Annotated in this window: 57 protein-coding genes and 1 riboswitch (1 of these 58 running past the window's edge); of the genes, 25 read left to right on the top strand and 32 right to left on the bottom strand. The window is 71.9% G+C overall.

The genetic code is table 11. The features are described from left to right. Positions 1-221 precede the first annotated feature (221 nt). A riboswitch (cyclic di-GMP riboswitch) is annotated at positions 222-308 on the top strand. 7 nt (positions 309-315) lie between these two features. Continuing rightward, positions 316-1,590 carry a glycosyltransferase family 2 protein gene (locus tag AUC44_RS07020; protein WP_062157999.1) on the top strand — a complete coding sequence of 425 codons (1,275 nt, stop codon included), beginning with the start codon at positions 316-318 and terminating at the stop codon, positions 1,588-1,590. Next, complete coding sequence (locus tag AUC44_RS07025; RefSeq protein WP_062158000.1) at positions 1,590-2,072, top strand: hypothetical protein; 483 nt, start codon at positions 1,590-1,592, stop codon at positions 2,070-2,072. Before AUC44_RS07020 ends, AUC44_RS07025 begins: the two co-directional genes overlap by 1 nt. A gap of 114 nt (positions 2,073-2,186) precedes the next feature. On the opposite strand, the gene AUC44_RS07030 is transcribed toward AUC44_RS07025, so the two are convergent. The 5 genes from AUC44_RS07030 to AUC44_RS07045 all read right to left on the bottom strand — a co-directional run bounded on the left by AUC44_RS07030 (position 2,187) and on the right by AUC44_RS07045 (position 5,685). Then, positions 2,187-3,056, bottom strand: a complete 870-nt coding sequence (locus tag AUC44_RS07030; RefSeq protein WP_062158001.1) for a DegV family protein — start codon at positions 3,054-3,056, stop codon at positions 2,187-2,189. Beyond that, positions 3,053-3,940 carry an NAD(P)-dependent oxidoreductase gene (locus tag AUC44_RS07035; protein ID WP_417926367.1) on the bottom strand — a complete coding sequence of 296 codons (888 nt, stop codon included), beginning with the start codon at positions 3,938-3,940 and terminating at the stop codon, positions 3,053-3,055. Before AUC44_RS07035 ends, AUC44_RS07030 begins: the two co-directional genes overlap by 4 nt. Before the next feature lie 73 nt (positions 3,941-4,013). After that, a complete protein-coding gene (locus AUC44_RS07040; protein ID WP_062158003.1) occupies positions 4,014-4,841 on the bottom strand; it encodes an SDR family oxidoreductase in 828 nt (275 codons plus the stop codon). 248 nt (positions 4,842-5,089) lie between these two features. Beyond that, a complete protein-coding gene (locus tag AUC44_RS16465; protein ID WP_157445212.1) occupies positions 5,090-5,248 on the bottom strand; it encodes a hypothetical protein in 159 nt (52 codons plus the stop codon). Next, complete coding sequence (locus AUC44_RS07045) at positions 5,224-5,685, bottom strand: TetR/AcrR family transcriptional regulator (protein WP_062158004.1); 462 nt, start codon at positions 5,683-5,685, stop codon at positions 5,224-5,226. Before AUC44_RS07045 ends, AUC44_RS16465 begins: the two co-directional genes overlap by 25 nt. Positions 5,686-5,836: 151 nt before the next feature. Between AUC44_RS07045 and AUC44_RS07050 the strand changes: the two genes are divergently transcribed. Next, on the top strand, positions 5,837-8,563 hold the full coding sequence (locus AUC44_RS07050; RefSeq protein WP_062158005.1) for a YhgE/Pip domain-containing protein: 2,727 nt from the start codon (positions 5,837-5,839) through the stop codon (positions 8,561-8,563). 60 nt (positions 8,564-8,623) lie between these two features. On the opposite strand, the gene AUC44_RS07055 is transcribed toward AUC44_RS07050, so the two are convergent. The 8 genes from AUC44_RS07055 to AUC44_RS07090 form a co-directional block, all read right to left on the bottom strand. Further along, positions 8,624-9,874 (bottom strand): MFS transporter, encoded by a 1,251-nt coding sequence (locus tag AUC44_RS07055; protein ID WP_062158006.1) that lies wholly within the window; start codon positions 9,872-9,874, stop codon positions 8,624-8,626. Positions 9,875-9,912: 38 nt separating this feature from the next. After that, a complete protein-coding gene (locus tag AUC44_RS07060; RefSeq protein WP_062158007.1) occupies positions 9,913-10,668 on the bottom strand; it encodes an RluA family pseudouridine synthase in 756 nt (251 codons plus the stop codon). Beyond that, positions 10,665-11,255 carry an NADPH-dependent FMN reductase gene (locus tag AUC44_RS07065; protein WP_062158008.1) on the bottom strand — a complete coding sequence of 197 codons (591 nt, stop codon included), beginning with the start codon at positions 11,253-11,255 and terminating at the stop codon, positions 10,665-10,667. Before AUC44_RS07065 ends, AUC44_RS07060 begins: the two co-directional genes overlap by 4 nt. A 43-nt stretch (positions 11,256-11,298) precedes the next feature. Beyond that, positions 11,299-11,661, bottom strand: a complete 363-nt coding sequence (locus AUC44_RS07070; protein ID WP_062158009.1) for a hypothetical protein — start codon at positions 11,659-11,661, stop codon at positions 11,299-11,301. Positions 11,662-11,715: 54 nt separating this feature from the next. Further along, positions 11,716-13,218, bottom strand: coding sequence for a DUF4127 family protein (locus tag AUC44_RS07075; RefSeq protein ID WP_231724555.1), 1,503 nt, complete (start codon positions 13,216-13,218; stop codon positions 11,716-11,718). Between the two features lie 308 nt (positions 13,219-13,526). After that, the gene (locus AUC44_RS07080; RefSeq protein ID WP_062158011.1) at positions 13,527-14,300 is read right to left on the bottom strand and encodes an alpha/beta hydrolase; all 774 of its coding nucleotides are present in this window, start codon (positions 14,298-14,300) and stop codon (positions 13,527-13,529) included. Then, entirely contained in the window at positions 14,297-14,851 is a 555-nt protein-coding gene (locus AUC44_RS07085; protein ID WP_231724556.1) for a histidine phosphatase family protein, read from the bottom strand. The genes AUC44_RS07080 and AUC44_RS07085 overlap by 4 nt, the downstream gene beginning before the upstream one ends. After that, positions 14,848-15,585, bottom strand: coding sequence for a YkgJ family cysteine cluster protein (locus tag AUC44_RS07090; RefSeq protein WP_062158012.1), 738 nt, complete (start codon positions 15,583-15,585; stop codon positions 14,848-14,850). Before AUC44_RS07090 ends, AUC44_RS07085 begins: the two co-directional genes overlap by 4 nt. An 81-nt stretch (positions 15,586-15,666) precedes the next feature. Between AUC44_RS07090 and AUC44_RS07095 the strand changes: the two genes are divergently transcribed. From AUC44_RS07095 to AUC44_RS07115, 5 genes are all read left to right on the top strand, one after another. Next, the gene (locus AUC44_RS07095) at positions 15,667-16,683 is read left to right on the top strand and encodes an HD-GYP domain-containing protein (protein WP_062158013.1); all 1,017 of its coding nucleotides are present in this window, start codon (positions 15,667-15,669) and stop codon (positions 16,681-16,683) included. Positions 16,684-16,690: 7 nt separating this feature from the next. Then, positions 16,691-17,530 (top strand): aminoglycoside phosphotransferase family protein, encoded by an 840-nt coding sequence (locus AUC44_RS07100; protein ID WP_062158014.1) that lies wholly within the window; start codon positions 16,691-16,693, stop codon positions 17,528-17,530. Between the two features lie 50 nt (positions 17,531-17,580). After that, positions 17,581-18,204 carry a uracil phosphoribosyltransferase gene (gene upp, locus AUC44_RS07105; protein ID WP_062158015.1) on the top strand — a complete coding sequence of 208 codons (624 nt, stop codon included), beginning with the start codon at positions 17,581-17,583 and terminating at the stop codon, positions 18,202-18,204. Positions 18,205-18,424: 220 nt separating this feature from the next. Then, on the top strand, positions 18,425-19,978 hold the full coding sequence (locus AUC44_RS07110) for a 2-isopropylmalate synthase (RefSeq protein WP_062158016.1): 1,554 nt from the start codon (positions 18,425-18,427) through the stop codon (positions 19,976-19,978). Positions 19,979-20,065: 87 nt separating this feature from the next. Then, entirely contained in the window at positions 20,066-20,362 is a 297-nt protein-coding gene (locus AUC44_RS07115) for an antibiotic biosynthesis monooxygenase family protein (protein ID WP_062158017.1), read from the top strand. Positions 20,363-20,365: 3 nt separating this feature from the next. Here AUC44_RS07115 and AUC44_RS07120 read toward each other — a convergent pair whose 3' ends face one another. Then, on the bottom strand, positions 20,366-20,938 hold the full coding sequence (locus AUC44_RS07120; protein WP_046842374.1) for a response regulator transcription factor: 573 nt from the start codon (positions 20,936-20,938) through the stop codon (positions 20,366-20,368). Between the two features lie 53 nt (positions 20,939-20,991). Beyond that, positions 20,992-22,032 (bottom strand): S1C family serine protease, encoded by a 1,041-nt coding sequence (locus tag AUC44_RS07125; protein WP_231724557.1) that lies wholly within the window; start codon positions 22,030-22,032, stop codon positions 20,992-20,994. A gap of 95 nt (positions 22,033-22,127) precedes the next feature. On the opposite strand from AUC44_RS07125, the gene AUC44_RS07130 reads away from it, so the two are divergent. Then, positions 22,128-22,508 (top strand): ACT domain-containing protein, encoded by a 381-nt coding sequence (locus AUC44_RS07130; protein ID WP_046842376.1) that lies wholly within the window; start codon positions 22,128-22,130, stop codon positions 22,506-22,508. Here the strand turns inward: AUC44_RS07130 and AUC44_RS07135 are convergent. Next, positions 22,499-23,005, bottom strand: a complete 507-nt coding sequence (locus AUC44_RS07135; RefSeq protein WP_062158019.1) for a GNAT family N-acetyltransferase — start codon at positions 23,003-23,005, stop codon at positions 22,499-22,501. The genes AUC44_RS07130 and AUC44_RS07135 overlap by 10 nt on opposite strands. Beyond that, on the bottom strand, positions 23,002-24,024 hold the full coding sequence (locus tag AUC44_RS07140; RefSeq protein WP_062158020.1) for an NAD(P)H-dependent flavin oxidoreductase: 1,023 nt from the start codon (positions 24,022-24,024) through the stop codon (positions 23,002-23,004). The genes AUC44_RS07135 and AUC44_RS07140 overlap by 4 nt, the downstream gene beginning before the upstream one ends. A gap of 23 nt (positions 24,025-24,047) precedes the next feature. Between AUC44_RS07140 and AUC44_RS07145 the strand changes: the two genes are divergently transcribed. The 3 genes from AUC44_RS07145 to AUC44_RS07155 all read left to right on the top strand — a co-directional run bounded on the left by AUC44_RS07145 (position 24,048) and on the right by AUC44_RS07155 (position 27,376). Beyond that, complete coding sequence (locus AUC44_RS07145) at positions 24,048-24,998, top strand: histone deacetylase family protein (RefSeq protein WP_062158021.1); 951 nt, start codon at positions 24,048-24,050, stop codon at positions 24,996-24,998. Between the two features lie 108 nt (positions 24,999-25,106). After that, complete coding sequence (locus tag AUC44_RS07150) at positions 25,107-26,705, top strand: peptide chain release factor 3 (protein WP_062158022.1); 1,599 nt, start codon at positions 25,107-25,109, stop codon at positions 26,703-26,705. A 92-nt stretch (positions 26,706-26,797) separates the two neighbouring features. After that, complete coding sequence (locus tag AUC44_RS07155) at positions 26,798-27,376, top strand: C39 family peptidase (RefSeq protein ID WP_231724558.1); 579 nt, start codon at positions 26,798-26,800, stop codon at positions 27,374-27,376. Between the two features lie 3 nt (positions 27,377-27,379). Here the strand turns inward: AUC44_RS07155 and AUC44_RS07160 are convergent, their stop codons facing one another. Both AUC44_RS07160 and AUC44_RS07165 read right to left on the bottom strand, forming a co-directional pair. Further along, the gene (locus AUC44_RS07160; protein ID WP_062158023.1) at positions 27,380-27,823 is read right to left on the bottom strand and encodes a hypothetical protein; all 444 of its coding nucleotides are present in this window, start codon (positions 27,821-27,823) and stop codon (positions 27,380-27,382) included. Continuing rightward, positions 27,820-28,383 (bottom strand): AAA family ATPase, encoded by a 564-nt coding sequence (locus AUC44_RS07165; RefSeq protein WP_062158024.1) that lies wholly within the window; start codon positions 28,381-28,383, stop codon positions 27,820-27,822. Before AUC44_RS07165 ends, AUC44_RS07160 begins: the two co-directional genes overlap by 4 nt. A 50-nt stretch (positions 28,384-28,433) precedes the next feature. Between AUC44_RS07165 and AUC44_RS07170 the strand changes: the two genes are divergently transcribed. The 3 genes from AUC44_RS07170 (at position 28,434) to AUC44_RS07180 (ending at position 31,163) form a co-directional block, all read left to right on the top strand. Beyond that, positions 28,434-29,297 (top strand): DUF1028 domain-containing protein, encoded by an 864-nt coding sequence (locus AUC44_RS07170; RefSeq protein ID WP_062158025.1) that lies wholly within the window; start codon positions 28,434-28,436, stop codon positions 29,295-29,297. A gap of 21 nt (positions 29,298-29,318) precedes the next feature. After that, on the top strand, positions 29,319-29,786 hold the full coding sequence (locus AUC44_RS07175; RefSeq protein WP_062158026.1) for an Rrf2 family transcriptional regulator: 468 nt from the start codon (positions 29,319-29,321) through the stop codon (positions 29,784-29,786). Positions 29,787-30,047: 261 nt separating this feature from the next. Continuing rightward, positions 30,048-31,163 carry an N-acetylmuramoyl-L-alanine amidase family protein gene (locus tag AUC44_RS07180; protein WP_335338695.1) on the top strand — a complete coding sequence of 372 codons (1,116 nt, stop codon included), beginning with the start codon at positions 30,048-30,050 and terminating at the stop codon, positions 31,161-31,163. A gap of 58 nt (positions 31,164-31,221) precedes the next feature. Here AUC44_RS07180 and AUC44_RS07185 read toward each other — a convergent pair whose 3' ends face one another. Together AUC44_RS07185 and AUC44_RS07190 are read right to left on the bottom strand one after the other, a co-directional pair. Next, positions 31,222-31,551 carry a hypothetical protein gene (locus AUC44_RS07185; RefSeq protein ID WP_231724559.1) on the bottom strand — a complete coding sequence of 110 codons (330 nt, stop codon included), beginning with the start codon at positions 31,549-31,551 and terminating at the stop codon, positions 31,222-31,224. After that, entirely contained in the window at positions 31,548-33,242 is a 1,695-nt protein-coding gene (locus tag AUC44_RS07190) for a PhoX family protein (RefSeq protein ID WP_062158027.1), read from the bottom strand. Before AUC44_RS07190 ends, AUC44_RS07185 begins: the two co-directional genes overlap by 4 nt. Before the next feature lie 213 nt (positions 33,243-33,455). On the opposite strand from AUC44_RS07190, the gene AUC44_RS07195 reads away from it, so the two are divergent. Then, positions 33,456-33,740, top strand: a complete 285-nt coding sequence (locus AUC44_RS07195; RefSeq protein WP_062159732.1) for a stage V sporulation protein S — start codon at positions 33,456-33,458, stop codon at positions 33,738-33,740. A gap of 219 nt (positions 33,741-33,959) precedes the next feature. Continuing rightward, positions 33,960-34,643: a zinc metallopeptidase gene (locus AUC44_RS07200; protein WP_062158028.1), complete on the top strand. Its 684-nt coding sequence runs from the start codon at positions 33,960-33,962 to the stop codon at positions 34,641-34,643. Positions 34,644-34,714: 71 nt separating this feature from the next. Here the strand turns inward: AUC44_RS07200 and AUC44_RS07205 are convergent, their stop codons facing one another. Together AUC44_RS07205 and AUC44_RS07210 are read right to left on the bottom strand one after the other, a co-directional pair. Further along, positions 34,715-35,068, bottom strand: coding sequence for a metal-sulfur cluster assembly factor (locus AUC44_RS07205; protein WP_062158029.1), 354 nt, complete (start codon positions 35,066-35,068; stop codon positions 34,715-34,717). Further along, entirely contained in the window at positions 35,068-35,382 is a 315-nt protein-coding gene (locus tag AUC44_RS07210; protein ID WP_231724560.1) for a rhodanese-like domain-containing protein, read from the bottom strand. Before AUC44_RS07210 ends, AUC44_RS07205 begins: the two co-directional genes overlap by 1 nt. A gap of 60 nt (positions 35,383-35,442) precedes the next feature. Here AUC44_RS07210 and AUC44_RS07215 point away from each other — a divergent pair, with 60 nt between their 5' ends. Together AUC44_RS07215 and AUC44_RS07220 are read left to right on the top strand one after the other, a co-directional pair. Continuing rightward, positions 35,443-35,742 (top strand): rhodanese-like domain-containing protein, encoded by a 300-nt coding sequence (locus AUC44_RS07215; RefSeq protein ID WP_062158031.1) that lies wholly within the window; start codon positions 35,443-35,445, stop codon positions 35,740-35,742. A gap of 46 nt (positions 35,743-35,788) precedes the next feature. Then, positions 35,789-37,249: a class-III pyridoxal-phosphate-dependent aminotransferase gene (locus tag AUC44_RS07220; RefSeq protein ID WP_062158032.1), complete on the top strand. Its 1,461-nt coding sequence runs from the start codon at positions 35,789-35,791 to the stop codon at positions 37,247-37,249. 59 nt (positions 37,250-37,308) lie between these two features. Here the strand turns inward: AUC44_RS07220 and AUC44_RS07225 are convergent, their stop codons facing one another. Beyond that, positions 37,309-37,827: a hypothetical protein gene (locus tag AUC44_RS07225; protein WP_062158033.1), complete on the bottom strand. Its 519-nt coding sequence runs from the start codon at positions 37,825-37,827 to the stop codon at positions 37,309-37,311. 102 nt (positions 37,828-37,929) lie between these two features. Between AUC44_RS07225 and AUC44_RS07230 the strand changes: the two genes are divergently transcribed. The 4 genes from AUC44_RS07230 (at position 37,930) to AUC44_RS07245 (ending at position 43,373) form a co-directional block, all read left to right on the top strand. Further along, the gene (locus tag AUC44_RS07230) at positions 37,930-39,282 is read left to right on the top strand and encodes an acyl-CoA dehydrogenase family protein (protein ID WP_062158034.1); all 1,353 of its coding nucleotides are present in this window, start codon (positions 37,930-37,932) and stop codon (positions 39,280-39,282) included. Between the two features lie 85 nt (positions 39,283-39,367). Then, on the top strand, positions 39,368-40,165 hold the full coding sequence (locus tag AUC44_RS07235; protein ID WP_231724561.1) for an alpha/beta fold hydrolase: 798 nt from the start codon (positions 39,368-39,370) through the stop codon (positions 40,163-40,165). Positions 40,166-40,181: 16 nt separating this feature from the next. After that, the gene (locus AUC44_RS07240; RefSeq protein ID WP_062158036.1) at positions 40,182-40,715 is read left to right on the top strand and encodes a hypothetical protein; all 534 of its coding nucleotides are present in this window, start codon (positions 40,182-40,184) and stop codon (positions 40,713-40,715) included. A gap of 108 nt (positions 40,716-40,823) precedes the next feature. Further along, a complete protein-coding gene (locus tag AUC44_RS07245; protein WP_062158037.1) occupies positions 40,824-43,373 on the top strand; it encodes an excinuclease ABC subunit UvrA in 2,550 nt (849 codons plus the stop codon). 53 nt (positions 43,374-43,426) lie between these two features. Here the strand turns inward: AUC44_RS07245 and AUC44_RS17195 are convergent, their stop codons facing one another. The 6 genes from AUC44_RS17195 to mntE all read right to left on the bottom strand — a co-directional run bounded on the left by AUC44_RS17195 (position 43,427) and on the right by mntE (position 50,577). Further along, entirely contained in the window at positions 43,427-43,561 is a 135-nt protein-coding gene (locus tag AUC44_RS17195; protein ID WP_257721372.1) for an MFS transporter small subunit, read from the bottom strand. A gap of 28 nt (positions 43,562-43,589) precedes the next feature. Then, entirely contained in the window at positions 43,590-44,996 is a 1,407-nt protein-coding gene (locus AUC44_RS07250; RefSeq protein WP_062158038.1) for an OFA family MFS transporter, read from the bottom strand. A gap of 69 nt (positions 44,997-45,065) precedes the next feature. Continuing rightward, positions 45,066-45,821 (bottom strand): formate dehydrogenase accessory sulfurtransferase FdhD, encoded by a 756-nt coding sequence (locus AUC44_RS07255; protein ID WP_335338696.1) that lies wholly within the window; start codon positions 45,819-45,821, stop codon positions 45,066-45,068. A gap of 101 nt (positions 45,822-45,922) precedes the next feature. Beyond that, on the bottom strand, positions 45,923-46,426 hold the full coding sequence (locus tag AUC44_RS07260; protein WP_062158040.1) for a helical membrane plugin domain-containing protein: 504 nt from the start codon (positions 46,424-46,426) through the stop codon (positions 45,923-45,925). 28 nt (positions 46,427-46,454) lie between these two features. Next, on the bottom strand, positions 46,455-49,517 hold the full coding sequence (fdhF, locus tag AUC44_RS07265) for a formate dehydrogenase subunit alpha (protein ID WP_082688978.1): 3,063 nt from the start codon (positions 49,515-49,517) through the stop codon (positions 46,455-46,457). 136 nt (positions 49,518-49,653) lie between these two features. Then, on the bottom strand, positions 49,654-50,577 hold the full coding sequence (mntE, locus tag AUC44_RS07270) for a manganese efflux transporter MntE (protein ID WP_062158041.1): 924 nt from the start codon (positions 50,575-50,577) through the stop codon (positions 49,654-49,656). Positions 50,578-50,686: 109 nt separating this feature from the next. Between mntE and AUC44_RS07275 the strand changes: the two genes are divergently transcribed. After that, positions 50,687-52,903: an ATP-dependent helicase gene (locus tag AUC44_RS07275; RefSeq protein ID WP_062158042.1), complete on the top strand. Its 2,217-nt coding sequence runs from the start codon at positions 50,687-50,689 to the stop codon at positions 52,901-52,903. 58 nt (positions 52,904-52,961) lie between these two features. Beyond that, the gene (locus AUC44_RS07280; protein WP_062158043.1) at positions 52,962-54,158 is read left to right on the top strand and encodes an AI-2E family transporter; all 1,197 of its coding nucleotides are present in this window, start codon (positions 52,962-52,964) and stop codon (positions 54,156-54,158) included. A 60-nt stretch (positions 54,159-54,218) separates the two neighbouring features. On the opposite strand, the gene AUC44_RS07285 is transcribed toward AUC44_RS07280, so the two are convergent. Beyond that, on the bottom strand, positions 54,219-55,016 hold the full coding sequence (locus tag AUC44_RS07285; protein ID WP_231724562.1) for an amino acid ABC transporter permease: 798 nt from the start codon (positions 55,014-55,016) through the stop codon (positions 54,219-54,221). A gap of 174 nt (positions 55,017-55,190) precedes the next feature. Further along, a protein-coding gene (locus AUC44_RS07290; protein ID WP_062158044.1) for an ABC transporter substrate-binding protein crosses the window boundary here: on the bottom strand, positions 55,191-55,583 show its 3' portion. Its footprint extends 360 nt past the window's final position; only the last 393 of its 753 coding nucleotides appear in the window; its start codon lies beyond the right edge, outside the window; the stop codon is at positions 55,191-55,193.

The raw sequence follows: 55,583 nt of genomic DNA on the forward strand, positions 1-55,583 counted from the left end.
GGGGGACAGGGGTGGACGGGCACTGGGGAGTCGACATGCTGGCTGGATGATGGCAGCGTTCCGGCCGGCGCGCTGCGGTGCCCCCGGTCCGGCCCCCCTTCCCTGTAGAACAGCTAAACGTTAAACGACTGCGCGATAGAGCAGTTGTTCACAGTGCGTCAGCGTATGACGCCTAGCCTGTGACGGACAGGGCGCGCCCGGATGACTCCATCCTACGCCCCTGCATGCCGGGAGGCGCCGATTCCCGTTTTTGATCCGGTCACCTTACGGAACGGGAGGAGCCAGTGGTGAGACCGCCCCGACGGAGGCCTCACCATGTCCAATCCAGTCTTCCTGCCGTCCACCCTGCTCGGGTGGGTGCTGCTCATCGTCGTCAGCCTGCTCCTCGTCAAGGCCGTCCTCACCGTCACCCTGGCACTGGCGCACGCCCGCACCCAGCGCCGCCGCGCCCGGCGCCTCGACCGCCTCCCGGTGCCCGGGGCCAGTGTCATGATCGCCGCCTACAACGAGGAGGTCGGCATCGCCGACACCCTGCGCTCCGTGCTGGGGCAGCGCGGCCTGGAGGTGCAGGTCATCGTGGTGGACGACGGCTCGACCGACCGCACCGCCCAGATCGCCGCCGAATTCGCCGCGCAGGACCCCCGCGTGCTCGTGCTGCGTCAACCCAACGGCGGGAAGGTCAGCGCCCTGAACCTCGCGGCCGATCACCTGCGCCACCCGGTGGCGGTCAGCGTGGACGCCGACTCGGCCCTGGCCCCCGGCACCCTGGCGGCGCTGGCCCGGCACTTCCACGACCCGCAGGTGGGCGCCGTGGCCGGCGACGTGCGCGTCGCGGGTCCGGTCACGTCCCTCACGCAGATGCAGAACCTCGAATACAGCGTCGGGCAGCAGATGGAAAAGCGCGCCCAGGACATGCTGGGCGCCGTGAGTGTCGTGCCGGGCGCCGCCGGGGCGTTCCGCAGCGAGCTGATCCGGCGCCTGCGCTACAGCCACGACACCATCACCGAGGACATGGATCTGACCGTCGCCATCGCCGCCGCCGGGTACGACGTGCGCTTCGAGCCGGCCGCCCTGAGCTTCACGGAACCCCCGGTCGACCTGCGCAACCTGTGGCGCCAGCGTCTGCGCTGGATGTACGGCAGCTTCCAGGTGATGGGCAAGTACCGCCACCTGCTCCTGAGCCGCCAGGGCGGCCGCCTGGGCTGGCTGACCCTGCCTTACGTGCTCCTCTACGGCCTGACCCTGGGCGGCGCGGGCCCGCTGTTCGACGTGGCAGCCCTCGCGCTCCTGACGCACCACGCCGCTGACGCGCTGCGGCCCCTGCTGCTGAACCTCGGGACGGAGGTGGCCGTGGCCGCCGCCGCGCTGCTCCTCGGGCGGCAGTCCCTGCGGCCCCTGCTGATCACGCCCACGCAGCGCCTGTTCCTGCGGCCCTTCGTGTCGCTGGTCCTGGTGATGACCTGCGTGACCTTCCTGCGCCGCCGCAACGTGCAGTGGAACAAGCTGCCCCGCGTGGGCCTGCACCTGCCCGGCGCCCCCCGCCCCGGCGCCCAGCGGCAGTCCGGCCGCGCGCCCCAGGCGGGTGACTGATGCGCCGCGCGCTGTGGGCCCTGCTGGGCGGCGGCGTGCTCGCGTCCGCCGTGCCCGCTGCGCCCGCGCCGGAGGTCCTCGCCCAGCGTACCGTCACGCAGGCGGCCCGCACCCTCGCCGGGCAGGCGGCGGGAGAGGTCCACGCCACCGTGCAGCTCGTCCGGCAGGGGGACGTCCTGCAGGCCCGCGCCAGCCTGACGGGGACCCTGACCGGGCCCGCCGTGGCCAACGGCACCCTGCGCCTCGTGGACGGGGACGGCCAGGAACTGACCCGCAGCAACCCGCGTCAGCTCGCCCCGCTGCGCGCCGGGCAGCCGGCTGAACTCGTCACCCCGACCACCAGGGCCACCGGCGAGGCGCCGTGTGTGGAGGCTCAGCTCACCGTCTGGAGTGGGGCCCAGGCACCCGGACAGGACGCGGCGGCTCCGCGTGGGCCGGAGCTTCGCCCCACGGTGTTCGCGCTGCGCCTCTGTCCGCCCTGAGCGCCTGTCGGCCCCAGGTGGTCCGGCCCGGGCGACGGGGCCCGGCACCGGTGGCCCGCGCGAGGCCGGCGCTGAGCCTCCCCTCAGGCCGACCCATTCACGTCCGGGTGAGCTTCAGCGCTCCCAGGGCCACGCGCCCGGCGCGGCGGCCACACCCAGGGCGCGCGGGCCGACGTGGACACTCAGGACCGGGTTCACACCGGTCCGGTCGGCCCACACGATCGGGTGACGCGCCGCGAGCTGAGAGAGGGCCGCGTCGGCGTCCTCGGGATGATCGCCGAACAGCAGGCCCACCCGCAGCGGCGTGCCTTCACCGAAACGGCGGGTGACCTGCTCGGTCAGCGCCTGGATCGCGCCCTTGTACGAGCGGGCGCGCGCGGCGTTCGTGTACGTCCCGGCCGCCTTGTCCACCATCACGACCGGTTTGAGGTTCAGCAGGCCGCCGACCGCCGCCTGCACGCGCCCGATCCGGCCGCCCCGGCGCAGGTATTCCAGCGTCTCGATCGTGAAGTACAGTTCGGTCTCGGCGTGGACGGCGCGCAGCCACTCGCGGGCCTGCTCGGTACTCAGGCCGCGCTCGGCTGCCGTGACAGCGGCGTGCACCTGGAAGGCCATCGCGGCGCTGAGGGTACCGCTGTCGTGCAGCGTCACGCGCGGTGCTCCCGGCCCGGCCAGCAGCTGCCGCGCCTGATCGGCGGAGTTGTGGCTGCCGCTCAGGCCCGCGCTGGTCGTGACCGCCAGCACCTCGGCCGTGCCCGGGGTCTGCATGGCGCTCATCCAGTCCTGCGGGGTAGGCTGGGCGCTCGTGGGGTGGGTGGGGTTCGTCTGGAGCTGCCGGTACAGCTCCTCACGCGTGATGTCGGTCATGCGGTAGGAGGTGCTGCCGAAGTTCACGGCGAAGGGCGCGACCGGCACGTCGTTGCGCAGGGTGGGGTAGACGTCCAGGCCGCCGTCGGTGACGACGCCGAAGGTAGGGGCGCTCACCGCAGCTCCGTGCCGTTCATGGTCTCGATGAGTTTCAGGGCGGCGGTGTGGTCTTCCTGCGCGCCCACGGCGCGCTGCGCGCCGCGCAGCAGGGCCGCCACCTGCGCCAGTACCGGCGCGCTGCCCTGCACGCTCTGCGTGAGGTCCACGGCGATCCCGGCGTCCTTGGCGAGCAGGCCCAGCGCGAAGGTGGCGGGGAACTCGCGGGTCAGGACGCGCTGCGGGATCAGGTTCTCGCTGGCGTTGCTGCGGCCACTGCTGGCGTTGATGACGTCCAGCGCCGCGCCCAGGTTCACGCCCGCGCGGCCCAGCACGGCCAGTCCCTCGCCGGTGGCCCAGAGGGTCACGCCCAGCAGGGCGTTGTTCACGGCCTTCACCGCGAAGCCTGCGCCAGTGCCGCCCACGTGCACGACCTTGCCCGCGAAGGCCAGGTGGGGCCGCGCGGTCTCCAGCGCGGCGGCGTCGCCGCCCACCATGACGGTCAGGCGGCCCTGCTGCGCGCCGACCGTGCCGCCGCTGACCGGGGCGTCCAGGAAGGTGACGCCGCGCGCGGCCAGCTCGGCGGCCTGCCGCGTGGCGGCGTCCGGGTGCCCGCTGGTGCAGTCCACCCAGGTCGCGCCGGAGCGCAGGTGGGGGCGCATCCGGCCCATGACCTCGTCCACCTCGGCGCTGGTGGGCAGGCAGGTGAAGATCACGTCGGCCGCCGCCACCTCTTCCAGCGTGGCGGCTTGCGTGCCGTGCGCGCGGGCGTGCGCCTCGGCCTTGGCCGCCGTGCGGTTCCAGACCAGGACGCGGTGTCCGTGCGCGCGGGCGTGGGGGGCGAGGTGCGCGGCCATCGGGTCACCCATGGCGCCCAGGCCCAGGAAGGCAAGAGTGGTCATCACCGTTCAGCGTAGAGGGAACCGGGAGACGCACCGCGAAAACTGGACCCGGTGCAAAAACAGGCCGGGCCGCCGGTCACGAGAGGTGCGCGTTCACCGTCGCCTCGCTCAGCGCCCACAGGCGCAGGGCCGTGCCGTCATCCTGCGCCTGCGGGGCGGGCGTGGTCTCGCGGGACTCGCTGAAGTACCGCCCCGACACCTTGACCGGATCGGCGGCGAGGTGGATGGTCGTCTGCGCGCCCTGCTCGGGCGTGATCGCGAAGCGGTCCACGAGGCGGTAGGCGCGGCTGACCCACCCGCCGTTGTTGTGCGCGAAGCCCGTGGCGACCATGCCCGGGTGCAGGCTGTTGCTCTGGATGCCCTGTTCGCGCCGCGCGAGTTCCCGCGCGAACAGGATGTTCGCCAGCTTGCTCTGCGAGTACGCCGCCCACCCGCCGTAGCCCCGGCGGAACTCCGGGTCGTCCAGACGCACGCGGCCCATCATGTGCGCGGCGGACGCGACCGTCACGACCCGGGGGGCGTGCCCGGCGCGCAGCAGGGGCAGCAGGTCGCGGGTCAGCAGGAACGGCGAGAGGTGGTTGAGCGCCCAGGTCTGCTCGATGCCCTCGCGGGTCTCCTGCCGGGTCGTGAAGAACGCCCCGGCGTTGTTGATCAGGACGTCCAGCCCCTCGCCGCGCGCCGTGAACTCCTGCGCGGCCCGCCGCACCTGCGCCAGTTCGCTCAGGTCGGCCAGCAGCGTGGCCTGCGCGCCGATCTCACGGGCGACCTGCGCGGTCTTGTCCGGGTTGCGGCCCACGATGGTCACGTGCGCGCCGCGCGTCACGAGTTCGCGGGCGGTGATCAGGCCGATTCCACCGGTCGCCCCGGTGATCAGGACGCGGCGGCCGTGCATGCTGTTCGTCATGCGCCCAGGATAGAGGCACGGGGCGGCCGGGAACGGCGTGCCGGACGACAGTGGAGCCGTCACCGGCGCGCGCCGGGACTCAGGCGGGGCAGGCCAGGAAAGAGAGGCCTCGCTCTGGGAGTCCGGCCTCTCGCGCTGCGGACTTCACTCGGCCCGCGTATTCACTTGTGCGCTGGTGACCATAGTGTATGCCGCGCGGGGTCACAGGAGTGTCACATCGGCCTGAAGCCGGCCTTCACGCTCGGAGTTCATGAAGGCCACTCGGCGGTGCCCTGCAGTCCGGCCTGCACGAAGCGGTCCAGGGTCTCGGCCAGCGTGGCGGTCTGCGCCCCGGTCAGGTTCGCGGTGATCGCGTGGGTGGCGGTCGCCTGGAGCAGCAGGGTCAGGCAGGTGAGCAGGTACGGCACGCGCGTGCGCCCCGCCGGGGGGTCACGTGCTGGTGCAGGCGCCGTTCGAGGTCGTGGAAGACGGCCAGCCGCCGCTCGGTGAAGGCCGGGCCGCTGCCGCTCTGGAGCAGGGTCAGCAGGGGCCGCTCCTGGATGAGCTGCGAGAGGATGGTGGCGAACGGGCGCGGCTGGGCGTGCAGGTCGCGCAGCAGCGGCGCGAGCCGCTCCTCGAACTCGCCCAGGCGCAGGTCGAGCAGTTCGCCCAGGATGTCGGCGGTCGAGGTGAAGTAGGCGTACACGGTGGGCCGCGAGATGTTCAGGTGCGCGGCGATGTCGCCCATGCTGATCGCCTCGAACCCCTGGCGGGTGAAGAGCAGTTCGCTGCCGTCGAGAATCTGCTGCCTCCGGTCGGCGGAGGGCAGGCGGCGCCGGGGCGTGGGGGAGGCGGGGACACTCATGGCGCCAGTCTAGCAAATTGCTGACAGATTGTCACTTGACAGAGTGTCGGCAAAGGCGGATGCTGTGGGCATGACCACCGCACGCTGAGCCGTGCGCCGCGAGGCCAGGCGCTCAGCGCGCCGCCCCAGTCCACCTGTCCCAGAGGTACCCATGACCCAACCCCGCCCCCCCCGCCCCAGCCTGCGCGAGAGCTACCGCGCCCTGACGCCCGCCGAACGCGGCCTGTGGCGCTACCCCATCATGTGGGCCGCCGCGCTGGCCTTCCTCTTCATTCCCATCACCTACGTCGGCGTGTACCTCATGAGCGTCTGGGACCCCGCCGGCAACCTCGACCAGCTGCCCGCCGCGCTCGTGAACCTCGACCGGGGCACCGTCTCACGCGGCGAGACGGTCAACGTGGGCCGCGACCTCGTCAAGGAACTGCGGGACGACCCCCCGGTGGACTTCCGCACCTACCCCAGCGTGGCCGCCGCCCAGCAGGCCGTCCGCGACGGCGAGGTGTACTTCGCCCTGACCATCCCCGCCGACTTCAGCCAGAAGGCCGTGGCAGGCAGCAGCGCCCAGCACGGACTGCTTCAGCTGTACCGCGCGCCGGGCCTGAACTACTACGCCAGCACCGTCGCCGACCGCGTGGCGGGCACCATCGCCACCAACCTGAACGCCAAGCTCGGTGAGAACCGCTGGGACGTCGTGCAGACCAGCCTGAAAGACGTGCAGGACGGTTTTGCGGACATCCGCGACGCCACCCGAAAGCTCGCCGACGGCGCCCAGCGCCTCACCGACGGCACCCGCAAGCTGAACACCGGCGCGGGCGACCTCCAGACCGGTGCGGGCACACTCGCCGGCGGCGCGGACAAGCTCGCCGGCGGCGCCGGGACCCTCAGCGGCGGCGTCACCCGCCTGACCGGCGGCGTCAGCCAGCTGAGCAGCGGCCTGCGCCAGCTGGAACAGGCCGCCCCAGGCAAGCAGCAGCTGCAACCCCTGCGCGACGGCGCCGCGAAATTGACCGCCGGCGCGACCAGTCTGAGGGGCGGCCTGAACAAACTCGCCGCCGGGGGCGACCAGCTCGCCGCCGGCGCCGCGAAACTGGGCGCCGGGGCCACCCAGGTCGCGGGCGGCAACGCCCAGCTCGCCACGCAACTCCCGCAGCTGGCGGGCGGTCTCGGCGACCTGAACAAGGGAGCCCAGCAGCTCAGCGGCGGCGCCGCGCAGCTGCGCACTGGCGTCGCCAGTGGCCTGAAACCCGCCGTGGACGGCGCCGCGCAGCTCCAGGCGGGCGCCCAGAAACTCAGCGGCGGCCTCGGGCAGGCCCGCGTGGGGGCGCAGAAGGCCGCCGACGGCGCCGGACAGCTCGCCGCCGGACTGCCGAAACTGGGCAGCAGCCTCGGCCAGCTCCAGACCGGGGCGCAGACCCTCGCCGGGGGCGCCGGGCAGCTGAGCACCGCCGTGAAGGGCACGCCCGCTGCCCCCGGCGCGGCCAGCCTCCAGACCGGCGCCACGCAGCTCGCAGGCGGACTGGGTCAGGCGCAGGCGGCCGCGCAGACCGCCAGCAGCGGCGCCCAGGCCCTCGCCACGCAGCTGCCGGGCCTCGTGACCGGCCTGGGTGACCTCCAGACCGGCGCGAACCAATTGCAGGCGGGTGCCGACAAGTTACAGGCGGGCCTGACCAGCGGCAGCAGGAGCCTTCAGGACGGCGCCGCGCAGGTGCAGAGCGGCGCGCAGAAACTCGCGCAGGGCGCTGCCAGCGCCCAGGCCGGGGCGCAGAAGGCCGTGACCGGCGCGCAGCAGCTCGCGCAGGGCAGCAAGCAGGTGCAGACCGGCGCGCAGAGTCTCCAGAGTGGCGCCAGGACGCTGGCGGACAACACCCGCAAGGCCGCGCAGGGCGCCCAGAGCCTCGCCGGCGGCGCGAAGGATCTCCAGGCCGGCGTGAACACACTCGCCGACGGCAACGAGAAGATCAAGGGCGCGCTGGGCCAGATCACCACGAAACTCCCCGCGCAGAAGGACCTGAACAGTCTCAACAGTGGCGGCAAGACCCTCGCCAGCAGCGCCCGTCAGCTCGCGGACGGCGCCGCCCGCCTCGAGGACGGCACCCGCACCCTGAAAAACGGCGCGGGGGACCTGCTGGACGGCGCGCAGCAACTCACCGACGGCCTGAACGAACTGCACGACAAGGTCCCCGCCAGCATCGAGCAGCTGGGCGGCGACCCCACCGGCCTCGCCGAGAGCGTGCAGGTGCGCACCACCAACTTCGCGGACGTCCCCAACAACGGCAACGCCTTCGCGCCGTACTTCATCGCGCTGGCCCTGTGGGTGGGCGCCACCATGACCACCTTCATCTTCCCGTACCTGCTGCTCCCCGAGAGTGGCCGCCAGACCCGCCAGGCCGCCCGCGTGGCCCGCAAACTCACGCAGCCGCTGCTGATCGTGCTGGGGCAGGCACTGATCGTCGTGATCGGCGTGCGCCTGATGGGCGTGCAGTTCGGCAACCCCGCCCAGGTCCTCCTGACCACCGTCGCGGGCAGCGTGACCTTCCTGCTCGTGATCCTGGCCCTGAACCTCCTGATCGGGCCGGCCGGACGCATCCTGGCGCTCGTGCTGCTCATCGTGCAGCTCGCCGCGAGCGGCGGCAGCTACCCCGTGGAACTCAGCTCGCCGTTCTTCCAGGCACTCCACACCTTCATTCCCGTCACCGACGTCATCAACGCGCTGCGGCACGCCATGTTCGGCGCGTTCGAGGGCCAGTACTGGACGTTCATGGGCCGCATGGGTGCCGTGGCGCTCGTCAGCCTGATCGTGGCGCTGCTCAGCCGCCGCCGCTGGGTGTACACCGAGGACACCAACTTCCGCTCCCCGATCATCACCGACGTCGGCTGAACTGCCCCGCGGCATGGCCCCCACCTCCGACTGGAGGGTGGGGGCCATGTGCCGGGTGATTCAGGCGGCGGCCCGGCGGGTATCCGGCACGTTCCGGATCAGGATCACGCCCAGGATGAAGCACACGGCGGCGATCCCGAAGACCAGGGTGTACCCCAGGTTCCCGCCCTGCGCGTTCCCCCAGTCGAGCAGCGCGCCCTGTGGGGCACTGCTCATCTGCGGCGCGACGAACGCCACGTGCCAGATCCCCATGTCCCGCGCGTAGCTGCTCTGGCTGGGCATCGCGTCACTGCCCAGCGCCCAGTCCACGCTGGTGAACGCCCCGAAGCCCAGCCCGAACGCGCCCGCCAGTGCCAGCGCCGCCCCGAACGACGGCGCGACCAGCAGCAGCAGCGCCGCCGCCGCCATCAGCGTGCCCGCCACGTAGATGACGGGCTTGCGGCCCACCCGGTCACTGATCCGCCCGCCCAGACTGGCCGACGCGATGCTGCCCACGATGATGCACAGCAGCATGACGCTGGTGCTCGTGCCCGCGTCGGACTGGCGCAGCACGTCCTTGTTGTAGTACTGCAAGAAGGGCTGCACGCTGTACTGCCCCAGCGAGAACAGCACCCGCGTGACGAACACCCACAGGAACGGCTGATGCGCGAACAGCTGCCGCCAGGACATCGTGGGGCCGCCCGCCGGGCGCGGGACCACCGTGTCCGGCTCCGGCACGCCGCGCAGCGTGACCAGCGCCGGGCCGATCAGCAGCAGGGCGATCAGCACGAACGACACCAGCACCGGCAGCTTCAGCAGGCCGATCACCACGGCCGATACCGCGCCCAGCAGCTGCCCCAGCGCCTGCAGCATCGCCATGACGCCGCTGTAGCGGCCCCGCTCGCCCGGCGCGACCAGTTCCGGAATGAGCGCCGAGTAGGGCGCGGTGGCGAAATTGTTTCCGAATTGCACGAGCAGGAAGCCCAGCAGGTACACCCAGAACCCCGCCATACCGCCCAGCGCGGACGCCGCCAGCGCCATCACCGCCAGTCCCACGAGGTTCACGATCAGGCCCATCCTCAGGTACGGGAGCCGCTTGCCGGTGCGGTCGCTGTGCGCGCCCACCAGCGGCGGCAGCACCAGCGCCATCACCGCGCCGATGCCCGCCAGCAGGCCCAGGAAGGTGCCCTTGCGGTCCTCGCCCACGAACGTCACGACATTCTCGGGCATGAGGATCAGCAGCAGCAGCAGCCAGTGGAACGCCGAACCGAACCAGAAGGCGGACAGCACCCAGGGACTCACCCGGGGGCGTGAAGTGGAGGCAGGGGTCATGTGCGGCGAGTATACGGGCGCCCGGCGCGGCCCGCTGCCTAAACGCCCTCCGGCAGCGCGTCCCAGTACGCGCGCAGGTCCGGGGCGAGCGGCACCTGCGCGACCACCTGCGCGCCCGCCCACGGGAACGCCACGCGCGCCGCGTGCAGCGCCTGCCGCGCCAGCCCCAGCCGCGCCGTGAGTTCCGGCGTCTGGCCCTCCTCCATGAAGCGCAGGAACACCCCGGGGTCCCGCCCGTAGATCTTGTCCCCGACCATCGGCAGGCCCAGGTGCGAGAGGTGCGCGCGGATCTGATGCAGCCGCCCCGAGCGGGGGTACGCCTCGATTAGCGCGTGCCCGGCGCGGCGGGCCACCACCCGGAAGTCCGTCACGGCGGGCCGCCCGTCCGGCACGACCCCCTGCCGGATCGCGATGCGGTTCGCGCCGCCCAGCCCCAGGTCGCCCAGCGGGGCGTCCAGCGTGCGCCGCTCCCAGTCCGGCGAGCCGTGCACGAGGGCGAGGTACGTCTTGCCGACCAGATGCGTCTTGAACAGCGTGAAGAACCGCCCCGCCGCCTCCCGGTCCCGCGAGAGGACCTGCGCGCCGCTCGTCTCGCGGTCCAGCCGGTGCGGAGGCGCCAGGTCCGCCTCGCCCGTCTCGCGCCGCATGAACGTCAGCAGGTCCGGCACGTCCACCCGCGCCCGCACCGGATGCGTCAGCCACAGCGCGGGCTTGTGCACCACGTAGAAATCCGGGTGCTCCAGGATGACGCGCGGCTTCTCGGTGGGCGGCAGCAGCGGCGCGCGGGCGGTCACAGTTCCCACACGCTGGCGTAGTCGCGGCCCCGCAGGCGCGCCGAGAGGTCCACGCCCCGGTCCACCGTCCGCGAGAGCCGCCCACGCAGCCACTCGCCCGGCACGCCCGGCGCGGCCCAGTGCGCGGACGTCGCGTACACGAAGTGCGGGTTCACCACGCAGCGGAAATCCACCATCAGCCCGAACGCGAACGCCCCGTGACTCAGGTACCCGTGATCCAGCCCGCCGGACACCAGGAATGTCACGGGCCGGTCGAACCACGCGCCGTACAGGCCGCGCGCGGCGTCGCTGCTCCCGGTCAGTTCCACCAGCGCCTTCACGCCCGACCCCAGCCCCCAGTTGTACACGGGCACGCCCAGGAACACCCCGTCCGCCTCGCGGATCGCGCGGTGGTACACCTCGGCGTGCGGGTGGGCGTAGCAGCCCTGTGGGCCCTGATCGTTGTCGAAGGGCGGCAGGGGCGTAGCGCGCAGGTCGAGGTGCGTGACCTCGTGCCCCTGCGCCCGCAACTGCGCGGCCGCGAGGTCACACAGCCACGCGCTGCGGCTCTCCGGGTCGAGGCTGGTCGAGAGGACGGCGAACTTCACCCCGACAGGGTAGCGTCCCGCCGGGAATCAAGCCCGGCGCGGGTCACTCGGTGGTCGTGTGGACCGCGCCGCCCTCGCCGACCACCACGCGCGCCGACTGGTCGTCCAGCGCCCCCAGGGCGACCTCCGCCCCGCCCACCTGCACGGTCGCCTGCCCCTCGACCGGCACCCGCCACGACTGGTGCGGCCACAGCCGCGCCCGTTCCACGCACCCGGCCGGGCCGCACACCCGCAGGCCCGACAGGACCTGACCGGACTGGTTGGCGACCTCCACGCCGCCCGCCACGCCGAACAGCAGCCACGCCCACGTCACCAGCGTCCCCAGGCCCAGCAGGCCGCCCGCCACCGACCACACGGGAACAGGGGCGGCGGGCCGGGGCTGGGCGGTGGGGGCAGGCGCGTTCATGCCCCCAGTGTGCCGCGCGCGCGTCTGGGCCGCATCAGCCGTTTGATGCAGGCGTCACGGTCTGCTGGACCCGGTTTCAGTCACGGAGAGGGGCACCACGCCGGTGAACAGGCGCGGCCACGCCAGATGCGGCTCGCCCAGCTCCAGGCTCAGGCCGCGCCCCGCGAAGTGCGCGTCCCACACCGCCTGCACGCGCGGCGGCAGCAGCTCACGCAGGGCCGCCTCGGCGTCCGCGCGCTGCTCGCCCAGATCGAAGGGACTGGGGCTGCCCAGCCGCTCGCGGACCAGCGACCGGACCTCGCCCTGGTACAGCACGTCGTCCGCGATGCGGGCCAGCAGCGCCTCCGCGTGCGCCGCCCGGTCGGTCACGAGCGGCGCGAGCTTCCCGAACGCCACCGCCGACCCCAGCGTGTTGCCTGCCGTGTTCCACGCGCTGAACCCCGCCAGTTCCGCCAGCGGCAGTCCACCCATGAGCGTCCACAGCCGCGCCTCGGCGCCGTTCGGGTACGCGATGTCCGCCACGCTCACGGCGCGTCCGGCCCGCAGGTCCGCGCGCAGGGCGTCCACGAACGCCGGGAGGTGCCGGTGCGGCGTGTCCACCGTCGCGAAGTCCGGCTGCCGGTGCGCCTGCCGCGTGCCCGGCGTGTTCACCGCCAGCACGAACGCCGCCTCCTGCACGGAGTCCGCCAGTCGGCACCCCGCCGCGCGCAGGTGCGCCCGCACGAGTTCCCCCGCCGGGCGGTCCTCGTACAGCAGCTCGGCGCCCGCGCCGCCCAGTCCGCTGAAGCGCACCCACACCGGCACCTCCTCCGGGCGCAGCGCGCGGGCCAGCAGCGCGCACGGCACCTCGTCCGCGCCGGGGTACACGTCCAGGCGGTCCCAGACGCCCAGCGCGTCCGCGCGGGCCTCCAGCAGGCGCCGGTCGAAGGCCGCCAGCCCGTACGGCGTGGTGTCGTCCAGCGTGAGGCACAGGTGACTCAGCACGCCGCCCGCAAGCAGGTCCAGCGCGGCCAGATGCAGCGCCCGGTTGCGCTCGCGGGTGCCCACCCAGTCCGCGAGGATGTCCGCCGGGACCGCCGCGCGGGCCGCGTCCAGCGCCGCGCGTTCCGCCTCGCCGTGCCGCGCGTGCCGGTCGAACGCCGTCGAGTACGCCCGCAGCTCGCGGCCCCACTCGCCGTAGTACGCCTTCTCCTCGTGCGGGTCGTTGTCGTGCGCCACCCGCACGATCACCCCGAAGGCATAGATCCGCAGGGTCGGATGCGCGGCCTTCAACTCAGCCAGGATCGCCAGCCGCGAGAGCGCCCCCGCCAGCGGGTCCGACACCCGCCGCGCCGGGATCATCCCGCCCAGGCACAGCGTCTCCAGGCACACGACCAGCACGTCCGCGTCCGCCCCCCCGGCCCGCAGCCACGCCGCGAGCGTCCCGGTGTCGCCCGGCGTGAAGAAGTCCGGCAGCGCCGCCGCCGGGGGCACCCGCACCTCCGCGCCGGTCATGAGCCCCAGCTGCACGGGCAGGGCCAGGGTGGGCGGGCGGGTATCCGGCGGAACGAGCAGCACGCGCGGTGCACGCACCGGCTGCGACGCCCGTGATTCCGGAACGGCACCGAAATCCCCTCCATCTGCGCCGGATGCGTGCCTGTCGCTGCGACCTCCGGTCAGGTTCGTCTTCGACTCACCGCCATGCTCTGTCATCCGCCCGAGGCTAGCAGGCCCCGGTAGGGGAGAGGTGCAACGCCCGCGGGCGGCCCCCCGACCAGCGGCGTGCGGCTGGCCGGGGGGCCGGCAGGGCCGGAAACGGGAGGCTCCACCCCGTGAGCGTCCCGTGAAGGTCGTGTCACCCTCCACGCATCTGGCCGTCTACCGGGTCACTGGTCCGCCCGCAGGAACGCCAGCGTGGCGTCCCGCATCCGCACGCTCGTGTAGTGCCCCACCCCGGGGTACACCGCCTCGCGCAGGGCGTCCGGGCGACCGGCCGAGGCATACGCCGCGCGGTAGGCGGCGGCGGTGGGCGCGTGTTGCTCCTCGGGTGGGAACACCGGGTCGGCCCCGCCACTGGCGAGGAACAGTGGCGTGGGGACGGCGTCCGCTGCGTGCGCCAGCGGGCGATGCCGCTCCAGGAACGCCCGGAGGTCCGGGCGGCGCACCTCCGGCTCGTGCCACACGCCGGACGTGATCAGCGCCGCCGCCCGCGCGACGCGCGTCTCGGTCCGGGCCAGGGTCTGCGCCACGTAGCCGCCCATGCTGGAGCCCACCACCCACACCGGCACCCGCCCGTAGGTCGCCTGCGCGGCGTCCAGCAGCGCCGGGGCCTCCGCGACCGTGCGGCGCACGCTCTCCCACACGTACTCGCGGGCGTTCAGGCCCGGTGGAGTGTCTGAGTGCCGCTCGCCGTGCAGCGCCGCGTCCGGCAGGACCACCGCCGCGCCCCACGCGGCCAGCGCGGCGTACACGCCCAGCTTGCCCTCCTTGGCGGCCCAGGCCCCGTGGTACACGACGCAGACCGCCCGCACCTCCCGGCCCGGCGCCGGGCGTTCGATCAGGCAGGGGACGCCTGCGAGCATGTGGCGTTCCACGGCATACGGCTCACCGCCCACCAGCGGCGCCGCGTGCGGGTCGTCCGGGTGGAAGGCGCGGGTCACGCCGGGAGGACCAGGCGGGTCGGCGTGTCCCCCGGCGTCCAGAGCCACACGTCCGGATTGCGCAGCGCCGCCCACCCGTCATGGCCCAGGCCCAGCAGCAGCGCCAGGAGATTGCCGTGCGTCACGACGACCGTCACGCCCCCTGGGTCGCGGCGCGCGTCCAGCGCCGCCTGACCGCGCCCCCGGGCCGCCGCGCCGGACTCGCCGCCCGGCAGCGCCAGCGTGTCGTCCGCGAAGCTGTCGCGCAGCCGCGCCGGCCAGTCCGCGCGGGGCGCGCCCGTCAGGACCCGTTCGGTCAGGCGGTCGTCGGTGATCACCGGCAGGTCCAGCGCCGCCGCCAGCGGGGCCGCCGTATCCGCCGCGCGGCGCCACGGGCTGCTGACCACCCGCGTGACGCCCAGCCCGCGCAGCGCAGGGACCAGGGCCGCCGCGCCCGCCTCGCCTTCGGGGGTCAGCGCCGCTCCGGGTTCCTGCCCCGACGCGCGGGCGTGCCGCACCAGCACCAGCGTGCCCTTCGGCGGAGGGGAGGCTGGCAGGGGAGAGGCCGTCACGCGAACTCCAGCAGCATCCGGTGCGCCAGCCCCCGCCCCGACGCGCGCTGCCACGCGGCGCGCGTGTCCCCGGCCATGATCGCCGCCATGAAGCGCTCGTCACGCGCCAGGGTCGTCAGCACCCAGTAGTCGCCCCAGACCTCCACGCCCCAGGCGTCCACCATCGCCCGCGAGGCGGTCTCCCACACGGGCTCGCTCAGGTGCTCCAGCGGCGCGATGAAATGCAGCTCGCCGTCCGTGCCGGGGGTGCGGGCCACCTCGCGGCGGTACTCGGCCCGCTCGCGCGCACTCATGCGCTCCCACACGCCCGCCTCGCAGAAATGCGCCGGGAACGCGCTGAAGGTGTCGCGGCAGCGGGTGGGGCGCGCCTCGTAGCGGCTGCACCCGCCGGTCTCCTTATCCAGGATCGGGCAGAAGCCCACCTCCAGCCGGTGGCGCTGCACGTACTCGTCATCACTGCGGGCCGTGCGGGCGTTCGCGATGGCCGCGCGGGCGTGCGCCTCCACCGCCGCCGCCAGCCCCCCGTCCAGTTCGGCCGCCATCACCAGCGCCTCGGCCAGACTCACGCGGATCGGCATGTTGCAGCACGCCACGCACCCCGAGGCGCAGTACACCCGACCGCCTTGGCGCGCGTAGCGCTCCATCCACTCGCCCGAGCGCCGCCCGTAGCGGTCGTACGCGCGCCGCACGGCCTCCGTCACGTCGCCGTTCACCCTCTGGGCCTGATCCGTCATGGGGCGCAGCCTAGAGCATCTGCCCCGCGCAGACCGTGCCGCGCCGCCGCCCCGAACCCACGTGCGTATACTGACCGCACCGTGTTCAGGCGTCCCCGCACCCCCCAGCCCCCGACCGGCACCCCAGACCCGCGCAAGACCGGGACGTCACAGGAGCCGCTCGACCCCACGCGCGTCCTGGCGGACCTGCTGGCCCGCCCCACCCAGGAAGGCGTGCTGGAGGGCGCCCTGGCCTACGCCGCCACGCTGCTGGGCGGACACGTGCAGGGCTACGCGGTCGTGCGGCGCGGCCAGGACCAGGTGGCCGCCGTGTTCGGCGGGTACCCCAGGAGCCTGCTGGGCCTGGCCCTGACCGGCCCCTGGGCGCAGATGCGCTCGCGGGTCGTGCCGGACGGCAGCCGCGAACTGTTCGACACGAACGGCCCGGACATCGCCGCGCAGCTGGACGCGGCCGGGATGCGCGAGGCGAAGATCAGCCTGGTCGTCCCGCTGAGCGTCCGGGGCCGCCACCTGGGCGCCCTGATTCTCGACCGCACTGCTCCGGACGGTATTCCGCCCGCCGCGCAGGAGGCCGTCACGAAGTGGGCCGCTGCCGTCGCGCCCATCCTGAGCCTCCTTGAAGGCCGCGAGGAATGGAAGCAGGCCGCCCGGCAGCTGACCGGCGCCCTGGTCGAGGCGGTCGAGAGTCAGGACTTCGATTCGCTGGGGCACGCCAAGTCCGTCACGGACGTCAGCCTGAAACTGGGCCGCGCCGTGGGCCTCACCGACCGCGAACTGGAGGAACTGTGGTTCGCGTCCATGCTGCACGACATCGGCAAGATTCACGGCGAGCACGGCCACGCGCAGGTCGGCGCGAACTTCCTGCACGGCGTCCCGCACCTGAGCGAGGCGCAGAAGGCCGTCCGGCACCACCACGAACGGGTGGACGGCCAGGGCGAACCCGACAAGCTCGCGGGCGAGGACATTCCCCTGTACGCCCGCATCCTGGCCGTGGCGAACGCCTACGTGCGCCTGGGCGGCCTGGAGCGCCTGAAGTCCCAGGCGGGCAAGGGCCTGGACGCCAAGCTGGTCGGCCTGCTGGAAAAGCTGCCGCAGTGAGCGCCGCGTGACCCTGCGTCCCCCGCACCCTGGCGAGGCCCCCACCCCGCGCTTCCCCAACCTGGAAGCGCGGTTCGGCCCCCTGACCCCCGTGGACGCCGGCATGCAGAGCCGCGTGTACGCCACGCAGGACCGCCAGACCGTCATCAAGGTCTACCGCAACCACCAGGGCGAGCACGGCGTGGAGGCCGAGAACATGCGCCGCGCCGGGATGGGCGACCGCGTGATCGACGCGCTGGAGGTGGACGGCATCGAGGCGCTCATCATGCGCCGCTTCGACGGCCACCCCCTGCGCGCGCCCGACGTGCCCCGCGCCCTGGCTCAGCTGCGCGTCAGCCTGAGCACCCTGCACGGCACCACGCGGGGCCGCGTGAACCTGCGCCGCGTGCAGGACCGCCTTCGCCGCTTCCGCAGCGCCCTGGCCGCCTACCCGCTGGACGACCTGTTCGACGCGGTCGAGATTCCCCTGGACCGCGGCCTGCTGGACCAGCCTGCCGCGTTCTGCCACCTGGACCTGTGGCACGACAACATCCTGATCAGCGAACCCCACGGCGAGGTGCTGATCATCGACTGGACGAAGGCCGACTGGGACGACCCGCTGCGGGACCTCGCGCTGCTCAAGACCGGCACCCTCGACCTGCTCCCGCCCGACGAGAGCCTCCAGGCCGCGCTGACCTTCCTGCCGGACCAGACGCCCGCCACACTGACCCGCTACCGCGCGTACCTCGCCATGACCACCCTGCACGACCTGTACTGGTTCCTGATGAACGAACCGTACGAATTCGAGGGCCAGCGCGACCAGAAGGTGCCGCGCGCCCGTCACGCCCTGGCCCGCCTGCCCGGCTGAGCCGCGTCCCGGGGCCGGACGCCCTGCGGAGTGCGGGGTATGGTGGGCGCATGGTTACTGTCGTTACCCATCCCCTCGTGCAACACAAACTCTCGGTCATGCGCGACGTGCGCACCGGCGTGAAGGAATTCCGCGAACTGGCCAGCGAGGTCAGCCTGCTGCTGGCCTACGAGGCCATGCGCGACCTCGAAGTCACGCAGGAGGAAGTCACCACGCCCATCACCACCGCCGAGTTCCCGATGCTCAGCGGCAAGAAGCTGGCGCTGGTCGCCATCCTGCGCGCCGGGCTGATCATGACCGACTCGATCGTGCAGCTCGTCCCCGCCGCGAAGGTCGGCCACATCGGCCTGTACCGCGACCCCGAGACCCTCGGGCCGGTCGCGTACTACAACAAGCTCCCGACCGACATCGCCGAGCGGCGCGTGTTCCTCACCGACCCCATGCTCGCCACCGGGGGCAGCGCCAGCGCCGCCATCGCCAGCCTGAAAGCGGCCGGGGCGACCAGCATCAAGCTCATGTGCATCCTCGCCGCGCCCGAGGGGGTGGCCGTGATCGAACGTGACCACCCGGACGTGGAGATCGTCGTCGCCGCCCTGGACTCGCACCTGAACGACCACGGGTACATCGTGCCCGGGCTGGGCGACGCGGGCGACCGAATCTACGGCACCAAGTAACCGCCGGGGCAGAACGCCCGTTTTTAGACAACCTGCCCGCCCCGCCTGAACCGGCGCTTACGCTGGGGCCATGACTGCGTTCAGCCTTCTTCTTACCCGTCCTCCGGTGGAGTGAACGGCAAGGAGAACCGCGCCTGAACCCCCCGGAGGACTTCACCCTCCGGGGTTTTTCATTGCACCTCATTCCCAGCAACCAGAGTCCCAGCCCCAGGAGCCGCCCATGACGACCGACACGAACCGCATCCGCATCTTCGACACCACCCTGCGCGACGGCGAGCAGAGCCCCGGCGTGGCCCTGAACCACACCCAGAAACTGGAGATCGCCCACCAGCTCGCCCGCATGGGCGTGGACGTCATCGAGGCCGGGTTCCCCATCGCCAGCCCCGGCGACCTGGAAGGCGTGAGCCGCATCGCCCGCGAGGTCCGCGGCCCGATCATCACCGGCCTGGCCCGCGCCGCCCGCCCCGACATCGAGGCCGCCGCGAAAGCCGTCGAGGCCGCCGAGAAACCCCGCATCCACACCTTCATCGCCACCAGCCCCATCCACATGGCGAAAAAACTGCAGCTGGAACCCGACGCGGTCGTCGAACGCGCCATCCAGGCCGTCACCTACGCCCGCTCCTTCGTGGACGACGTGGAATTCAGCGCCGAGGACGCCACCCGCAGCGACACCGCCTTCCTGATCCGCATCTTCCGGGCGGCCGTGGAGGCCGGGGCGACCACCATCAACATCCCCGACACCGTCGGCTACACCACCCCCGAGGAGATCCGCGCGCTGTTCGCCGAGATCCGCGCCGCGCTGCCCGCCCACGTCATCCTCAGCGCCCACTGCCACGACGACCTGGGCATGGCGGTCGCGAACTCCATTGCCGCCGCGCAGGGCGGCGCCCGGCAGATCGAATGCACCATCAACGGCATCGGCGAGCGCGCCGGGAACGCCAGCCTGGAAGAACTCGTCATGGCCTTCCACACCCGCCGCGACCACTACGGCTTCGAGACCGGCATCCGCACCCGCGAGCTGTACCGCGCGTCACGCATGGTCAGCCGCCTGAGCGGCATGCCCGTCCAGCCCAACAAGGCCGTCGTCGGCGACAACGCCTTCGCGCACGAGAGCGGCATCCACCAGGACGGCGTCATCAAGGCCCGCGAGACGTACGAGATCATGAACGCCGAACTCGTCGGCCGTGAAGCCGCCGTGCTCGTCATGGGCAAGCACAGTGGCCGCGCCGCGTTCCGCAAGGCCCTGAACGACCTGGGCTATGCGGACCTGACCGACGACAAGGTCCAGCACCTGTTCGGCCGCTTCAAGGACCTCGCCGACCGCAAGGGCCAGATCTACGCCGACGACCTGCGCGCCCTCGTCGAGGCCCGCAGCGACGTCCCGCAGACCTTCACGCTGGAAGGCTTCCAGATCACCAGCGGCATGAACATGACCCCCGTGGCCTTCGTGCGCCTCCAGACGCCCGACGGCGCCGTCGAGGCCACCGCCCACGGCGACGGGCCCGTCGAGGCCGCATTCCAGGCCATCAACCGCATCACCGGCCTGAACCCCGAACTGGAAAGCTACCGCATCCAGGCCGTCACCAAGGGCGGCGACGCGCTGGGCGAGGTGAACATCGGTGCCCGCCACGGCGAGACCACCCTGCACGGCAGCGGCGTCGCCACCGACGTCGTCGAGGCCAGCGCCCGCGCCTGGGTCCGCATCCACAACATGGTCGTCGCCGGGATGGGCACCGAACGCCGCCAGGGCGAATTCGCCCCTGGCCGCATCTGAGGAGATAGACGATGGGTCCGCCGCTGCGCGGCTGATGGACAGGGAGGCTGGGCACACCGGCCTCCCCATCACATTGAGGGAGGACGCATGATTCTGGAAATCGCCCTGTTGCAGATCCGCCCCGGACAGACGACCGGGTTCGAGGCGGCGTTCGCGCAGGCGCAGCACATCATCGCGGGGATGCACGGGTACGTCCGGCACGAGCTGCACCACTGCCTGGAGGACGACCAACGCTACGCCCTGCTCGTCTGGTGGGCCACGCTGGAGGCTCACACCGTGGGCTTCCGGGGCAGCGCCGGGTACCAGCAGTGGCGCGCCCTGCTGCACCCCTTCTACGACCCGTTCCCGACCGTGGAGCACTTCACGCGGGTGGAACTGGGCTGAACCTCAGACGGTCACGAGGCCCAGCGCGATGCCGCGCGCGACCGCCCCGGCGCGGCTCTGGACGCCCAGCTTGGAGTACAGCGCCTGCACGTGGAACTTCACGGTGCTCTCGCTGACGCCCAGGTCGCGCGCGGCGCGCTTGTTGCTGAGGCCCTCGGCGAGCAGGGCCAGCACGTCGCGTTCGCGGGGCGTGAGGGTCACCTCGCCCGAGGGGAGCGGCTCCTCGTCGGCCGGCGCCAGCCACGCGGGCGGCAGCGTCACCAGTCCCGCCGCCGCGCCGTGCACGGCCGCGATCAGCTCGGCGGGCGTGGCGTCTGCGGGCAGGCACGCCCAGCCGTGCGGGCAGAGGTCGGGCAGCACCTCCGCCCACGCGCGCGAGCCCAGCGATACGACCGCCGCGCCGTCCAGGGGTGAGGGGTCGTCCAGCCAGCCGTCGTCCACGATCAGCACGTCCGGTTCGCGGCCGTCCCGCGCGGCCAGGAACCCCGCGCCGCCCAGGATGGCCGCCACGCCCGCCGCGAGCACCGCCGAACCCAGCGTGACGAGCACGGTGGGCAGGGCAGGCGCGGCGGTCATGCCTGATCGTACCGGGGCGGGCGCCCTGCTGGTGGACGCGGGAACGGGCACGGTCAGCGTTCACCCACGCTGACGGTCACGTCCTGCTCCTCGCCGCCGCGCAGGACGCGCAGGGTCACCGTCTCGCCCGCGCGGGTGCGGACACGCGACAGCAGCTCCGCCGGGTGCGTGAAGCCCTCGCCGTCCAGCGCCAGCAGCACGTCCCCCACCCGGAAACCCGCCGCCTGACCGGGACTGCCCGCCTCGACCTGCACGACCGTCAGGCCCACCCGGCCGCCCGCGAACCGCTCACGGAAGCGGCGGAGTTTCTCCAGTCGGGCCTCGTCCATCCCACCCCGCCCGGGGTGACCGTGCCCGCCGTGATCCGGCCCGCGTCCGGGACCGCGACGCCCGCCCCAGGGGCCCCCCTCACCCCGGGGGCGGCCCGGGCCGAAGCGGCCGCCACCGAATGGCCCGCCGGGGAAGGCGTCCTCATCCACCTCGTCCGGCGTCGCAGCGGCCGGGAAGTGCACGGGCTGCGTCGCCAGCCCCAGGTACCCGCGCGGCACGCGGCCCTCGCGGGACAGCAGGTCGGCCACGCGCGCCGCCCGCGCGGCCGGGACGGCCAGCAGCTGCCCGCGCCGCACGCCCGCGTTCAGCACGCCCACGAGTTCACCCTGCGCGTTCACGAGCGCGCCGCCACTCACGCCGGGGAACGGCTGGGCCCCGGCGTGCAGCCAGCCGTCCCGCACCCGGCCGGGATTCAGGCCCAGGCTGGCCTGCACGCCCCCGGGCGGGCGGCCCACCGCGAGCAGGAGTTCACCCGCGCGCCCCGCCTCACCTGCCGTCAGTGCCGGGATGGTCAGGCCGTCCACGCGCAGGAGCGCCAGATCGCTGCCCGGATCGCGGCCCACGACCACGCCCGTCCGGGTCTGCCCGTCCGGGGTGATCACCGGCACCTCGTCGGCGTGCAGCAGGTGCGCGGGTGTCAGCACCAGCCCGTCGCCCACCACCGTGCCGCTCACCGGGCGCGCCGCGCGCACCGTCACCACACTCCGCGCGGCCTGCTCGACCGCGTCCGCCATTGCCCTGGAAAGATCAGAAAGATTCGTCATGCCGTCATGGTGCGCCCCGCCGCCCGGAAACACGCCCCCCACCCGCACAGGCCCGCGCCCCCACCGAACGGTCAGGGTCGCCGTATCCTGCCGGCATGTCCCTGACGCTGACCGTCCTGCCCGGCGAGTACGCCGTCGCCCAGCTCCCCGCCGGCAGCGCCGTGCCGGACTGGGCGACGCGCGGCGACCTGTGGTGCGTCATGAACGCCCCGGATGAACTGAGCGTCGTGTGCCCCGCCGAGGGGGTGCCGGACGGCGTGCGCGTCCAGCGCGGCTGGCAGGCGCTGAGGCTCACCGGGCCGTTCGAGTTCACCCTGACCGGCATCCTCGCCAGCGTCCTGAACCCCCTGCGGGACGCGGGCGTGGGCATCTTCGCGCTGTCCACCTTCAACACCGACTACGTCCTCGTCGCGGCCAGCGACCTCGGCCGCAGCGTGGCGGCATTGCGGGAGGCCGGGCACACCGTTCAGGAGTGAGGCGAGTCTGAACCGAGCTCCCGTTCGTAGCGGACGACCGGCACCACCTCGCCCATGTAGGATTCCGGGTCGGCGTGCCCGGCCTCCACGAACCCCAGGCGGCGCATCAGCGCGTGCGACCGCGCGTTCGGGGCGTGCACCAGCGCCGTCAGCCGCGAGAGCCCCAGCCCCGCCGCGTGCGCGATCAGCGCCTCACCCGCCCGGCGCGCTGCACCCTGGCCCCACAGCGCCCGCTCCCCGATGACAATCCCGAACTCCGCCGACGTGCCGTCCAGGCCCGCCAGATCCACGAACCCCACCAGCCGCCCGTCCAGCTCGGCGCCCAGCCGCAGGAACGCCGGGTCGCCGCCCGCGATGATCGCCGCCCAGTGCCGCCGCACCACGCGCGGCGCGAGCCCCGGCGTCCAGTCCGCCGCGCGGCAGAACACCGGATCGGCCGCCCAGCGCACCGCCGCCTCCTCATCCCCGGGGCGCAGGGGCCGCAGCGTGACGGTCACGGCGTCAGGCCTGCGACGATCTGCGCCGCCCCGGTCGCCTGCGCCTGCCGGTAACCGGTGCCGGCCCACAGGCTCAGGACGTCCGCCTGCCTCCCCTGCGCGCCCGCCGTGCGCAGGGGGCGGGTCAGGGCGTTCTGGTGCGGGAAGGGGAGGGGATGCGTCACGGCGTCGGTGAGGGCGGTGCGCAGGCCCCGCGCCGCGCGCCCCGAGTACGCGCGGGTCAGGACGGTGTCGCGCGTGCCGTCCCGGATGGCCTGCCGGTACGGCGCGGAGGTGCCCGCCTCGTCGGCCAGGAGGAACGCCGTGCCGCACTGCGCCAGCGTCGCCCCGGCCGCCCGCGCCGCGCGGACGTGCCCGGCGGTCATCAGGCCGCCCGCCGCGAGGACCGGGAGGGGCGTGGCCCGCGCGACCTCCCGCACGAGGGTCAGGGTGTCCGCGAGGGGGTCGTCCTGCCAGCCGCCCCGGTGTCCGCCCGCCGCGCCGCCCTGCACGGTGACCGCGTCCACGCCGCTCTCGTGCAGGGCCAGCGCCTCGCTGAGGCTGGTGGCGGTGCCGACCGTCAGGACGCCCCGCGCCCGCAGCGCCGCCAGGGCGTCCGGTGGGACGGGGCCGAACGCGACGCTGAAGACCTCCGGGCGTTCCTCCAGCACGACGTTCAGCTGCGCGCTGAAGTCCTCCTGCACGCGCTCCGGCAGGGTGGGCGGGGGGAGGTTCAGCGCGTCGTGGAAGGGCCTGAGTTCTGCCGTGGCGACGGCCACTGCGTCGGGTGTAACGGTGGGCACGGGCTGAGGCGCGAACAGGTTCACGAGCAGCGGCCCGTCGGTCAGGGCGCGCACCTCGCGGATCGCGTCTCTCAGCGCCTGCGGGGTCAGGTACGCGCCGCCCAGGCTGCCCAGCCCGCCCGCGCGGGTCACGGCGGCGGCCAGCGAGGGGGTGCCGACGCCGCCCGCCATGGGGGCCAGCGCCACGGGCGTGCGCAACTGTGCGAGTAATTCCGGCCAGGATCGCGGTCGGGTCATGCCGCCCAGCGTACGCTGCGGACGTGACGTTCCCGCACCCGTTCCGCGCGTTCACGGCGTTCCGGCGCGCCGCGTACCAGTCGCAGGCTGCGCCCAGACGGCAGTTCCTGCCGCGCGAGTGGATTCAGGCCCTGCTGGACGGCGCGCAGGCGCGGCTGCCGCTGGTGGACGCCCCCAGCCTCGACTGGCCGTACGCCGAGGCGGTGCACGATCCCGCGTTCCTGGCCCGCTGGCGCGGCGGGCAGGTCACCCGCGCCGAGGAGCGGGCGCTGGGCTTTCCCTGGACCCCGGCAGTCGTCGAGCGGGGCTTGGGCAGCAGCGGCGCGACCCTGGCCGCCACCCGCGACGCCCTGACGCGGGGCCTGGGCGTGAACCTGGGCGGCGGCACCCACCACGCCTACGCCGATCACGCCGAGGGCTTCTCGTTCCTGAACGACGTGGCGATCAGCGCCCGCTGGCTGCTTGACACGGGGCAGGCGCGGCGCATCCTCATCCTTGATCTGGACGTGCACCAGGGCAACGGCACCGCCGCGATCTTTGCCGATGAGCCGCGCGTGCTGACCGTCAGCCTGCACGCCGAGCGCAACTATCCCTTCCGCAAGGAGACCAGTGACCTGGACGTCCCGCTGCCCGACGGGACGGACGACGCCGCGTACCTGCACGCGCTGGACGCGCAGGTCACGCCGCTCGTGACGGCCTTCCAGCCGGACTTCGCGTTCTACCTCGCGGGTGCGGACGTGCTGGCCGGGGATCAGCTGGGACGGCTCGCGCTCACGCTGGAGGGCGTGCAGGCCCGCGACCGCCGCGTGTTCCGCTGGGCGGCCCGCACCCGCACGCCCCTCGTGACCGTCATGGCCGGCGGGTACCACCGCGACCCGGCGCAGCTCATCGCCGCGCGGCTGGGAACGCTCGACGCCGCGCTGGACGCCTTCGCGCCGCAGGCGGCACGCGGGGCGGGACGTGCCGTATCATGAGCGCATGACGGTTCTCCTCACGCCCCCCTAGCGAGAGTCGAGACCCGCGTTGTTCCCCACCTTCACGCATGACCGGGCCGCGACCCTTCCAGGCCCGCAGGAGTTTTCATGACCAGCCCCGAGATCAACCCCGCCGCGCTCGCCAGCGAGATCGCCCGGCGCCGCACCTTCGCCATCATCAGCCACCCGGACGCCGGGAAGACGACCATCACGGAAAAACTCCTGCTGTACGGAGGCGCCATCCAGGAGGCGGGCAGCGTCACCGCCAAGGAAGGCCGCAGCCACACCAAGAGCGACTGGATGAGCATCGAGCAGCAGCGTGGCATCTCCATCAGCTCGTCCGCGCTGACCTTCGAGTACCGGGGGCGGCACATCAACCTGCTCGACACGCCCGGACACCAGGACTTCAGTGAGGACACCTACCGCACCCTGACGGCCGCCGACAGCGCCCTGATGGTGCTGGACGCCGCGCGTGGCGTGCAGGCGCAGACCGAGAAGCTGTTCGCGGTGTGCCGCAACCGGGGCATTCCGATCCTGACGTTCGTGAACAAGATGGACCGCCCCGCCCAGGACCCCTTCGAACTGCTCGAGCAGCTCGAGGGCATCCTGAAGATCACGGCGGTGCCCCTGACGTGGCCCATCGGGGACGGCCCGGACTTCAAGGGCGTGTACGACCTCCAGACGCATCAGGTGCTGGCCTTCGAGCGCACGTCCGGCGGCAAGCACCGCGCGCCCATGCAGACCAGCGGCCTGGACGACCCGAAACTGGACGCCCTGGTCGGCGCAGACCTCGCCGCGAAACTGCGCGAGGACGTGGAACTCATCCAGGGCGCCATGCCGGAGTTCGACCCGGCGGCCTTCCTGAGCGGCGAGCTGACCCCGGTGTTCTTCGGCTCGGCCATGAACAACTTCGGCGTGGAGCACTTCCTGAGCAACTTCGTGGACCTCGCGCCGCCCCCGGGGGCCGTCGAGACGAACCTGGGCGAACGCAGCCCCGAGGCGGGTTTCGCGGGTTTCATCTTCAAGTTGCAGGCGAACATGAGCAAGCAGCACCGCGACCGCACGGCATTCATGCGGGTCATGAGTGGCCACTTCGAGCGCGGCATGGACGTCACGCACACCCGCACGGGCCGCAAGCTGCGCCTCTCGCAGGCGCACACGCTGTTCGCGCAGGACCGCGAGAAGGTCGAGGAAGCGTACCCCGGCGACATCGTGGGCCTCGTGAACCCCGGCGTGTTCCAGATCGGGGACGTGATCAGCGTGGACGCCAAGGTGATACTGCCCGGCTTCCCACGCTTCACGCCCGAAACGTTCGCCACCATCGGCCTGCGGGACGTGGGCAAGCGCAAGGCGTTCATGAAGGGCCTCACGCAGCTGGCGGAAGAAGGCGTCGTGCAGGTGTTCTACCCGACCGACGGCGCGCGTGACCCGTACCTGGGCGCGGTCGGGCCGCTCCAGTTCGAGGTCTTCCAGGCCCGCCTCCAGGAGGAGTACGGCGTGGAGGTCGAGATGCACGTCACCAACTACCAGCTCGTGCGCTGGCTGGCCGGTGACCCCACGAACGTCGCCCGCTTCGCCCGGCACGTCGAGGACGACCAGGGGCGCCCGGTCATGCTGTTCCGCAGCCGCTACGACCTGGAATACACCGCCGAGCAGCACCCGGAGATCGAGTTCTTGCCCCTCCCTAAAGACCTCACGCGGGTGTAAGCCCGCTGGACAGGGGAGGGGTCACGTGGCCTCTCCCTTCTTCATGCAGTCTTGAGACATTCCGGTCAGGTGGGGCGTGGCATGCTGCGCGGGTGCCCCTCGCCCGCCTGCTGTTCCTCGCCTGCGCCCTGAGCCTGTCCGCGCAGGCTGCCGCGCCCGCCAAGGCCGCCCCCACGCCGCCCGGGTACGTCCTGAGCGGCATGCCGCTGATCCGGCAGTCGTACAACGCCTGCGGCCCAGCCAGTATCACGCAGGTGCTGGGGTACTTCGGGCTGCGGGTGGACATGACCGAGGTGAGCCGCCTGACCCGCCCCACCGAGCGGTCCTACATGACCGCGCAAGCCATCGTGGACTTCGCGCCGCGCGTGGGGATGCAGGCGCGGCTGTTCACCGGGGGCAGCGTGAACACCGCCCGCGCCGCCATCCGCAGCGGTCTGCCCGTCATCGCCCTCCAGAGCCACATCACGGCGCAGGGGCAGGTCATCCCGCACTGGCGGGTCCTGATGGGCTACAACGACCAGACCCGGCAGGTGTTCATCATGGACCCCCTGCTGGGCTACGTGGCGATGGGCTACGACGACATGAACCGCGTGTGGGCCGACCAGCGCGGTCAGTTCGCGGTGCTGTACCCGCCGAACATGGCCGCGAAGGTCAGGAGCGTCATCGGCTGAGCGTCACCGTCCGTCGTGCACGGGACTGAACAGCGCCGCGCGGAACGGCTGCGCCGCCGGGAGGCCGTCCAGGGCAGCCTCCACCTCCCGCTGCTGCTCGGGAGTCAATTCAGGTGTGCGGGCGTACACGTCCAGCCCGGCGGGCGTGAAGGGCGTCCGTTCGAACACCGTGACTGCCCAGCCGTCCCCGGCGGCCAGCACCCGCCAGCAGCTGACCGTGAAGCTCGTCAGGAGGCTCACGCCGCGCCACGCCCAGCCGCCCCCGGGCAGTGGGCTGTCCAGGCCGACGATCAGTCCCGGTCGCCCCCGGCGGGTGAAGCGCACGGTGTCCACCACCCGCCCGTCCGGCAGCGGCGCGTAGGTCACGCTGGGGTTGTCCCGTGCACGCCACAGCGGCAGACTGGTGCGCACCACGAACCACGTGCCGGTCAGGACCGCCTCCGTCATGCGGGCCAGTCCAGGCGCAGCAGGGCGTCCACGGTGGCCTCCAGGGTCAGGGTGCTGCTGTCCACGACGGCCCACCCGGCCTCCCGGTAGATTTCGGGGGGCATCTGCGGGTACAGCCCGTCGATCAGCGGTACCAGCACCGACGTGTCGTACGTCTTGTTCGTGCGGGTCCGGTTGCGTTCGTGCGCGACTTCCAGCGTCGTGAACAGCCGCACCGGGCGCACGTCCAGTCCCGCCCAGTGCCGGGCCATGAATGTCAGGTCGGCGGGCCACAGCACGTCGTCGATCGCCACCGCGAACCCCTCCTGCGCGTACAGGCGGGCCGTCTGGGCCGCCGCCGTGCGGGCCAGCGCGAACTGCCGCGCGGCCTCCGGCGGGTGGTCCAGCGCCGGGTGCGCGAGGCCCGACACGACCAGCTCGCGCAGGTCGTCGATGGGCAGGTGCAGCCCGAACGGGAAGCGGGCCAGCAGCGAGCGCGACACGCTGGATTTGCCCGCGCCGGGGCTGCCGCTCAGTACCCAGATCACGCCCCGCCCGCTCTGCCCAGTCCCCTCGGTCATGTCACGGAGCGTACAGTGCCGCCCCGGCGGGGAGGCGCTAGCCTGCGCGCATGACCTTTTCCATCGTGGGCCGCGACGCCCGCACGGGTGACCTGGGTGTGGCGGTCGCCAGCAAGTTCCTCGCCGTGGGCGCGCTGGTGCCCTTCGTGCGCGGCGGCGTGGGCGCCGTCGCCACGCAGAGTTACGTGAACCCCACCTTCGGCCCCGAGGGCCTGCGCCTGCTGGCCTCCGGACTGGACGCCGCCGCCGTGGGCGCGCACTTCCAGGCGACCGACTCCGGCATCGCGCAGCGCCAGTTCGGGCTGGTCGGGGCGGATGGCCGCAGCGTCACCTTCACGGGCCCGGACTGTCACGCCTGGGCGGGCGGGTACGCCGCCGCCGACGTCGCCATCCAGGGCAACATCCTGGCCGGGCCGGGCGTCGTAGAGGCCATGCGCGCCGCCTGGGAGGCCGGATCGGCCCTGCCGCTGCCCCGGCGCCTGCTGGCGGCCCTGAACGCCGGGGACGCGGCCGGCGGTGACCGGCGCGGGCGGCAGTCGGCGGCCCTGGTGTGCGCCGGCCCCGGGCGCGGCTACGGCGGCCTGACGGACGACTGGGTGAACCTCCGCGCGGACGACCACGCCGAGCCCTGCCGGGAACTCGCGCGGCTGCTGGACCTGCACGACCTGCTGTTCACCCGCCCCGAGAGCACCCGGCTCCTGACCGGGGAGGAACTCGCGTGGCTGCGCGCCCTGCTCGTGGCGCAGGGGCACGCCACCGCGCTGCCCGGCGGTCCCTGGGACGCCGACACCGAGGCCGCCGCCTGGGCGCTGTTCGGCACCGAGAACCTGGAGGAACGCTGGGTGCCGGGCGGGCAGATCGACCCGGTCGCGCTGGCGTACCTGCGCGCCCAGTACCCCACCCGGGTAGGCTAGCGGCGCGGTACACTGCGCCCCATGCGGCTTTCCGCCACCGACGTGTACGCCTTCCAGGCCCTGGGCTTCCTGGGGTCGCAGGCCCTGGACCGCTGGGTGTCCAGCGAGGAGATCAGCGAGGCGACCGGCGTGCACCGCCCGTACCTCGTGCGCATCCTGGCCGCCCTGACCGCCAAGGGCGTCGTGAAGAGCAAGAAGGGCATCGGCGGCGGGTACGCCCTGGCCCGCAAACCGGGGCTGATCAGCCTGTGCGAGGTCGTGCGCGCCATCGACGGGCCGGTGGCGCCGCTGTCGTGCATCAGCCTGAACTGGCACGAGCCCTGCGTGGAGGAGGCCCGCTGCCACGCCCGCAACACCATCTACACCCGCATGCGCGACGCGATGCTGGGCGTCCTGCAGGAATTCAGCGTGCAGGACCTCGTGCTCGACGCGCAGCAGGGCGTCAGTTACGGCCACTGCCTGGGGCACCTGCTGAAACCGAACGCCTGACCCGCACATGAAACGGGTTCCGTCTGTTTCGTTCACAACCCGGAAGGCCACCGTGTTGCGAACTCCACGCCCGGAACCCGTTTTTCTCCTGTTCGCTCTGCTCCGCAGCTCTCCGAGTCCGCTCGGGTTGAAAGGTTTTGCAAACCTTCAACCGGAGTCCGTATGAGACGCCCGGCACGCCGCTCCCATCCGGGAAACGCGCGCCGGGCGGTACACTTCCCGGCAGTGAACAGCCCCGCGAAGGACCGCATGATCAGGACCGTGAGAACCCTCCTGCTGGGAGGCCTGCTGCTCGGCGGCGCGCTCGCCGCGCCCCGGGTCGGTCAGCACGACGGCTACACCCGGCTGGTGTTCGACCTGCCCGCCGCCACGACCGCCAGCAGCCGGGTCGCCGGGCAGAGCGTGACCGTCACTCTAGGCGCCCCGCTGAAAGCGGATCAGGGCCCGCTCAGCGCGTCGGGCGTCACCGCGTACGCCGTGGCGGGCCGCACCGTGACCGTCACGCTGGCCAGGGGGCACGGCAGCGCGAAGGTCAGCGTGCTGCCCGCCGCGTCCGGACAGCCTGCCCGGCTGGTCATCGACGTGCCCAGCAGCGTGGCGGCGTCCGCCGTCCCGGCGCGGCCCGTCACGGCGTCCCCCACCCCCGCGCGGCCCCCGGCGGTCGTGACCCGCGTGGCCTCGACCGCCGCGGCCAACCGGCCCCGGATCGTGCTGGACGCCGGGCACGGCGGGATCGATCCCGGCGCGGTCAGCCGCTGGGTCAAGGAGGAGGACGTCACGCTGGACGTCGCCCTGCGCACCCGCGCCGAACTCGTGCAGCACGGCGTGGACGTCATCCTGACCCGCAGCCGGGACCAGCACCTCAGCGCCGACAAGCGGCGGGACCTCGCGGCGCGGTCGAACATGGCGAACAACGGCGTGGTGAGCGCATTCGTCAGCATTCACGTGAACTCGGCCGGACCCGGCGCGCAGGGCATCGAGACGTACTACTTCGGGCAGCCGCTCGCGGGCGGCAACCGCAGCCTGGCCGTGCTGGAAAACGGCGGGGGCAGCGTCGGTGAGGAACTCACCCGGCAGGCCGCCGGGACGGCGCAGAAGGAACTGGGGGACATCCTCGCGCAGGCGAAGATCTCCTTCAGCCGCCAGCTGGCGCAGAAGGTGCAGTCCCGGCTGATCGCCGCGACCGGCGCGGTGAACCGCGGCGTGCAGACCGACGCGTTCTACGTGATCAAGAACCCCACCACGCCCGCCATTCTGGTCGAGGTGGGCTTCGGCTCCAGCCCGGTCGAGGGCCCGAAACTGGCGAGCGCCGCGTACCGCGAGCGGCTGGCGCAGGCGCTGGCGGCCGCCATCCTGGACTTCCTGAACACGAAGTGACCCGAACGGCAGAGGAACGCCCCGTGACCGACTCGGGCGTCCCTCTGACGTTCGGGTGTCAGTCGGGCTGGTTGACCGGGCGGGCCTGATCCAACCAGCCCCAGTCGCGCAGGTAGGCGCGGAAGTCACCCAGCAGCTCGGCGGCCTCGTGGCGCTCCTGTTCGGGCAGGGTGCGCAGCCACGCCTCGCCGGTCAGGCGGGTGTAGGCCAGCAGCGGGGCGGGTTCGCCCAGGTGGGCTTCCAGCCGCTCCAGCAGCTCCTCGGCGCGGGCGCGGGTCCAGGGGCGCTGGCGGGCCAGTTCGTTCAGGTAGTCGGCGGCGGCGTGTTCCAGCAGCGCGGGGCGACCCACGATCCAGGGGGCCTTCACGGGGGGCAGGGCTGCGGTCACGCGCGCCACCCGGGGAAGCCCTCGATGGCGACCAGCGTGGGGCGCGGGACGTTGCTGCCCGCCTTCGCGGCGAAGTTCGAACGCAGCTTGTCCAGGCTCTCGCTGTCCTCGCCGGGGTGCTGGATGGACACGAACAGCGTCTTGCCGTCCGGGGACCAGACGGGGCCGGTCATCTCGGCGTCCACCGGGCCGATCGCGAAGCGGTACGCCTTGCCGGCGTTGGGCCCCTCGGTGGGGAAGAAGAACATGGCGTTGTTCCCGTGGAAGCCCTTGATGGGGTTGGTGCTCAGGTCGCTGTTGTCCGTGACCATCCACAGGTTCCCGTACGGGTCGAACACGAGGTTGTCGGGGCTGGCGAAACCGCTCTGCGGGCCGCCCACGGCGAACACCTCCCACAGGAACGTCTGAGCGGTCCAGTCGTCCCCCGCCTCGCGGAACTTGATGATCTGCCCGAAGTAGTTCCCGTGCTTGCTGTTGTTCGTCAGCGAGATGTACACCTCGCCGGTGCGGGGGTGAATCTCGATGTCCTCCGGGCGGTCGACCGGGGTGCCGCCCACCGCCAGGGCGCTGGCGCGGGCGTCGGCCAGCACGTCGGCCTGACTGGCGAACAGGGCCTTGCCGTCGGCGCCCTTGGCCTCCTGGAGTTTCTTGTTGCGGTCGTAGTCCAGCAGCACCCAGCTGCCGTTGCCGAAGTTCGCGACGTACAGGTCACCCTCTTCCAGCAGCGTCAGGTTGGCGGCGCGGTCTTTCGGGTTGTACCTGCCGCGCGACACGAACTTGTACACGCAGGAGTCCTGCATATCGTCGCCCATGTATCCCACGACGCGGCCGTCGGCGGCGACGGTCACGGCGACGTTCTCGTGCCGGAAGCGGCCCATCGCGGTGCGTTTCTTGGGGGTGGACTTGGGATCGAAGGGGTCGATCTCGGTCACCCAGCCCTGGTGCATGGCCTCGTACCCGCTGCCCGCCCAGGCCTTGGTGTAGCCGTCCACGTTCTCCTCGCAGGTCAGGAGGGTGCCCCAGGGGGTCTGCCCGCCCGAGCAGTTGCCCACGGTGCCCTTGACCATCGTGGCGCCCTTCACGGCGGCCGAGCCGCGCGCCGGGCCGGTCAGTTCGATGTCGGTCAGCGCGTCGATGCGGCGGTTGCGGGGGTCGGGCATGATGGCCCACTTGCCCCCTTCCTTGCGCACGCGCACCACGCTGACGCCCATGGCTTCCATCTCGGCCCTGATCTGCGCGGGCGTGCGGTTCTTGGTGTCGCCACCGACGAACAGGGCGTTCACGTACTCGTGGTTGATGGTCAGCAGGGCGTCGGTGCTGCTCTGGCCGCCCTCGAGCATGTCGATGGGGAAGAAGCCGACGTAGTCGTGGTTGAAGCCGATCTCGCGCCCGGCGTCCGTGAAGACCTCACCCCAGGGGGCCAGCACCTGATAGCGGAAGCCGGCGGGCAGCGTCAGGGCGTCGGCGTTCCCGCTGGGGATCGCGCGGAACGGGGCGACCGTCTGGGGCTTCACGGTCCTGGGGTCCACGGTGCTGGGGCCGCCGTTGTTCACGGCCTCGGCCTCGCTGATGGTCAGGGGCAGCGTGATCGCGGCGGCGGTGGCGGCGGCGCCCCCCAGCGCGCTGCGGCGGGTGAGTCTGGTGTCCAGCAGTCGGTGCCAGAAGCTGGCGGTGCCCGTGTCCTGTGTCATGCGCCGAAGGATGCCGCCCCATTGTGGCCTGAGGGTCAATCGGGTGTCAGGTCACTGTCAGGCTGGGGCCGCTAGGGTGCCGGCAGCGTTGCACCCCCGAAGGGGGGCGTGTGTGGATGAGCACATGTTAAGCATCCTTTGCGGACCGGCACGCTTAATATGAAATCGTTTCAGCCTCTGCCTCCGGGCGGACGGTGCGAAAGGAGCATGATCTTGGAAACTCTGCGCGTATCCGGCACATCCCGTCCCAACGCCATTGCCGGAGCTATTGCGGCCCTCCTGCGTTCACAGGGTCAGGTGGAGATCCAGGCCATCGGGCCGACCGCCGTGAACCAGGCGGTCAAGGCGCTGGCGATTGCCCGTGGGTATCTGGTGGGCGATCAACTGGACCTGTATACCCAGCCTGAATTCGTGAAGCTCGACGTGCATGAGGAGGAGCGGACGGCCGTGCGTTTCTTCGTGCAGGGCATTCCTGCGCCCGGGAGCGCACCGAGCTGACCGCCGATCCGTCTGCTCATGCTGGGCGCTGCCCGGATGAGAGACACCCCACCCGCCGGTGAGGCAGGGGCGCCCGGAGGATCAGTCTCCGGGCGCCTTTCTTCGTGGCGCGCGGTGGGCTCTCCGGGATGAGGACTGCGTGCCGCTCAAGGCGTGACGGGCGAAGTCTCATAAAACTTGAGTCTATCGCGCTAAGATATGGGGAGGAGGCAGTCTGACATGGAATTCTTCGGCCCCTACACCCCCCTCATCCTGATCATCCTGGTCGCGTCCTTCGTGATCCAGGGCGCCCTGACCCGCACCTACCGCCGCTGGAGTGGCGTGCGCAACCCCCGCAACCTCACCGGCGCGCAGGTCGCCCGCATGATGCTCGACGCCAACGGCCTGAGCCACGTGCCCGTGAACGCCGTTCCCGGCAGCCTCAGCGACCACTACGACCCGATGCGCAAGACCGTGAACCTCAGCGAGGGCGTGTACAGCGTGCCCAGCGTCGCCGCGATGGCCGTCGCCGCGCACGAGGTGGGGCACGCCATCCAGGACCGCGTGCGCATGCCCGCCCTGGTCGCCCGGGGCCGCCTGGCCGTTCCGCTGAGCCTGGGCATGAACCTCGCGCCGCTGCTGTTCATGGCGGGCGTGTTCCTGAACTTCGCGGGTCTGATCTGGCTGGGCGTGGTGCTGTTCGGCGCGGCGCTGCTGTTCCACGTGATCACGCTGCCCGTCGAGTTCGACGCCAGCCGCCGCGCCCTGGCCTACCTGAACCAGACCGGCCTGAGCGGCAGCCCCGAGGCGACTGGCGGCGCCCGCAGCGTCCTGACCGCCGCCGCCCTGACCTACGTCGCGGGCTTCGCCATGGCACTGGCGCAGTTCCTGAACGTGCTGAGCATCGCCCGCAACGACGACTGACCCGAACTGAGACTGACCCGAACTAAAAACCGCCCCGGCCAGGTGCTGGGGCGGTTCTTGGTGCGCGGGGTTCAGACGTTGAAGCCGAACATGCGCATCTGACGCTTACCGTCCTCGGTCATTTTGTCCGGACCCCATGGCGGCGTCCACACGAACTCCACGTTCACCTCGCTGACCCCGTCCAGGCGGCCCACGGCGAGTTCCGCGTCGCTGCGGATCAGGTCCTGCACCGGGCAGCCCACGCTCGTCAGGGTCATGGTGATGTCTACCAGTCCCGACGCCTGGATGTCCACGCCGTAGATCAGGCCGAGGTCCACCACGTTCACCGGGATTTCCGGGTCCTTCACGACCTTCAGGGCCTCCAGCACCTGCGCCTCGCTGGGCAGGCCCGCCGCCGGGACGGGCGCGTTCTCGGGAGCCGTCATCAGTTCTGCCCCTGCACGCTGGGCAGGCCGCCTTCCACCCAGGCCATCGTGCCGCCCGCGAGGTTCACGACCTGACCGTACCCCTGCGCCTTCAGGAACTCGCCCGCGCGGGCGCTGCGCGCGCCACTGCGGCAGATCATGACCAGTTCACGGTCTTTGGGGAGTTCCGCGTAGCGGGTCTCGAACTCGCTCAGGGGGATCAGCTGGGCGCCCTCGGCGTGCACCTCGTCGAATTCGTTCTGTTCGCGGACGTCCACGAGCAGCGCGCCCTGCTGCACGCGGCGCAGTCCTTCCTGTGGGGTGACATCTTCCATGCGGCCCAGCATACCCGAGCGCACGGGTCGGAATGTGCCCCAGCCGCGTATCCTGCGCGCATGACCCTGCCCGAAGGTGCCACCGTCATCGACTTGCGCCCGGAGGACCTGCGCGCCGCCGACCCCCTGGGCGACCTGACCGCGCGGCCCGTGCGCGCCGTGAGCCTCCAGGCCATCGAGGACGGCGCGCACGGCCTGACCCCGGACCTGGGCCCGCTGGTCGTGATCTGCGAGCGGGGCGTGCGCTCCGGGCTGGCCGCCCGCTACCTGAGCGCCGACGGGCTGGACGCCCGGGCGTACCCCGGCGGCGTGCCTGCCCTGCGCGTGGCCCTGAGGGGGGATGAGGCGGGCGGCAACTGACCGGGCGGGGACGCCTCTCACGCCGGGGGGCTCTAGACTGACCGCCATGAGTGCCCTGCCCCCCGGTTTCATCTCGACCCGTGACGTGCTCGACGAGCGCCTGAGCGGCGCGGACGTCCGCCGCCTGGAACTGAAGTACGGCAACGAGGAACTCCTGTACGGCCTGGACGTGCTGGGCCTCGCCGGGCCGTTCTCCCGCGTGACCCCCTGGGAACTGGAGGACGAACGCGGCGTGCGCCGCATCAACGCCAGCGGGTACGCTGCCACGCCCTTTGGCGAGATGCCGCCCGCCATCACGGAGTTCATGCACGAGTTCCTGCGGAAGAACCGTGCGATGGGCCTGCCGCAGCAGTCCACCGGCCCCTGGCGCGCCGCCCTGCAGGCGAACCTCGTGGGGCTGCTCGCGCGGGAGCTGCCCAGCCACGCGGACAGTCAGGTGTTCTTCTGCTCCAGCGGCACCGAGGCCATCGAGGGCGCCCTGAAGTTCGCCAAGGCGTGGCGTCCGAAGGCGAAGTACCAGATCTCGTTCGCCAGCGGCTATCACGGCAAGACGCTCGGCAGCCTGAGCCTCACGCCGAACCCCGAGTACCAGGACATCTTCCGCCCGCTGGTGCCCGGCGCGCTGACCAGCCCGTACGGGGACCTGGACGCCCTGACCCGCCTGATCCGCCGCGTCGGCGCGGACAACGTGACCTGCGTGGTCGTGGAACCCATCCAGGGCGAGGGCGGCGTGAACATTCCCCCCGCCGGGTTCCTGCGCGGCGTGGGCGAACTGTGCCGCAGGCACGGCATTCCCGTCATCGCCGACGAGATCCAGACCGGCCTGGGCCGCACCGGGCACTGGTTCGAATCCGCCGCGCAGGGGCTGGATGCCGACATCGTCACGCTCGCCAAGCCGCTGGGCGGCGGCATGACGGCCGTGGGCGCCACCATCGTCCGCGCGCCCATCTACAAGAAGATGCTGGGCGGCCTGAGCAGCAAACGCCACAGCAACACCTTCGGCGGCGGCGCGCTCGCCATGGCGGTCGGCCTCAGGAGCCTGGAGTACCTGATCGAGAACGACCTCCCGGCCCGCAGCGCCGCGCTGGGTGCCGAGGGCCTCGCGCGGCTCCAGGCGGTCCAGAAGCGCTTCCCGAACCTGCTGGAGGCCGTGCGCGGCCAGGGCATGCTGTTCGCGCTGCAGTTCCGGCCCATGGTGGGCGTGCCGCTGCCCGGCGCGCTGAAGGAACTCGTGTTCGAGGCGACCGCGATCCTCGCGCTGCGCGAACTGCACCAGGGGGGCGTCATGGCCAACCTGTCCCTGAGCAGCAAACGCACCGTGCGCCTGACGCCCGCGCTGGACATGCCGCAGGACGTGTTCACCACGATGTTCGACCGGGTGGAGGCCTTCGCGCAGACGCACCCGAGCGCCCGCCACCTGCTGACGAGCACCCCCCCGCAGGTCACCGCGCGCCTCGCGGCGTTCGCGGCCAGCAAACCCAAGAAACGCACCCCCAGCGACGGCTGACCCGGTCAGGACGAAGCGGCCCCGGTGTCATCACGGGGCCGCCTGACGTGCGGCCGGCTTCAGGCCAGCCCGCAGGCCCGCTGCACGAGCAGGTGCAGTTCGTCGCGGCCCAGGCGGCGCACCTCCAGCGGCAGGTCGCCCGGCAGGGCACTCAGGCCCGGCACGATCGGCACGAAGCGCAGCTCGGGGCGGCAGATCAGGTCGCGCGCGGCGGTCAGCGCCAGCGTGAAGTCCACGCGCAGTTCGAAGTGGGCGTTCAGCTCGGCCCGCAGCGGGTCCGGGTCCCCCGCGAGCAGCGCCACGAGGGCCGGGTGAGGCGCGAAGGCGTCCTCCAGGTGCCGCGCGGTGCGGGGCACGTCCAGGAAGACGCCTGCGCCGCTCAGGACGTAGCCGCTCACGCGGCGGCGGCACAGGTCGGGGTTGTCGCCGCGCACGAGCGTCACCTGCCGCCCCGCGCGGGCCGCGCCGCCCAGCAGCGCCCACAGCCGCCCCAGGCTGGAGTAGCGGGCCAGTTCGACGTGCCCCGCCGGTCGGTGCGGGAGGGGCCGGGTGGGGCGTTCGCTGGCGGGGCTGGGCACGGCCGCATCGTACGGCGCGGGGCGGGTGCGTGAAGGTGACGTGAAGCGGAACCGGGCGCGTCCTCGCAGTCCGGGCGTCCTTGAACGCGGTACAAGATCAGCATGACGAGCACGCCTGACCCGAGCGCCCTTCTGGCCGGCCTGGACCTGCGGGCCCTCGCCGCGCTGAGCGAGCGCGTGGACCTGCCCGCGCTGCTGGGCGCCGCCTCCCGCCTGAACGACCGGCAGCTGGGCCAGCTGACCCGCACGCTGAGCGGGCCGCACGACGACCACAGCACCCTGCCCGCACCGGACGGGGACTTCCTGGGCCAGCTGGGCACCCTCGGGCCCGACGAGCGGCAGACCGCCGCGGACGTGCGGGCGTTCATGGAGACCCACGTCGCGCCGATCATGAACGAGTACTGGAACCGCGACGAGTTCCCCCGCCAGCTCATCCCGAAGCTGCGCCGCCTGGACCTGCTGCGCCGCATCTGGAACGAGGACGGCACCCGCAAACCCAACGCGACCGTGCTGGAGGGCCTGATCACCCTGGAGGCCTGCCGGGTGGACGTGAGCACCGCCGTGTTCTTCGGCGTGCACGCGGGACTGGCCTTCGCGTCCGTGGCGCTGGGCGGCAGCGACGAGCAGAAGGCCGAGTGGCTGCCGAAGATGCTGGACCTGGACGTCATCGGCGCGTTCGGCCTGACCGAGCCCGAGGGCGGCAGTCAGGTCAGCCAGGGCATGCGCACCACCTGCCGCCGCGACGGCGACCGCTGGATTCTGCGCGGGCAGAAGAAATGGATCGGGAACAGCACCTTCAGCGACTTCACGGTGATCTGGGCGCGGGACGTGGACGGCGGCGAGGTCCGCGGCTTCATCGTGCGCGCGGGCACCCCCGGCTACAGCGTCGAGAAGATCCAGGGCAAGACCGCGCTGCGCATCGTCGAGAACGGCCTGATCACCCTGGACGACTGCGCCGTGCCCGACAGTGACCGCCTCCAGAACGTGCAGGGCTGGCGGACCACCGCCGAGGTGCTGAAACTCACCCGGGCGGGCGTGGCGTGGCAGGGGGTCGGCTGCGCGATGGGCGCCTACGAACTGGCCCTCGCGTACGCGCAGACCCGCGAGCAGTTCGGCAAGCGCATCGGGGAATTCCAGCTCATCCAGAATCACCTCGTGCACATGCTGGGCAACGTGACCGGCATGCTGGCCCTGTGCCTGCGCCTGAGTCACCTCGCCGACGCGGGCGACATGCGCGACGAACACGCTGCCCTGGCCAAGGTCGTCACCGCCGCGCGCTGCCGCGAGACGGTCGCGCTGGCCCGCGAGACCTTCGGCGGGAACGGCATCCTCCTGGAGTACGGCGTCGCGAAGCACTTCGCGGACACCGAGGCCATCTACTCCTACGAGGGCACCAACGAGATCAACACCCTGGTCGTGGGCCGCGCCATCACCGGCCTGAGTGCCTTCGTGTAACCCCGCCCGCCTGCGGGAAGAGGTTGTGCGAGGTTGTGGGATCGGCTGCCCTCGCGCCGCACCCCGGCCTCCTATGCTGACCGGCGTGACCCCTGACCCGCCCGTCCGATCCCGCCGACCCGCCCGCCTCTCGCCACGCGTCCGCACGTGGCTGGTGGCGGGCCTTTCACTGCTCGGCGGGTACGTGATCGCCACGGCGCGGCAGGTGGCGGTGCGGCCCCCGCTGGTGCTGGGGCAGGACGCCGTCAGTTCCCCGCAGAGCCGGGAGGCCCGCGTGACACTGGAACAGGCGGGCGGCCCGGTCATCCGCATCCGCCCGGCGGGCGGGGAGGCGCGGACGCTGCTGGTGTTCTACCCCGGCGGGCTGGTGCGCCCGCAGGCGTACGAGTGGCTGGGCCGCGCCCTGGCCGATCAGGGCGTCGAGACAGTCATCCCGGCCTTCCCGCTCGATCTGGCCGTCACGGCCGCCGGCCGCGCCGACGCGCTGATCGGCGCGTACGGGGGCGGGAAGCGCGTGGTGATCGCCGGGCATTCGCTGGGCGGCGCGATGGCCGCGCAGTACGCCGCCCGGCACCCCGGGAAGGTCGCGGGCCTGATCCTGATGGCCGCGTACCCCGCCGGGAACGTGACGCTGACAGGCCAGACGCTGCCCGTCCTGTCCCTGCTGGCCGAGCGTGACGGCGTCGCCGCCCCCGAGGATGTGCGCGGCGGCCTGAACCGCCTGCCTGCGGGCACCACCCTGACCGTCATTCCCGGCGCGGTGCACGCCTTCTTCGGCCGCTACGGCCCGCAGCGGGGCGACGGACAGCCGGACGTGAGCCGCGCGCAGGCGGAAGGCGACATCCTGAACGCCGTCCAGACCTACCTGACCGGACTGCGCTGATCCGGTACCCTGCGGCATGACCCGCCGACTGCTGCCCCTGGCCCTGACGCTCCCGCTGCTGGCCGGGTGCGACCCGCAGGGCCTGGACCTGTACTCCCCGACGGACGCGCGGGACTACGTGCGGTCCTGCGCCCGCGCCCGCAGTGACGTCATGTGCCGCGCCATGCAGCCCACCCTGGCCGCCGTCAGCGGCCCCGTGAGCGTCCTGCTGCCCAACACCGGAGACACCGAGCGCGAGGAGGCCCTCACGCGCTTCCTGGCCGGGCGGGGCACCACCCTGGCCGCCTTCCGGAGTGACGCGGCCCTCCAGGCGGCGTTCGCCCGCGCGAACATCTTCCCGGTCGCGCAGCTGCGCACGGGGACCTTCCGCACGCTGGACGGCACCCCGCACGAGGTGACATGCGCGGAGCATGTCTCTGGTCTGGGCCCTGAGTGCCAGATCGGGCCGCTGGGCGGCGTGGACCACCTGCACTACCGCAAGCCCCAGGCCGACAGCCTGTACGCGACGTCCCCACAGACGCTGGGTGAACTCATCTTCTTCCCGTTCTGACTGCGGCGGGCCGCAGGGCGCAGGGGCGTGGCGCTGGGCGCCCGAGCATGGGCAAGCGCTGAAGGCGGCCCGCACCCATCCCGGTGGGCGGGCGGGGATCATGCCGGGATGAGCCGGTCTGCCCCCACCCCCCGTGACGGTTTCGTGCAGGTGCGCGGCGCGCGGGAACACAACCTGAAGAACGTGGACGTGGACCTGCCCAGAGGCGCCCTGGTGGTGTTCACCGGGGTGTCGGGGTCCGGGAAGTCCTCGCTGGCGTTCGGGACGCTGTACGCCGAGGCGCAGCGCCGCTACCTGGATTCCGTGTCGCCGTACGCGCGGCGGCTGTTCAACCAGCTGGGCACCCCGGACGTGGACCGCATCGAGGGCCTGCCGCCTGCCGTGGCGCTCCAGCAGGGGCGGGGCGTGACGTCGGCGCGCAGCACGGTGGGCAGCCTGACCACCCTGAACAGCGTCCTGCGGCTGCTGTACTCCCGCGCGGGCGACTACCCGGGGGGGCAGGGCATCATCTATGCGGAGGGGTTCTCGCCGAACACCCCGGAGGGCGCCTGCCCGGAATGTCACGGGCTGGGGCGCGTTTTCGACGTGACCGAGGCGAGCATGGTGCCCGACCCGTCGCTGACGATCCGCGAGCGGGCCATCGCCGCGTGGCCGACCGCGTGGGGCGGGCAGAACCAGCGGGACATCCTCGTGACGCTGGGCTACGACGTGGACACGCCCTGGCGCGACCTGCCGCAGCGCGACCGCGACTGGATCCTGTTCACCGAGGAGCAGCCGCAGGTGCCCGTCTACCCCGGCTTCACGCCCGAGGAGACCCGCCGGGCCCTGAAACGCCGCGCCGAACCGTCCTACATGGGGACATTCACGTCCGCGCGGCGGCACGTGCTGCACACCTTCGCGACCAGCGGCAGCGAGAGCATGAAACGCCGCGCGGCGTCGTTCATGGTGATCCGCGAGTGCCCCGTCTGCCACGGCAAACGCCTGACCCGTGAGGCCCTGGGCGTGACCTTCGCCGGGCTGGACATCGCGGACTTCTCGCGCCTGCCGCTCAGCCGCGCCGCCGAACTGCTGGCCCCCGCCGCCCGTGGGGACACGGACCGCCCCGGTGGCCCGCTCCGCCCGCAGGAGGAGGCGCTGGCCCTGACCCGCCTCGCGGGCGACCTGTGCGCGCGGATCGAGGTGCTCGGGCGCCTGGGCCTGGGGTACCTGACCCTGGAACGGGGCACGCCCACCCTCTCGCCCGGGGAGCTCCAGCGGCTGCGGCTGGCGACCCAGCTGTACTCGAACCTGTTCGGGGTGGTGTACGTCCTCGACGAACCGTCCGCCGGGCTGCACCCCGCCGACACCGAGGCGCTGCTGGGCGCCCTGGACGATCTGAAGGCCGGGGGGAACTCGCTGTTCGTGGTCGAGCACGACCTCGCCGTGATCCGCCACGCCGACTGGATCGTGGACATCGGCCCGGCCGCCGGGCAGGGCGGGGGCGAGGTGCTGTACAGCGGCCCACCCGCGGGGCTGCGGGACGTGGCGGCCTCGCAGACCGCGCGCCACCTCTTCGCGCCGCCCAGCCCGGACCGCCCGGCGCCGCGCGAACCGCAGGGCTGGCTGGAGGTGCAGGGCGTGACCCGCAACAACCTGCGCGGTCTGGACGCGCGGCTGCCCCTGGGCGTCCTGACCGCCGTGACCGGCGTGAGCGGCTCGGGCAAATCCAGCCTGATCACCCAGGCCCTCGCGGACCTGCTCGGCGCGCACCTGGGCCTCATGCCGCCCGCGCCGGAGGGCGGCACCGACCCCGCCGACCTGCTGAGCGCCGACGACGCGCCCGCCCCCACGGGTGGCACGCTGGGCGGCGACGTGGCCCGCGTGAAGCGGCTGGTGCAGGTCACGCAGAGTCCCATCGGGCGCACGCCGCGCAGCAACCTCGCCACGTACACCGGCCTGTTCGACCACGTCCGCAGCCTGTTCGCCGCGACGCCCCTGGCGCGGCGGCGGCACTACCGACCGGGCCGTTTCTCCTTCAACGTGAAGGGCGGCCGCTGCGAGCACTGCCAGGGCGAGGGCTGGGTCATGGTGGAACTGCTGTTCCTGCCGTCCGTGTACGCTCCCTGCCCCGTCTGCCACGGCGCGCGCTTCAACGACAGCACGCTGGAGGTGAAGTGGGCGGACCTGAATATCGCGCAGGTGCTCGACCTGACCGTGGACGCCGCCGCCGACGTCTTCGCGCACGAGCCCCCCGTCGCGCGCGCCCTGAGCACCCTGCAGGAGGTGGGACTGGGCTACCTGCGGCTGGGGCAGCCCGCCACGGAACTCTCCGGCGGGGAGGCGCAGCGCGTGAAACTCGCCTCGGAACTCCAGAAGGCCACGCGCGGCCACACCGTCTACCTGCTCGACGAGCCCACCACCGGCCTGCACCCCAGCGACGTCGATCGCCTGCACGCCCAGCTGCGCCGCCTCGTGGACGCCGGGCACACCGTGATGCTCGTCGAGCACGACCTGGGCCTGATCGCCGCCGCCGACTGGGTGATCGACCTCGGTCCCGGCGCGGGCGAGGACGGCGGGCAGATCGTCGCGCAGGGCACCCCCGAACAGGTCGCCCGCTCACAGCGCAGCCGCACCGCGCCGTACCTGGGCCGGGCCCTGGGCGACCTCACCCCGACCTGACACGAGTGGAGAACGGGCCGCCTGAATGCTGGGCGGCCCGCTCTCGAATGACGTCAGTTGAACAGCTGCGCCACCTTCAGGAGCGTCTGCCACACGCCCCACACCAAGGGCACGGCGGGCGCCAGCCACGCCAGCAGGATCACGGGCGTCGCGGGCGCAGTCTCGGGGGTCGGGGGTCGGTCGGTCATGTGGTGGCCTCCAGGGCTGGGCCCGGGTTCAGTCGTCGCCGGGGTGGGGGTCGGGGGTGCGGGTGTCGGCCCAGTAGCGCTGCGCGACGGGCCGCACGAGGAGGTTCGCGCCGAAGCCCACGACGAGCAGCGCCGCCATGATGTACATGGTGGTGCTGTAGGCCTGCGCGGCGGGCACGCCGGACGCGATCTGCCGGTCGCGGAAGCCGTTCACGAGGCTGGGGCCGACGATCGCGGCGGCACTCCAGGCGAGCAGCAGGCGGCCGTGGATCGCGCCGACGTTCGCGGTGCCGAACATGTCGCGCAGGTATGCGGGGATGGTGGCGAATCCGCCGCCGTACATGCTCATGATCACGCAGAAGCCCGCGACGAACAGGCTCAGGCTGCCCATGTTCCCGAACATCGGGATCAGGAAGTACAGCGCGGCGCCCAGCGCGAAGAAGATCATGTACGTGGGCTTGCGCCCGATGCGGTCACTCGTGGACGACCAGAAGAAGCGGCCCGCCATGTTGAAGATGCTCAGCAGGCCCACGAAGCCGGCGGCGGCGGCGGCGGTGACGCCGTTCCCGGCGCCCAGCACGCGGTCACTGAACATCTCCTGGATCATGACGCTGGCCTGCCCGAGCACGCCGATCCCGGCGGTGACGTTCAGGAACAGCACGGCGAACAGCAGCCAGAACTGCGGCGTGCGGAACGCCTGATCCACGAGGACATTGTGGCTGCTGATCATGCCGCCCGCCGCCTGGGGTTTCGGTGTCCAGCCGGGGGGCGTCCAGCCGTCGGCGGGCACGCGGATCAGGAACGCGCCGAACAGCATGAACAGCAGGTACACGGCGCCCATGATCAGGAAGGTGCTGCCGACGCCCAGCGTGCCGTCCCCGGCGAAGCGGCCCATCAGGGCGGTGCCCAGCGGACTGCCGATCAGGGCGCCGCCGCCGAAGCCCATGATGGCCATGCCGGTGGCGAGACCGGGACGGTCCGGGAACCACTTGATCAGGGTGCTGACCGGGCTGATGTAACCCAGGCCCAGGCCGACGCCGCCCAGCACGCCGTTCCCGAAGATCACCAGCGGCAGTGAGTGCAGTTTCACCCCGAGCGCGGCGACGAAGAACCCGCCGCAGAACAGCAGGGCGCTGGCGACCATGGTCTTGCGGGGCCCCTCGCGCTCCACCCACTTGCCGAACAGGGCGCTGCTGGCGCCCAGGAAGAACAGCGCGACGCTGAAGATCAGGCCGACCTGAAAGAGTGTCCAGTCGCCGGGCGCGCCCGTCTCGGCGCTCACGTCGCCGCTGAGCAGCCGGGTGAGGGGTTTGTTGAACACGGAATAGCCGTAGATCTGGCCGATGCTCAGGTGCACGGCCAGCGCGGCGGGCGGCACCAGCCAGCGGCTCCAGCCGCGCCCGGCGACGGACTGCGGACGATCCAGAATGCCCATTGCGACCTCCTGTCAAGCGTTCAGTTGTTTGACATGAAGGAGTCTAGGCGCCGCTCCCCGCGCCGGTCTTCACGCGTCTGCCGGAGACTCCTCATCTGACCCGGCGGACAGGCGTTCTCCCCCGGCGTACACGGTCAGCCGGTCGCCGCGCGCGAAGCCGCACAGCGTCACCCCGAAAGCCGCCGCCGTATCCACCGCGAGGCTGGTGGCCGCGCCCACCGCCACGACCACCGCGACCCCCGCCGTGACGGCCTTCTGCACGATCTCGAAGCCCGCGCGGCTGCTCACGACCAGCACCGCACCCGACAACGGGAGGCGGCCCCGCGCCTGCGCCCAGCCCACCAGTTTGTCCACGGCGTTGTGCCGTCCCACGTCCTCGAAGGCCGCCAGCCGCGTGCCGTCCGGCGTGAACAGGGCCGCGCCGTGCAGGCCGCCGGTCGCCGCGAAGCCCGGCTGGGCCGCCACCAGCACCTCCGGCAGGTCCGAGAGCCACGCCGCGTCCAGCGGGCTGCCCGCCCAGGACGGGGGAGAGGCGCGGGCCATCAGGCGCTCCACACTGCCCGACCCGCACACCCCGCACGCGCTGGACGACACCGCCAGCCGCGCGCCCGCCGCGAGCCGCGCGAAGTCCGGCGTGTGCAGGTGCCACACGTTCGGATTCTCCGCGTCAGGGTGCAGCTTTAGGTCGTCGGGCAGCAGGTCCTCGGAGACCAGCCAGCCCAGCAGCAACTCGCGGTCGTGCCCGGGCGTGCGCATCAGCACCCCCAGCGGCAGCGGGCCGTCCGGCGTGTGCAGGCGCAGTTCCAGCGGTTCCTCGACCGCCACGGCGTCCACCCGCTCCGCTGGTGCCCCGCCCCGCCACAGCACGACGGGGAGGCCGGTCGTCGCCTCCCCGCCCGGCCCGCCGTCTGGGCTGCTGTCTGAATTCAGCGGCCTACCTCGGCCTGATTGGCGGTCTGCGGCACGGCCTCGTTCGCCTCGCGCAGCGCCCGCCCCGCGCCCTTGAGAAGCGCGAAGATCGCGCCGAGCGCCACCTGCACGTCCCGGTCCTTCAGCAGGCCCAGCAGTTCACCCAGGCCGATGCCCTTCCCGGCCGCGACGTGCCGCGCGCCTTCGTGCACGCCCACCGTGACCGCGTGCCCGAGCACGCTGACCTCGCCCGGATCGAGTGCCGAGAGGGTCTTGCCGAGTTCGGTCACGTTGCGGATCAGGGCAGTGCTGCTCTGCCCACCCAGGATGTGCAGCAGCGAGGCCGTGAGGCCCTCGCCGCCCCGCACGGTCTTCTGCGCGACATCCAGCACGCCGTGCTCGTGCAGCTGCCGCAGCAGGTGCAGGCCCGCCAGCAGCGCCTCGGTGGAGTCGGCCACCTCGGTGTGCAGCTGCTCCTGCGGGGTGGGCGTGCGGGGCGTGAATTCGAGTGGTTTCGCCATTCAGGACTCCTCCGTAGGTGTGAAACGCTCAGTCATCGGCGCCCAGCGCGTCGGCGCGCGCGTTCAGGCTGTCGCCGTGCATGGGCAGCAGCCCGCCCGGGAACACGTAGTCGGGCCGCGCCCACTTGCGCTCGACCTCCACGCCCTGCTGCGGCGTCGGGTGCCCCCAGCGCGGGTTCGTGGCGGGCAGCGGATTGGGGCCCACGTCGTGCAGCACGTCCAGCCGCACGCGGGTGTCCTTGTACGCCGGGGTGTTCGTGGTCGCGTCGCCCTGCGAGCCCGTCAGGCGGTTCACGGCGTCCTCCGCCTTACGGGCGTTCATGGGCACGAACACCTGATTCCCACTGACCCGACCGGTCACGAGCACCTGCAGGCGCACCGCGCCGTGCTCACTGACCAGCCGTGCCCACTGCCCGCTCTGGATGCTGCGCTCGGCGGCCAGTTCGGGGCTGATCTCCACGAACGCATCCGGGGCCTTCGCGGCGATCCCCGCCACGCGGAAGGTCATGTTCCCCTCGTGGAAGTGCTCCAGCATGCGCCCGCTGTTCAGGTGCAGGTCGAACTGGTCGTTCGGGGCCTGCTGGCGGGGCCGGTACTCCCCGGCGTACAGGCGCGCCTTCCCGTCGGGGAAGTTGAAGCGCTCGGTGTACAGCAGCGGCTGATCGCTGCCGTCCTCCGCGACCGGCCAGCACAGCGTGTCGTAGCCCTCCAGGCGGTCGTAGCTCACCCCGGCGAAGTGCGGCGTGAGGCGCGCGATCTCCGCCATGATCTGGGCGGGGTGCGTGTAGCCCCAGCGGTGCCCCATGCGCTCGGCGACCGCCGTGTAGATCTGCCAGTCGGGTTTCGTGCCTTTCAGGGGCGGCATGACCTCGTACAGCCGCTGGATGCGGCGCTCGGTGTTCGTGAAGGTGCCCTCCTTCTCCAGCGACGCCGCCGCCGGCAGCACCACGTCCGCGAAGCGCGCCGTGTTCGTGAAGTACAGGTCCTGCACGACCAGGAACTCCAGCGCCTCGAAGCCCTCCTGGAGGTGGTTGGCGTTCGCGTCGGTGAGACTCATCTCCTCGCCCGTGATCCACAGGGCGCGCAGGTCCCCGCGGATGGCCGCGTCGATCATCTGCGTGTTGTCCAGGCCGCGTTCGGGGCGGAGGGTGACGCCCCACTCGCGCTCGTGGCGCTGCACGGCGAACGGATCATCGACCCGCTGGTACCCGCTGACCGCGTCCGGCTGCGCGCCCATGTCCGACGCGCCCTGCACGTTGTTGTGGCCGCGCAGCGGGTACGCGCCGGTCCCCAGCCGCCCGTAGTTCCCGGTGATCAGGAGCAGGTTGCTGATCGCCGCGCTCGTGTCGGTCCCGCCGCACTGCTGCGTGACGCCCATCGCCCACAGGATGCACACCCGCTCCTCGCTGGCGATGCGCCGCGCCAGGGCCTCCAGCGTGGCGGCGCTCAGGCCGGTCTCGCGTTCGGCGCGCTCCAGGGTGTACTCCTCGATGGACGCGCGGAACTCGTCCAGGCCGTTCACACGGTCGCGCAGGAAGGCTTTGTCCTCCAGGCCGTTGTCCAGGATGAACTTGCTGACGGCCGCCAGCCACACGAAGTCCGTCCCGGGGTTCGGGCGGTGGAACTCGTCGGCGCGGCGGGCGAGTTCATGCTCGCGGATGTCGAACACGATCACCCGCGTGTGCCCCAGCTTCTGCGCGCGCTTCACGCGGGTGGCGAGCACCGGGTGGCTCTCGGCGGTGTTGCTGCCCACCGTGATCACCAGACTGGCGTTCTCGATGTCCTTGATGGTGCCGCTGTCCCCGCCGATCCCGACCGTCAGGGACAGGCCCTTGCTGGCCGGGGACTGGCAGTAGCGCGAGCAGTTGTCCACGTTGTTCGTGCCGATCACCTGACGCGCGAACTTCTGCACCAGGAACGCTTCCTCGTTGCTGGCCTTGCTGCTCGCCACGAATGCCAGCGCGTCCGGTCCCTTCGCCGCGCGGATCTCAGTGAAGCGCCGCGCGACCAGCGCCAGCGCCTCGTCCCAGGTCGCCTCGCGGAATCGGTCCCCGTCGCGTATGAGGGGGCTGGTCAGGCGGTCCTCGCTGTTCACGTAGTCCCAGCCGAACTTGCCCTTCACGCAGGTGCTGATGCCGTTGGCGTGCCCCAGGCCCGGCTCGACCTTCAGGATGTGCCGTTCGTCCGTCCAGACGTCGAATGAGCAGCCCACGCCGCAGTACGTGCAGACCGTCTTCGTCTTCTTGATGTAGCGGTCGCGGGCGGCCGACTCGATCTCGCTGACGTTCATGATCGGCTTCAGGCCCGCGCTGGCCTCCACGCCCTTGACCACGTCAATCGCCGAGTTCCACACCGGCAGCGGAATTCCGGTGAACAGCCCCGCCTCGCCCAGCATGGACTTCTCCTGCAGGGCGTTGCAGGGGCAGACCGTAATGCAGTGCCCGCAGCTGACGCAGCTGCTCTCACCGATGGGTTTCCCGCCGTCCCACAGCACGCGCGGCTGCTCCGCCTCCCAGTCGATCGTCAGGGTCTCGTTCACCTGCACGTTCTGGCAGGCCTCCACGCAGCGGCCACACAGGATGCACTGGTCCGGGTCGTAGCGGTAGAAGGGATTGCTCATGTCCTTCTCAAAGCCCTTGGGCTGGAAGGGCCGGGTCTGGTGGTCGATGCCCAGCACGCCCAGCGTGTTGTGCACCGTGCAGTTCCCGTTGTTGTTGTCGCACACCGTGCAGTACAGGTCGTGGTTCGCCACGATCCGGTCGTACGCGTCGCGCTGCGCCGTGCGCGCCGCGTTCGTCTGCGTGCGCACCACCATCCCGGCCCGCACCGGCGTCCCGCACGCGCGGCCCACCACGCCGTCGATCTCGACCGCGCAGGTGTCGCACGTCTGCAGGGGGCCCAGCTGCGGGTGGTAACACACCTGCGCCAGTTCGATCTGCGCGCGGTTGATCACGTCCACCAGCGGCTCGCCTGCCCACGCCGCCTGCGCGGCCCCGTCCACCATGACCTGCACCTGCGCCCCGCGCGGCGGCCGGGTCGGCCCCACCTCGCTGCGGATATGCGCGTCGTTCGGCACGTCCAGTTCGCCCATACGTCCTCCCTTGAAACTCCGGCGAGTATAGGCGCGGCCCCTCTGCGCGCAAGTAGCCCCGACTGCATGAAGACTTCATGCAGTCGGGGCTGCGGCCCGGCCGTTTCCGCGCCGGGCCACGGGAAGCGGCGGCGATCTACAGCACCAGTACGCCGTGGTGCTTGGCCTTGTCCGCCGGTTCCACGTGAATGTTGATCGAGCATTCCGGGGTCGTCGCCCGGATGGCGTCCTCCAGCCGGTCACAGATCGCGTGCGCCTCTGTGACGGTCATGTCGCCCGGCACCACCATGTGGAACTCGATAAAGGTCAGGCTGCCCGCGTGCCGGGTGCGCAGGTCGTGCATCTCCAGCGCGCCCGCGCCCGCCTCGCTCATGGCCGCCCGGATACGCCGCTCGGTGTCCGAATCCACCGCCGCGTCCATCAGGCCGCCCACGCTGTCACGCACGAGCAGCCACCCACTCCAGAGGATGTTCAGCGCCACCAGCACCGCCAGCAGCGGGTCGAGCCAGTACAGCCCGGTCAGGCGCGCCGCCAGTACGCCCACGAGCACGCCCACGCTGGTCACCACGTCGCTCATGACGTGCTTGCCGTCGGCCAGCAGCGCCGGGGAGCGCAGCGCCCGCCCGTGGCGCAGCAGCACCGTCGCCCACAGCGCGTTCAGGGCGCTGGCCCCCAGGTTCACGCCCAGGCCGACCAGCCCGGTGCCGCCCTCCGGCGGGGCGGGATTCATCAGGACCGGCAGGGCCTCGCGCACGATGGCGGCGGCGGCCAGCACGATCAGCACCCCCTCGGCGACCGCGCTGAAGTACTCGGCCTTCGTGTGCCCGTAGGGGTGGTTGGCGTCCGCCGGGCGGGCCGCGACGCGCAGCGCGATGAACGCCGCGACGGCCGCCGCCACGTTGATGATGCTCTCCAGCGCGTCCGAGTACAGCGCCACGCTGCCCGTCAGGACGTAGGCCAGGAACTTCAGGCCCAGGACCACCACGGCCACGAGAATGCTTCCCAGCGCCAGCCGGGAGGCGCGCTGCGAGGACTGCTGGGAGGCGGAGGGAACGGTCACTGGCGGAGCGTAGCAGGGTTAGGCGCGGCGAACACCGTGCCCCGCGCAGGGACAGTGGGGCCCACACCGATTCTGTCCTGTGCAGAACGCGCCCTGATACAATCGTTCGGTGACCGCGCCCGACCTCCTTGCCCAGCTCAACCCCACCCAGGCCCAGGCCGCCGACCACTACACCGGCCCGGCCCTGGTCATCGCCGGCGCCGGCAGCGGCAAGACCCGCACCCTCATCTACCGCATCGCCCACCTGATCGGGCACTACGGCGTGCAGCCCGGCGAGATCCTCGCCGTGACCTTCACGAACAAGGCCGCCGCCGAGATGCGTGAACGCGCCAGCCACCTCATTGACGGGGCCGACAAGCTCTGGATGAGCACCTTCCACAGCGCCGGCGTGCGCATCCTGCGCGCCTACGGCGAACACATCGGTCTCAGGCGCGGCTTCGTCATCTATGACGACGACGACCAGCTCGACATCCTCAAGGAAGTCATGGGCAGCGTCCCCGGCATCGGCCCGGACACCAACCCCCGCGTGCTGCGCGGCATCCTCGACCGCGCCAAGAGCAACCTCCTGACCCCCGACCAGATTGCCCGCAGTGGCGAGCCCTACATCAGCGGTGTGCCCCGCGAGGCCGCCGCCGAGATCTACCGCCGCTACGAGGCGCGCAAGAAGGGCCAGAACGCCATCGACTTCGGCGACCTGATCACCGAGACCGTCCGCCTCTTCCAGGAGGTGCCGGCCGTCCTGAACGCCGTGCAGAACCGCGCGAAGTTCATCCACGTGGACGAGTACCAGGACACCAACAAGGCCCAGTACGAACTCACCCGCCTGCTCGCCAGCCGCGACCGCAACCTCCTCGTCGTGGGCGACCCCGACCAGAGCATCTACAAGTTCCGCGGAGCGGACATCCAGAACATCCTCGACTTCCAGAAGGACTACCGCGACGCGAAGGTGTACCTGCTGGAACACAACTACCGCTCCAGTGCCCGCGTGCTCACCATCGCCAACAAGCTGATCGAGAACAACGCCGAGCGCCTCGACAAGACCCTCAAGGCCGTCAAGGAGGACGGGCACCCGGTCGTGTTCCACCGCGCGACCGACCACCGCGCCGAGGGGGATTTCGTCGCGGAGTGGATCACCCGCCTGCACACCCTGGAGGGGCGCAAGTTCAGCGAGATGGCGATCCTGTACCGCACGAACGCGCAGTCGCGCGTGCTGGAGGAATCGCTGCGGCGCGTGCAGATCCCCGCGAAGATCGTGGGCGGCGTGGGCTTCTACGACCGCCGCGAGATCAAGGACATCCTCGCGTACGCGCGGCTGGCCATCAACCCCAGTGACGACGTGGCGCTGCGGCGCATCATCGGGCGGCCCAAGCGCGGCATCGGCGACACGGCCCTGGTGAAACTGATGGACTGGGCCCGCGCCAACGGCACCAGCCTCCTGACCGCCTGCGCGAACGCCGAGCAGGCCCGCATCCTCGACCGCGGCGCGGCGCGCCCTGTGGAGTTCGCCGCCCTGATGGAGGCCATGGCGGACGCCGCCGAGAACTACGAACCCGCGCCGTTCCTGCGCTTCGTGATCGAGACGAGCGGGTACCTCGACCTGTTGCGCCAGGAGGGGCAGGAGGGCCAGGTGCGCATGGAGAACCTGGACGAACTCATCAACGCCGCGCAGGAATGGGCGCAGGAGCACGAGGGCACCATCGCGGACTTCCTGGACGACGCGGCGCTGCTCTCCAGCGTGGACGACATGCGCACGAAGACCGAGAACAAGGGCGCGCCCGAGGACGCCGTCACGCTGATGACCATGCACAACGCCAAGGGCCTGGAATTCCCCGTGGTGTTCATCGTGGGCGCGGAAGAGGGCCTGCTGCCCAGCAAGGGCGCCCTGGTCGAGGCGGGCGGCATCGAGGAGGAACGCCGACTGTTCTACGTGGGCATCACCCGCGCCATGGAGCGCCTGTTCCTGACCGCCGCGCAGAACCGCATGCAGTTCGGCAAGACGAACGCCGCCGAGGACAGCCGCTTCCTGGAGGAGATCGAGGGCCACTTCGACACCATCGACCCCTACGGGCAGGTCGTCGAGTACCGCGCCAAGACCTGGAAACAGTACCGCCCGACCGTGCCCGCCCCCAGCGCCGTGAAGAACACCAGCCCCATGACCGCCGGCATGGCCTTCCGGGGCGGCGAGAAGGTCAGGCACCCCAAGTTCGGCGAGGGGCAGGTGCTCGCCGTGGCGGGCGTCGGCGACCGGCAGGAGGTCACCGTGCACTTCCCGTCCGCCGGCACCAAGAAGCTGCTCGTGAAGTTCGCCAACCTCAGCCCCGCCTGACCCCGGGTCGCGCCGGGCACGGGCGTCCCGGGGGGGCGCGACCTGTCACGATAGGGCCGTGAATCTCCCCGACTCCACTCCGCCCGGGCGGCGCGCCCCGTGGCAGTCCACGGGTTCCATCCAGGATTTCCTGCGGAACCTGTGGCAGTACGCCGCCTTCCGCCTGATCGTCTTCGTGCTGGCAGGCCTGCTGGCCCTGCGCCTGGGCGGGTGGCTGCTGGGCCACCTCGCCAGCGTGGTCGTCACGGCCCTCGGCGCGTACGCCCTGGCCTTCCTGGTCAATCCGATCCTGTCCTGGCTGGAACGCCACCGGGTCGGGCGCGCCGTGGGCGTGCTGCTCCTGATCGTGGTGCTGGCCGGCGTCCTGACGTTCCTGGGTTTCCTGGTCAGCTCCCAGCTGCGCGGGCTGGCCGACGGACTCCCGTATCTGGCGCACAACCTCAAGGTCATCATCAATTCCCTGCTGGACCGCCTGGACAGCATTCCGGGCACCACCGGCCTGAAGGCCAGCATCACCGCCTACATCGACACGCAGACCTCCAACCTCACCGAGAACACCGGTCCGCTGATCGAGCGGCTGGTCACGTCCGGCCCGGACGTTCTGGACACCCTCTCCAGCCTCGTGGGCTGGCTGGGCCAGCTGGGCCTGCTGCTGACGCTCGCGATGTACTTCATGTTCGAGTACAACACCTTCGGCGCGGGCCTGCTGAAACTCTTCCCGCGCACGTGGCAGCCCACCGTGCTGCAACTCGCCGAGGACGTCAGCGACAGCTTCGGCATGTACCTGCGCGGAACGGTCATCACGGCGCTCGCCTGCGCGATCCTGGCCACCACCGGCCTGCTCATCCTGAAGGTGCCCAATGCGCTGGCGCTGGGCATCCTGAGTGCCTTCGTGAACCTGATCCCGTACGTGGGGATCGTCGCGGCGTCCATTCCACCCATGCTGCTCGCCATCCCGCAGGGCACCACCACGGTGCTGGAGGTCGGGGCGCTGTACTTCATCATCAACCAGCTGCTCGGGAACGTCATCGGCCCGATGGTCATGGGCCGCAGCACCAGCATCGGGCCGGCCAGCATCCTGATCGCCATCCTGGTGGGCCTGACCCTGGCGGGCGCGATGGGCGCCATCCTGGCGATCCCCTGCGCGGTGCTCCTCAAACGCTGGACGAACCGCTACTGGCTGCGCAGCCCGCTGTACCGGGGCGTCACGGGCGGCGCCGCCCCCGCCCGCGAGGACACCCCGGGCCACCGCTGACGCCCCGCAGCAGAAGGCGCACCCCTGACCGACCAGGGGTGCGCCTCCTGCGGTGAGGGCTCAGCGGCTGGCGATCTTCAAGCGGCGCTCCAGCTGGTCGGTGAAGAACGTCATCACGGTCGTCAGGGCCAGGTACACGCTGGCCACGGTCGTCAGCACCGGGATGGGCAGGAAGCTCTCGGACGAGACCCGTTGACCGGCCAGCGTGAGTTCCAGCAGCGCGATGCTGGACGCCAGTGAGGAGTCCTTGAGCAGCGCCACGAGGTTGTTCACCAGGGGCGGCACCACGATCCGCAGCGCCTGTGGCAGGACCACGGTCGTCATGGTCTGCGCGCCGCTCAGGCCCAGGCTGCGCGCCGCCTCGGTCTGCCCGCGCGGCACCGCCAGGATCCCGGCGCGGATCACCTCGGCGTTGTAGGCCCCCACGTTCAGCGAGAGCGCGATCACGGCGGACCAGAACTCGTTGAGTTCGACCCGGATGCCGACGGCCTGCAGCAGGGGTGGCAGGGCGTTGTACACGAACAGGATCTGCACCAGCAGCGGCGTGCCGCGCACCAGCCAGATGAACAGGCTGGCAGGCGCCCGCACGATCCACAGCGCACTCGTCTTCTGGATGCCCGCGACGGTCCCCACGATCAGGCCGATCAGGCCGCTGACCACCGTGAGCTGCAGGGTCATGCGGGCGCCCTCCACGAACAGGTCGGCGCGCGGACCGATCGGGTCGGGCATCTGGCGCAGGATCAGTGTGATCAGCCAGAACAGGATCAGGAACGCGGCGGCCGCCCCCCCCAGCCACAGCAGCAGCGCGCCCACGCCCAGGGGCTGACTGGCGCGGGGAGGCACGGGTTTGGCGGTCACAGCTGCCTCCAGAGCAGGCAGGCGCACAGGGAAAGGAGACCGGATTGCATTTGCAGGATTGTGCCACACTCCGCGCCGCGCGGCCTGACCCTGCCTGGGGTGACCCGCCCCATCCGGCCCAACCGGACGCGCCCCGCCGCCTACCCAGGCGGCGGGGCGCAGGCCGGCGCGGGGTTACTTGCAGCGCACGTCGGTGCCGAAGTACTGCGTGCTCAGCTTCGCGTAGGTGCCGTTGCTCAGGGCCTTGGCGAGCGCGGCGTTCAGCTCCTTGAGCAGGCTGCTGTTGCCCTTCTTCACGGCCATGCCGATCTTCTCGTTGAACAGCAGGTCACCCTGCACGACCTTGCCCTTCTGCGCCTTGACAAGGTCCAGGCCCGTGAACTTGTCGCCCACCCAGGCGTCCACGCGGCCTGCCATCAGCGCGGCCTGCGCGTCGGTGTCCTTGGGGAACGTCTTGACGTCCTTCAGGCCCGGCACCTTGCGCACGTTCTCCAGGTAGGTGGTGCCCACCTGCACGGCCACCGTCTTGCCCCTGAGCGCGGCGGCGTTCATGGGTCCGCCGGGTTT

The sequence above is a fragment of the Deinococcus actinosclerus genome (assembly GCF_001507665.1).
Lineage (GTDB): Bacteria > Deinococcota > Deinococci > Deinococcales > Deinococcaceae > Deinococcus > Deinococcus actinosclerus.

Coding starts and splice junctions, on each gene's coding strand:
- AUC44_RS07020 (WP_062157999.1), top strand. CDS start 316: ATGTCCAATCCAGTCTTCCTGCCGTCCACCCTGCTCGGGTGGGTGCTG.
- AUC44_RS07025 (WP_062158000.1), top strand. CDS start 1,590: ATGCGCCGCGCGCTGTGGGCCCTGCTGGGCGGCGGCGTGCTCGCGTCC.
- AUC44_RS07040 (WP_062158003.1), bottom strand. CDS start 4,841: ATGACGAACAGCATGCACGGCCGCCGCGTCCTGATCACCGGGGCGACC.
- AUC44_RS07045 (WP_062158004.1), bottom strand. CDS start 5,685: ATGAGTGTCCCCGCCTCCCCCACGCCCCGGCGCCGCCTGCCCTCCGCC.
- AUC44_RS07050 (WP_062158005.1), top strand. CDS start 5,837: ATGACCCAACCCCGCCCCCCCCGCCCCAGCCTGCGCGAGAGCTACCGC.
- AUC44_RS07055 (WP_062158006.1), bottom strand. CDS start 9,874: ATGACCCCTGCCTCCACTTCACGCCCCCGGGTGAGTCCCTGGGTGCTG.
- AUC44_RS07070 (WP_062158009.1), bottom strand. CDS start 11,661: ATGAACGCGCCTGCCCCCACCGCCCAGCCCCGGCCCGCCGCCCCTGTT.
- AUC44_RS07090 (WP_062158012.1), bottom strand. CDS start 15,585: ATGACGGATCAGGCCCAGAGGGTGAACGGCGACGTGACGGAGGCCGTG.
- upp (WP_062158015.1), top strand. CDS start 17,581: ATGGTTACTGTCGTTACCCATCCCCTCGTGCAACACAAACTCTCGGTC.
- AUC44_RS07110 (WP_062158016.1), top strand. CDS start 18,425: ATGACGACCGACACGAACCGCATCCGCATCTTCGACACCACCCTGCGC.
- AUC44_RS07115 (WP_062158017.1), top strand. CDS start 20,066: ATGATTCTGGAAATCGCCCTGTTGCAGATCCGCCCCGGACAGACGACC.
- AUC44_RS07120 (WP_046842374.1), bottom strand. CDS start 20,938: ATGACCGCCGCGCCTGCCCTGCCCACCGTGCTCGTCACGCTGGGTTCG.
- AUC44_RS07125 (WP_231724557.1), bottom strand. CDS start 22,032: ATGACGAATCTTTCTGATCTTTCCAGGGCAATGGCGGACGCGGTCGAG.
- AUC44_RS07130 (WP_046842376.1), top strand. CDS start 22,128: ATGTCCCTGACGCTGACCGTCCTGCCCGGCGAGTACGCCGTCGCCCAG.
- AUC44_RS07140 (WP_062158020.1), bottom strand. CDS start 24,024: ATGACCCGACCGCGATCCTGGCCGGAATTACTCGCACAGTTGCGCACG.
- AUC44_RS07150 (WP_062158022.1), top strand. CDS start 25,107: ATGACCAGCCCCGAGATCAACCCCGCCGCGCTCGCCAGCGAGATCGCC.
- AUC44_RS07160 (WP_062158023.1), bottom strand. CDS start 27,823: ATGACGGAGGCGGTCCTGACCGGCACGTGGTTCGTGGTGCGCACCAGT.
- AUC44_RS07165 (WP_062158024.1), bottom strand. CDS start 28,383: ATGACCGAGGGGACTGGGCAGAGCGGGCGGGGCGTGATCTGGGTACTG.
- AUC44_RS07170 (WP_062158025.1), top strand. CDS start 28,434: ATGACCTTTTCCATCGTGGGCCGCGACGCCCGCACGGGTGACCTGGGT.
- AUC44_RS07175 (WP_062158026.1), top strand. CDS start 29,319: ATGCGGCTTTCCGCCACCGACGTGTACGCCTTCCAGGCCCTGGGCTTC.
- AUC44_RS07190 (WP_062158027.1), bottom strand. CDS start 33,242: ATGACACAGGACACGGGCACCGCCAGCTTCTGGCACCGACTGCTGGAC.
- AUC44_RS07200 (WP_062158028.1), top strand. CDS start 33,960: ATGGAATTCTTCGGCCCCTACACCCCCCTCATCCTGATCATCCTGGTC.
- AUC44_RS07205 (WP_062158029.1), bottom strand. CDS start 35,068: ATGACGGCTCCCGAGAACGCGCCCGTCCCGGCGGCGGGCCTGCCCAGC.
- AUC44_RS07210 (WP_231724560.1), bottom strand. CDS start 35,382: ATGGAAGATGTCACCCCACAGGAAGGACTGCGCCGCGTGCAGCAGGGC.
- AUC44_RS07215 (WP_062158031.1), top strand. CDS start 35,443: ATGACCCTGCCCGAAGGTGCCACCGTCATCGACTTGCGCCCGGAGGAC.
- AUC44_RS07220 (WP_062158032.1), top strand. CDS start 35,789: ATGAGTGCCCTGCCCCCCGGTTTCATCTCGACCCGTGACGTGCTCGAC.
- AUC44_RS07230 (WP_062158034.1), top strand. CDS start 37,930: ATGACGAGCACGCCTGACCCGAGCGCCCTTCTGGCCGGCCTGGACCTG.
- AUC44_RS07240 (WP_062158036.1), top strand. CDS start 40,182: ATGACCCGCCGACTGCTGCCCCTGGCCCTGACGCTCCCGCTGCTGGCC.
- AUC44_RS07245 (WP_062158037.1), top strand. CDS start 40,824: ATGAGCCGGTCTGCCCCCACCCCCCGTGACGGTTTCGTGCAGGTGCGC.
- AUC44_RS17195 (WP_257721372.1), bottom strand. CDS start 43,561: ATGACCGACCGACCCCCGACCCCCGAGACTGCGCCCGCGACGCCCGTG.
- AUC44_RS07250 (WP_062158038.1), bottom strand. CDS start 44,996: ATGGGCATTCTGGATCGTCCGCAGTCCGTCGCCGGGCGCGGCTGGAGC.
- AUC44_RS07260 (WP_062158040.1), bottom strand. CDS start 46,426: ATGGCGAAACCACTCGAATTCACGCCCCGCACGCCCACCCCGCAGGAG.
- fdhF (WP_082688978.1), bottom strand. CDS start 49,517: ATGGGCGAACTGGACGTGCCGAACGACGCGCATATCCGCAGCGAGGTG.